Raw genomic sequence first — 56,231 nt, 5'->3', positions numbered from 1 at the left:
CGCGTATAATTCCTTTCAAAACTTCTCGTAGAAATTCAAGAAATGTCTCCATGATTATCACCTCCTTTCAGATCAACAGATCTAGAAAGAAGTCTGACAACCAACCACCCTAACAATATTCAGTTACTTCTACATTTTACCACAACCTACAACACTACTAATCTATCAACTCTCGACAAAGTTCGCTATTTTACGGGTGGTGCCAGGCACCAGAACTTATAGCCAATATGAAAAAGATATTTTAACATAATTGACCAACCAGCACCTGCTGTTAACGAGCTTACGATGTGTGTTTTATAACGCAATATAACCAAGCTCCCATATGATTTTATTTAATGGATATGCTTGGTTATTATTGGATATAACTTTTCAACTATAGAAACATAAATAAAAAGCCCATCACCTATAACGGCAATGAGCAATCTGATTATTTTAAATCCCCTCTAATAAGAAAAAACGCATCGTTTCAATATGATTGATTACCATCCACATATCTATTCAATGTCAATATGATTATCCTTTGCCCACTGTTTTAGGGTTTCATAAAACTGTATTTCTAATTGTGTTCTCAATGTTTCATTTTTTATGCTTTCTATTAATCCTCGATTACTAATAGTGGTCGGTATGGCTACCCCTATACTACCAGTTTCATTATTGTCTACAACATGGATTTTTATGTCCTTCATTACTGAACAACCTCCTACACAAAATCAACCATATAAGTGAGTGGAAATCGAAAACAATCTAAAACTAAGAATAGGGATTAAGTATCTTGGTTCTCCCTTTTTGCTTATATTCTTTCCAAGCAAATTCAGCCCAATCCAGAATATCGTCAATTAAACGATTATCTTTTGATGCATATACTCCAACATAGTCATTTCCTGCATTGAAAGTCTCCCATCTTGTAACAAAATCCAGCAAATCAAAGTTATGAGCATCTTCGCTTGTTTGGAAAGGTACTAATTCAAAGTCACCATTCTGCTTTAAGATAAGCCTGTTATCGATAGTATCATTACCTTTACTAATTACATTCACCAGTTGCTGCCTTTTCACCATTATCTAACACTCCTCTCATATATCTAAGCGATCTCTTAATGTTGGCAATTTACTCATAATAATTCTTCTCAAACCGCCAGGTATACCGCCCATGTCGACAATATCACGTTTAGCTGTCCATCCAAGTTCTCTCTTAGCCTTTGAAGCGTCAGCATAGCATGAAGCAATATCACCTGGTCTGCGGTCTACGATTGCATAAGGAACTTCAATATCATTAGCTTCTTCAATAGCTCTCACTAATTCTAGTACACTCGTACCTTTACCGGTGAGCAAAATTTTGAGAAATATATATAGAAGTAGCCGTTACCTTGATCGTGGGCGGCTATTTCTTTTTGTATAGAAAAACGACAATAGCTACAACAAAAGTATGTGTAGCTATTAAAGCTAAACTGAATTAAGAAACTAGGTTTACAGCTTCAAATGTCGTCATCCTACCACCTCCCTTCTATAAAAGGAGATGGCCAACCGCCCACCATGGTATGTAGTTACAAAGTCTGTTATACTATCTCTTTAACAACAAACCTATTATTATCCATTCTTTCAACGATCTGCACTTTTTGAATACATCTCTTATAGATAAATCCACTTTTTCGTTCGAGAATGAGTAAGTGGATTTTCCCATCGGAATCTTGCAGTAGAGTATTACATATTACTTAATCCTCCTATTACGAATACCCAGAAAAGAATTTTCATGACAATCGTGATGATACCTAAGACAATAGCTGCTTTAGCCACACCTGTTTTAATGGGCTTATTCAGACCCGCCAAACCGAAAATAAAAGCTAAAAGTCCAAGTAGATAGGGTAAGAGCGGGATAAAATTTAATACAACGCCTATAATACCTAAAACCATTCCCGCCACTGCTAAACCATTACCTTCTATTACAACTCTCTGTACTGCTGGCTCACTCATTGGTACACCTCCTTTCTAATAAATGGATTTATAATTTCCAATATTCGACACTAATAATCATATTTCCTTCTTTTCATATACGGGTGGTGACTAGGCACCACAGATAATTCTCACGATAACGATTAGACTCCACATGCTTTTTCGTTTGATAGTACGTACTTTTAAACACACCTAAAACATCACACATTTGTTTAACAGAGTGATCATCTTTATGAGCATCGATGTCAGTGGTTAGTTAAGCAAGTGTTACTTCTTCACGATTATGGCCATAGCCTTTTTAAAAAATGTCATTCTCCTCCTGCAGCTTAAGCATTGCTTTTTCATCTTAGCAATTTCATCAGCTGTAACAGTGTCACCTTCTTCTGTTTGAATCTATAGAACTTCTTAATCCATGCATAAATAGTTACTTCAGAAACGCCATATTCGCTTCTTAAGTCTTTAGCTGAACTTCCAGAATTATAAAGATCTACTATCATTTTTTAAAATCTATAGTGTAACAAATCTATAGAAACTTAACTAAGGTGTGTCCATGAAACTATACTAGCATCATCCATCAATTTACGGGTGGTGACAGCGCACCAGGAATAACTAGAATCACAATTACATTTCATCAAAAAACGTCTTAATAACATCACCTAAAGGCTCACGTAAGGATTTTCTCATGTTTTTCATTAAATCTTTCATATGCCTTTGGTGAAACTTAAAAGATTCACTTTCATTATTTTTTTCAATAAAATCAATAAAATAAAGAAACAAGCTATCTTGAAATATAAGCGATTCTTCCACAAGCTTATAGCAGCTTTCTTTAGTCCTTACGTCTTTATGGTCTTCCCCTCTCACTGTTACAATCGATTCAAACAACTTCGTAAACACGAAGATTACATATAGCCGAATTAGCAAAGGATTATTATCCTTTTCATAGGTATAATTCGGTATATCTAAATAGTGATCAATAATTCCAAAATTACAATGCGCATATCGAGATAATACTTCATAAAAATCCGTAAAATATTTTTTATCTTTACCGAGTTTATACCCACTCGGCCCTGGTGGTTGCTTCCCTATTTCTGTTTGTTCTCTATCAACTATTATACCACCTTGCTTAACGATATATTTACGCAAAGTCAGTTGAATTGGATTTGAAATGAACTCATCGATCTCTTGTGGATGTTCCTGTAGATACCTAGTACTTAAATAATTTTCAAAGATACTTCTTAATAGAATCATAGCGTCTTCATTCAGACTTGAATGAAGTAATTTTTTTATACTAATTAAGGTTTTGGTACTTTTAGTAAATGAAAAATACTCGTAATCATCAACCATATTCACGTAATTATTTTCTATCTTATTTTGGTCAGTAACTCCATAGGGAAAACATGAGTATTCTACAAACTTTTTGGATTCAAAGATGAATTTGTTTAGCAATTTATCCGCTTTATTAATATATTGAGTTTCCATTTTAGCCTCCATATATTATTTTCTAGTTATAACCCTAACACACGCTCTAACAATTTACGGTTTTGACAGTACTGAATTTTTACATGTCTGACCTATTATTTAAAAAATTACCAAAACACGTCGCGCACGACGTAGAACATCCCTCTCCTTGAATAGATAATGAAGGAGAGAGGGAGATAGATTTGGGGAATAAAAATGAAGATTTCAATGTTTTATTTGGAAGGTTTGTAATAGAAGCAAGAACAAAGCTTGATATAACTCAAGAAAAGGCTGCTGATCTAGCAGAAGTTAGCTATAGAACTTACCAAAGAATTGAAGCTGGTGAATCCGAGCCTAAAAACTATACTATATATAAGTTGAGTCATGCTCTTCACATAAACATTCATCAGGTCTATGCGGAAATTAGAAACCGACTATCATAACTCCATTATAAATGATATTTCCCTTTGCACAATTAGAGGTGTTGTGTCATTGAAAAAATCAAAAAACATAAGAACAGTACACTCTTAACATTATGTATTATTAGAAATATTATAAAACAGTCAGCGTTATCAAAAAAATTTATCTAGATTCCATATACGACATACATTCCCATTCCTAAATCCCATCCTGTAGCATTGACTACTATCCCAATACCGTGTGAAGTTGGTTAATATCAGTAAACACACCATACCCTTATATCAAATCCCATGCTTTGATAATAGAAGGAGATTCCTAAATGAATACAGAGAAACGCATTAGATGCGCAAGATGCGGCAATTATTTTCACTACAGGGATAAAGTCTTCTTGGATTATATCTATACTATCATGCACCAGCATTGTTATAGACCCATAGATGTTATTATTGATAGTGGGACATATTTACAAATCCTTAAAAATAATCCCTGCTTTCAAGAGATGTTACCTTACCAGAGCTCAAATTGATATCTCTTTATAGAATGTCAAAAAGCATTCATTTTTGCATTTCTAGTACAATCTGGCAACATCCCTCAACAAGTTTAGTCTTATGTCGAGGGAGTACAACAGTTCATACTGATCCGTTTATTTTCCAGGCAAAAAGACTCTCAAATATAGCGAAATACAATTCTAACCTCTTCATATCTACCTTATCATCCATTATGGATAAAACTTTCAACTCTAATACCAAAACATAGCGGAATACGTAATAGACGGTTGTTATAGAAAGTAAAGCTGTCATTGAAAATCACCACCCAACCGACAAATCCCGTCAATTTACGGTGATACCAGGCACCAAAATAGGCCTCCTACCAAGGAATAATTAACCTAGAACCCTGAACATGGGTCATTGATAGAGTGATCTTCCTCTGTTTTATATGTAGTGGTATTCTTTCACCAAAATGGTTGCTCCAATTCGTTCACGGCTGGCACTGGAATTATCACCAACTTCCAGCTTATTTATTCTCCCTTCTCAATAAACGGTAGTTCCTCTATTCCTTGAAGAATATGATAAACTTCTTCAAGAATGCCATCAAAAGATATTATTTGTGTATTTGCAACATCAATTTCCCAATACTGGGTAGCATTTATAGATGAAACAAATGTCATTCCTTCGTTATTGACCGTGACCTCCCATGTTATATTCGGGAAATTTTCATGCTCCATAATGCCTTTAAATACTTTCATTAGTTCACTGTAAATCTTTTGAGATTCATTTTCATATCCTTTTGCAATTGCAATATTATAAGCTATTCCAAACTCAATCGAAGCATTGGCCTCAACTTCATCATGCATACACTCTATAGAATCATCATGATAAAAAGAACAATCACTTCCATAAACAGATGTAGCGGTTAAGTGTGAATCCCATTCAAATGATAATTTTGCCCGCACAAGATGAGGAGCTTTATTTTTCCCCAGAACACATGTGCATGAAAATTCTTTATCTAGCGAACTTATTTCTAATTTATTCTTTACGTTATGCGCCTTAAGTTCATTTGAAATTAAGGCAGTCATTAATTGATTTACGATCTGTTCGTATGTCAACACCATACACCACTCCATTTTATTTTTTACTCTTCCATAGACTTCTGTTAATCATTCTTCTTACTTATTTATATCACATTTCTGCTATTACACAGGAGAATTATTGACACTTATGTAAGTAAAACAAGAACTTCCATACAACAGCACCACTCATATTAGTTATAGAGCAACTTTAATTGGGTGCAAGTGAATCGCACCCATATTTCTCCTCAAATTCAAAATCAAACTCTCCATTTTGAACTACAGAATCAAAGACTTCTCGCTTTGTTTCATCCAAGACTCTTACGTACGATAATGTTGCTTCAGGAGATCTATGTGCCATTATATCTTGAACTGTGAGAAGGTCTGCTCCGCCACTTAACATTTTCAAAGCGAAGGTATGGCGAAATTGGTGCGTTCTAAAATGAAACAATCGTTCAGATTCATCTTTAATCTGATTACGTTTAGCAAGTTCTCCTAAATGTGCTCGGATATAGGTTTGATTAATTGTCTGTCCTTTACGTGGCCCTTTAGTTTTAACAAACAAATAACCTTCTGGGTTAAAGTATGATTTGTTAATTTCAATAATAGATTCTACTATCCTAACCAAATGATGATCAATTGGGATACGATGCCCTTTGATTTTACTCTTCCGGATATTTGCCTCCAACCAGTATTGGTTATCAAGTTTAATAATGCAGTCGCTTTTTAATGTTAGTATATCCGATATCCTCAATCCTGTTTTGAAAGCTATCATAATAACTGCTCTAACATCAGGGCGTAAATCATGGATATGTTTGAACAGTTGTTTTAATACAAAGTCTGGAATAAAATCTATTTGATGAATCGACTTTCTCTTTTGTCTTGGAATATCTTCTGGGAATAGCAAGTTTCTCACATCTATCCTGGGAGCAATTTTATAACCATAGCGCTGCATATCTGATAGAAACTTCTCTATTATTACAAGATTTTTTGCAACAAGCGCTTCTGGATTATTAGATTTTCCCCCTTTAGGATTCGTTATATAAGCATGTAAGTATTCAATAAATTTAACAATATGGTTTCGCTTTAATCCCTTTATGTTCTTCCAATTAGGTTCTAGCTTATGTAGGAAATGGAAAAACCGAGTAAGGGTTGTTATATAGTTCTTCGCCGTACCCCATGCAAATTTGTGTTTACTAAGTAACCTTTGCTTAAAGTAATTCTTTACTTCATTTCGAATCCTTGGAATCTCAATCCTAGAAAAATCAATTGTGTATTCGGAAATTGTTTTATTATATTCAATCCCATACACCTTATATAAGTTACGAACGTCCCACCTATCTTTCTTCCATTCTTCACGTTGCTTTGGTATCCTTCGTGGCTTAGGCTGCTCCAGTTTTGCGAATTTAGCAAGTTCCGAATATACCACTCTCATAATCGATGCGACAGATGTGTGAAATACAACATCATTATGTGGTGGTTGCCGTCTCTTCAATCGTTTTGTCTTAAGTCCTTTCTTTTGTAACCAATCAATATATTCCTTTTCATCCTCGTTAATATTTAGATGAAGAAATGACATTAAGCCCTTTTTATTTTCATTTATAAACTCTGTTAGACGCCTTATTGGATTCTGAATAGATTGGAACATTGTTGTTAACTTCCATTGATTATTAAATAGACGGTTAAAGAAAATATACTTTACTTCTAGATTTAACGAGGGCTCTTCCAGCTGGAATTTAATATTTTTTCTAATTGTCGGGCTACTATCAACCATCAGTTTAAATTGATTGACCCCGCGTATTTTGTCTAGTCCCCATTTATTATTATCTAAAAAATACGTATCATCCCTCTCTTGAAAGGATACATCCCCATCTCTAGATATTATCTGGGCAGGAAATGATGACATATCCTGCTTTAACTCATTATGAAAATTAGAAATAAATAGCGTACTTGGTTTTCTTTGCATCCATTCTCCTCCTCGAGTTAAATATAATTTATTATTTTAATCAACGATTAAAATAATATACTCTTAGTTAACAATAGATTTTTACCTGCACTATTTCCTTTCATAGAACACCCTAAATACCTATCAATGCACTGAACATAAAATCATTACCGTTGATAATCTCCTCGCTCACTGTGACCTTCTCCTTGCCGATCTTGATAAAAAACTCACTCATTCTCTTTTCCTCCCATGGCCCGGCAAGGAGCCGCAGAGGGAAAAAAGATACAAAAAAAGACCGGACAATAGCTTTCCTGAATAAATATCAGGATTAACCATTGTCCGGCCATTAGGTAGTTCACCACGACTCCGTTGCTCGGTACAAAATATTTAAAATCCAAGGAACACAAAAACCTGGTAATCGCCTCTAAAAAAAAAGAAGCGACTATCCGGCCTGGGTAATTCCTTTGATTCCTCGCTCGGTATAATCGTGGTATGAACTTTTAAAACAAAGTAAAAAAGACCGGATACTATCATCTAAATCGATAGTATCCGGCCCTTAAGGTAGCTCGGTGACTTTATTATTCACTGGCTCCATATCGTCTCGGTATAGCTTTTCCACTTAACAATGTAAATTCATTTGTATCTAAATCTATTTCCCACACCCTTTTACATCTTTGGCATTTGGATTGAACTAATCCTTTTGCTCCTTGTACCTTATCTAAAAGTCTATTACTACAGACGGGGCACTCTACTCTTTTAATATTGGTTTTACTTGTCATTTATTTTCCTCCCACTGTGATGCTGAAAAAAGACATCTGTTAAATTTTATATGCAACTACATATTTACATTTTATATAAGAACGTATGTTCTGTATAGAGTTAAAACTACGAAAAAATGTAGTTGAAACTAGAATACTTGGTCACAACAGGCTAAAATTGCTTTCAAAACACAACTTTCATGGAAACAAAAAAAGAGCCGGATAACCATTAGTTTAGTTCCTAACAGTTATCCGGCACTTAAGGTAGCTCATTAGGCTCCTTCTCGTCTCGGTATAGCTTTTCCACTTATTAATTTAAATTCATCTGTTCTTAAATTAACCTGCCACACATGCTTACTTTTAGTACATTTCACATGAACTCTACCAGATGCATCAGTTTCCTTATCCATTAGCCTTTGTCCACATGCAGGGCACTCTACTCTTTTTACATTTATATCCCTTATCATAAATTTTCCTCCTAGTCACGTTTGATATTATACATTTCCAGTAGTTCACTAAAGGTTATTTCCATGCCCTGCTGTTCTAAGCTTTCAATCTTGTTGTAAAAGAGCTTTCTAAGCATTTTTTCCTTTAACTCTTTTGGTCCCAACTCCAGAGCTCGATGGCAATTTGGACAGAGTGCCACAATGTTACTCGGGTTATCTATGTTGTTATCAAACCGATTGTATTCTCTAATCGGGATTAAATGATGACCTTCCACATACGGCTTACCGTTATTTGCTATAAAAGTAAAATGGCCAGGGTCGAATTCACATTGATATTCAGCATTCTTTAATGCTTCTCGCACTGCTAGCACATTTCGTCGAGGCATAGCTTTTTTAGGTGACTTTACCTCTATAAAATTTGTATCTCCTGTTTCCTTGTTTTGTACGATTATGTCAGGTTGATACATTTCCTGCTCGACATATGCTACGTGATCCAAGCTTTTGTAATTTAAGATACTTTCAATAAAAGATTCATATGCAAAGCCATTCATTATTCCCTCTAATTCACTATAAGCAAGCATGATCATCTTAAAATCATTTAAAAACGATTCCTCATCAGGCATGTTGGAAATATCATAATATGTACCTATGATATGACCTTTTTCATAAGAAGCTGCAAGGGGACTATCAAGCTCTAAATCAATTTCTTCCAAATTTAACCGAAGATTGATGGTTCTTAGCTCATTTTTAAGGTAATCAGTAACCTCTTGCATCTTTTCTTTTGCTTCACTATTAAATTGCTCCTGATAATAGACATACCCTTGGTTTAAGGATAAATAAAATCCTTTTCCATTGTTTTTAAATAGATAAGTAACAAAGAACCCTTTTTGCGTACTTTCCGTAATATTCCTTAACATAAATGAAATCCATGGAATTTTAGCCCATGCACCTTTCCCAACACTTCCATAAGCTTTATATTCTTCAGGGCTTAAGTTTGCCGATTCAAGTAATTTCTGCGGTAGTTCATTTCTTATAACGTTCCCTATTTTATGCTTTGTAAAAGTTTCCTTTACAGCATTCGGATAATTTTCACAAACGTTAAAGAACATATCTAAAAGTTCTGTTTTATTTTTCGGAACAGGTTCGTCCTGCTCAGAAAAAATAGATGTGAAGTCAAACACTTTATTAAATTCCTTTGATATATTCAGGAACTTAATCAATACTGTTGAATCAGCTTTTTGCTTTCCTGATTCTATTTTTGAAAGTGCGGGAACGTTAAGATCTAATTGTTTAGCCAAATCAACTTGTTTAATATTGTGATTATCCCTGTAAGATTTAATAATTGGACCGATATTTGGGATTTCCATTTACGTCACCTTCTTTCTATATTGGAATTATACGCCTTTAAACAATCATGGGTCAAGCGTTACTTTCTAAAATAGAAAGTTTAATATTTGATGAAATAAGTTTTATAACGACTCAGAAAGAACGTATGTTCTTTTTTATGCAAAAAAAAGATACCCGCCGAGCAATTGCCCAACGGGTATTTGTACCTTAATAAGGTAAAAAGGAACTATATAATAAACAATACCTTAATCTCTGCTAAATAAATCCCTAGTATATACCTTATCCTCAACTTCACGTAAATCATCAGATAATCGATTCGCAACAATAACATCTGATACTCTCTTAAACTCTTCGAAGTTATTAATCACTCTAGAATTATAGAATGTATCATCTTGAAGCGCTGGCTCATACACAACGACTTCAATGCCCTTAGCTTTTATGCGCTTCATAACCCCTTGAATAGCAGATTGTCTAAAGTTATCAGAATCCATTTTCATCGTAAGACGGTAGATTCCTACAACTTTAGGCCTTCTTTTGATAATCATTTCAGCAACATGATCTTTTCTTGTTCTGTTGGCATCCACTATTGCTGCCATGATATTATTTGGAACATCTTCATAATTAGCCAATAGCTGCTTTGTATCTTTAGGAAGGCAGTAACCACCGTATCCAAATGAAGGATTATTATAGTGTGTACCTATTCGCGGATCTAGTCCAACACCATCGATAATCTGTTTAGTATCTAATCCTCTTACTTCCGCATAAGAGTCTAGCTCATTAAAGAAAGCAACTCTCATTGCTAAGTAAGTATTTGCAAAAAGTTTAATAGCTTCTGCTTCTGTTGAATTAGTAAACAAGACATCTATATTTTCTTTTAAAGCACCTTCAACTAATAAATCAGCAAAAACTTTTGCTCTTTCAGACTGTTCCCCAACAACAATTCTTGAAGGATACAAGTTATCATATAATGCTTTACCTTCTCGTAAAAACTCTGGTGAAAAGATTATATTTTCGGTCTCAAATTTTTCTCGTACTGCTTCTGTATAACCTACCGGAACTGTAGACTTAATGACCATCACTGCATCTGGGTTAATAGATAAAACATTGGCAATAACAGCCTCCACAGTTCTAGTATTAAAATAATTTTTTTCCGGGTCATAGTTTGTAGGTGTAGAAATAATTACGTACTCTGCATCTTTAAATGCTTTATAATTGTCCGTTGTAGCGGTTAAGTTCAATTCTTTTGATGCTAGAAAGTCTTCAATCTCATTATCTATTATAGGAGACCTTTTATTATTAAGCATATCTACTTTTTCTTGTATGATATCTAATGCTATTACTTCATTATGTTGAGCTAGTAATATAGCATTTGATAACCCCACATATCCTGTTCCGGCTATTGTAATTTTCATCTAACTATTACCTCTTCCCTCTAATAAATATTAGTAAGGTGATTTAAATGTTATACTGTTTCTCAAAATAATTCTGATATTCTCCACTTAAGATTTGCTCCCACCAGTCCTGATTATCTAAGTACCATTGTATGGTTTGTGCAATTCCGGTATCAAATGTGTAAGTAGGTTTCCAACCCAAATTTTCAAGTTTCGTAGGGTCTATTGCATAACGTTTATCGTGACCTAGTCGATCTTTAACAAATTCAATTAACTCTTCGGATTTACCTAAAGTTTTTATTATCGTTTTAACTACTTCTAAGTTGGTCCGTTCATTATGGCCACCTACGTTATAAACTTCACCATTTACACCTTCATGTAGTACTAAATCTATCGCTGCACAGTGATCAATCACATGTAACCAATCTCGGATGTTTTTTCCGTCACCATAAACAGGCACCTTTTGTCCATTTAACACCCGTGAAATTGTTAAAGGAATCAATTTTTCAGGAAAATGGTATGGCCCGTAGTTATTCGAACAGCGAGTAATATTTACTGGTAACCCATAAGTTTCATTATACGCACGTACTAATAAATCTGATGATGCTTTACTTGCACTATATGGACTATTGGGCTGTAGCGGAGTCTCTTCTGTAAAAAATGTAGTAGGATCAAAATCTAACTCGCCATATACTTCATCTGTTGACACGTGAACAAATTTTTTAACATCAACTGCTCTTGATGCATCTAATAAAACTTGTGTACCGACTACATTCGTTTGCACAAAAACCCCTGGATCTGTAATGGAGCGGTCAACATGGCTTTCGGCAGCAAAATGAACAACGTAGTCAAATTTTTCTTTCCCAAAAATCCCCATTATTGTTTCACGATCAGCAATGTCTGCTCTAACAAAGTGATAATTATCTTTTGCTTCAATATGTTTGTGCTTTATTAAATCCCCAGCATAGGTTAATAAATCTAAATTATAAATGTCATATTGGGGATACTTGTCCACTAAATATTGAACAAAGTTACCACCGATAAACCCGGCACCACCTGTAACAAGAATTTTTTTTCGTGTCACTTATTTCACCTCTTGTGCTAATTCATTTAAATAATGTTTTAAAGCATCCTGCCACTTTGGTAATGGGTCGAACCCATTATCAACCAGTTTTTGTTTTGACATGCGTGAGTTTTTTGGTCTCACAGCACGTGTTGGATATTCTTCAGTCGAAATTGAATTTACTGTAACATCTTTTTTAGTTTGTTGAAAGATTTCAGAAGCAAACTCTGCCCATGTACAAAAACCTTCGTTTGATGCATGGTATACGCCATACTTTTCCGTTTGAATCATATCAATTAATAATCGTGCTAAATCAAATGTATACGTTGGTGAACCATATTGATCTCCGACAACATTTAGTTCATTACGAGTCTCAGACAATCTAAGCATTGTTCTTATAAAGTTATGTCCATTTATTCCGAATACCCATGAAATACGAACGATAAAATGCTCATCAAGTAAATCTTTTAGAATCTTTTCTCCTTCATATTTCGTTAAACCATAATACCCGACTGGATTAGGTATGTCTGCCTCTGTAAATGGACTTTCACCCTTACCGTCAAAAACATAATCAGTACTAATATACATAAGTTTTGCATTTACTTTATTAGCTGCTATAGCAATAAATTTTGTCCCTAGTACATTTACATCCCAACATGTTTCTTTATCATCCTCGGCTTTATCAACTGCTGTATATGCAGCACAATGAATGATTACATCAGGATTTGCTTTTTGTACATATTGATATACTTCTGCTTCATTAGTAATGTCTAAATCTTCTCTTCCTATTCCTAGCATACTAATTCCGCGGTTTTTACCTTCCCGTACAACATCATAACCAAGTTGACCAGTGTAACCAGTTACTAAAACCTTCATAATACACTACTCTCCATAATTAAAATTATTTTCAGCATCTTTTAGTTGAGGAGCTTTTTGATCTTTTTCTGAAAGAATAGGAGTTATATCAATAGGCCACTCAATACCAATTTGAGGATCATTCCAAATAATTCCTCGATCATTTTCTGGTGAGTAAAGCTCATCTACTTTATACTGCACCTCAACATTATCTGCTAAAGTTATAAACGCATGTGCAAATCCTTTTGGAACTAATAATTGTTTTTTGTTTTCAGCAGATAATTCAATTCCAAACCATTTCCTAAAAGTAGGGCTATTTTTCCTAATATCTACAGCCACATCAAATATTGCACCTTGTGTACAACGTACCAACTTTGTCTGTGCTTTAGGATTTAATTGATAATGCAATCCTCTTAATGTACCTTTAGATGCAGAAAATGAATGATTATCCTGAACAAAATTTATATCTACTCCCGCTTCCAAGAACTTGGCTTCACTATAAGTTTCCATAAACCAACCTCTATGATCTCCAAATACTTTTGGTTCAAACACCAAAACACCTTCTAAATGGGTTTTTATAACGTTCATACTCCACCTCCGTATTTAATACTTAATCTCTCCGTTTGCAACTTTTAATAAATATTGCCCGTATCCAGTTTTTGAAAATAACTCTCCAGATTCAATTAATTGTTCTTTTCCAATCCATCCATTTATATATGCAACTTCTTCAGGTGCAGCAATTTTTATGCCTTGATGCTCTTCTACAGTTTTAACAAAGTTAGTTGCTTCAACTAAACTTTGGTGTGTACCAGTGTCTAACCATGTATATCCACGTCCTAAAAGTTCAACTTTCAAGTCTCCTGCATTTAAATATGCTTCATTAATTGATGTAATTTCTAATTCTCCACGTTCTGATGGTCTTACGTTTTTTGCAATATCTATGACACGATTATCATAGAAGTACAAACCAGTAATCGCATAATTTGACTTAGGAAGTTCAGGTTTTTCTTCAACACTTATCACTTTACCGCTTTTATCGAATTCTACCACTCCAAAACGTTGAGGATCTTGTACATGATAGCCAAAAACTGTAGCACCACTTTCTTTATTTGCTGCGCGTTGAAGGATCTTTCTCATTCCACTTCCATAATAGATATTATCACCTAATATCATGGCGACAGAACTCTTGTCAATAAACTCTTCACCAATTAAAAAAGCCTGGGCTAATCCATCCGGGCTCGATTGTACTTTATATTTAAGATTTATTCCAAACTGTGAACCGTCTCCTAGCAATTCCTCAAAACGTGGAGTATCTTCCGGAGTTGAAATAATTAATATCTCTTTAATTCCTGCAAGCATCAGGGTTGATAGCGGATAGTAAATCATGGGTTTATCATATACTGGTAATAATTGTTTACTTGTTACAAGAGTTAAGGGGTATAAACGAGTACCACTACCTCCTGCTAGAATAATCCCTTTCATAAAAATTACTCCTTTCTACTTTCCTCCTGGCTAAATTAATTATCTTTCACAAAAAGCCAAGGATAATCTGCAATTAATTCCTCACTATTGTATGACTTCTATAGTTTTCAATATATTAAGCATTCAATAGTGTTTAAAGTCTATTACTACCCCTGTAAACAAAGAAAACTCTCAAGACCTCTGCAACAATTGTTGAAACAATAGCCCCATAAATGCCTATCAATGGGATTGTTATGAAGTTTATTAGAATATTGCTTACAGCTGCAATTGTGCTACTAGTTGCAATTACTTTCGTCTTTTTTGAATAAAAAAGCTTTGCTGCTGGTATAAAATAAAATCCTTTTACAATTTGACCAATCAGTAAGAAGGGAATTAGCGAAACTGCACCATTGTACTGGTTTGATGCAAAAAAATTCAAAGCGTACATAGCAACTGGAATTGAAGTTATTCCAAAAATGAGAACAATGTAAGAGAATGCTTTAAGTAGTCTTTTGGCCTTAATTTCATTGCCCTCTTTAAGTAAACTTACATACCTTGGTACTAAAGCGTTATTTACGCTAGTATAAAATAATGCTAATACCATTGACACTTGTGCAGCTAATGCATATATGCCCAAGTCTTCTATACTTATAAATTTCTCCAAAATAATCCTGTCAGAAGAACTAATAATCCAAACACTTGCAACATGTGGTAGTAATGGTAGACTAAATAATAAACTTTGTTTTATATATAATGAATTTAACGAAAATTTAATTAACTTAAACTGCCATCCAAATGTAAACAAAACAACTATAAAAGTAACTATTAATTGTGAGATTAACGCACCTTCAGCTCCAAGACCTTTTCCGATTATAAGATAAACTGTTAACCCCATTATTAATAACGCCTTAATGATATTAACTGACACAAATAATCCAGCCTTTTCTTGTGCTCGAAAAAGAGCTAAAGGTAATGCTAATAATGCAGAAAGCCACGATAATCCTATAAGATAGGAATAGAACGGGTTTATAGGAATATTTTTAAATAATAAAGACCCTATAGAATCACTAAAAAAATACAAAATCAAGGCTATAATTGTGGAGAAACATAAGACAAATGTAAAAATAGAACCTAAAAACTCTTTTTGTTTTTGAGGTTCCTCCAAGAAGTCATAAAAGAAACGCGTTACCGCACCATTTAAGGAAAGTAACAAGAATAATTGCAGCATGCCGACTAATGTTTGAACTGTTGTCATTATTCCGTATTCAGCTGGACTTAGATAACCTGTATAAATTGGAAGTAAAATAAATCCAATCATGGGAGTCATCATTGAGCCAACTGTATAGAGAATTGAGTTTTTAATAAACTTATTTTTAAGTACACTATTAATTAATATGCTCATATATTTGTCTCTTCCCTAATCTTTTAACTCACTATGCAAAAAGTAACAATACTATTATTCTCATTGAAAACAATAATTCATTTATTAATTACTGTGATAATAATAATATAAAATTGCTATAGGGTTATTAACTAGAAAGCAATGCCTCCGCTATTTTAAAATCTACAGCATCATCAATATCAATAGAGTTTTCCTTTGACATGATCATAGCATAACACCCTTCTTTATAAATGCTATCTGTAGTCATTAAATACTCATTCTTAACAATATAAATGGCTCCATTAATCCGATAATAAGAAGGCAAAGCTTGACGAGGAGTACTTACTAAATCTTGATTCAAAAAGTTTTTTAGAGAATGGTCTCCTGGTAATGTGTTACACCACAATGGTGAGTGATCAACTTCACAAACTGAAATTACTGCATTTGCATTTTTAGACTGCATCAACTTATACCCATTTACAATATCCTGGGCCTTTCTAAGTGGTGATGTAGGCTGAAGTAGAGCTGCTGTTTCAAATTCATTTCCCATTTCCTTAAAACTTTCTATTGTATGTTTAACAACATCCCAAGATGAAGCTGTATCCGAAGATAACACCTCACCTCTTAAAAATGGTACACTTGCTCCCCAATCTTGAGCAATTTGTGCATATTCCTTAGAATCAGTTGATACAAATATTTCATCAAATAAATCTGTATCTCTAGCAGCTTTGATTGTGTAGGCAAGTAGTGGTTTGCCTTTTAAGTCTTTAATATTTTTGTCTTTCAATCCTTTTGATCCGCTTCTAGCTGGAATAATGGCAATATTCTTCACTTACCTCACCTCACAATCATAAAATTTCTTTTTCAATGTTATTCGGTTATTCAATAAAAATTCCATTATAATTGTAACTATCTTTTCTGAAGTGTTACCTGAACCATATGGATTCACTGTGCTCCTAGCTTTATGCCGAAACTCACTAGATAAAGCAATTTTAAGAGACTCATTTATACCCTCTACTGTAGGTTCACAATTAATAACACTTTCTGCCAGTAATCTGCCTTTTTGCCGATCGCCTATGTTAATTGTAGGAATTCCAAAGCTAGGTGCTTCTAGAAGTCCACTTGATGAATTCCCAATCACTACAGTACAATATTTTAAAGCACTGAGATATCTTGTCATTCCTAATGAAGTAAACGCTATAGCATTTTCATTTTCTTCTAAGTAAGCATCAATCATATCATTAATAATCCGTCCATTTGTATCTGCATTTGCCTTTGTAAAGATAAATTTCATATCTTGGTATTTTTTACACACATTTAATAATTCTTGAAACTGCACTGCTGACTGATTATTCTCTAATGTCACAGGGTGAAAAGTGACCATTGCATACGGTTTATCTAACTTAAACTTAATAGATGACTCAAGTTCATTTTTGTCCAATAATCTTTGTTTTAATATATTCTCTACTCCGACAGCTCCAACGGTAAATACCCTCTCAGGCTGTTCTCCTAATTGGATAACACGACTTCGATATTTTTCTGTACTTGTAAAATGTAAATAACTCAACTTCGTAATAGCATGACGAATAGACTCATCAACAGCTCCTTCTGTAGTTTCTCCGCCATAAAGATGAGTAATCGGAATTCTTTCATTCATAGCTGACATACAAACTGCAAGGGTTTCATATCTATCTCCAAGTACGATAAGCATATCAGGTTTTAACCTGTTAAAATAATCGGCGAAGCTTATCATCGCTAAACCCATAGATTTTGATATGGCTGCGGGAGTGTCTGCACTTAATAGCATTTCAATTTTCTCATCAATCACAAAGCCGTCTTTTTCAATTTCTCTATAAGTCAAACCAAATTCCGGTGATAAGTGTGCACCCGTAACAACTATACGGACATCAAATTCAGCTACTGTATTTAATTTTGAAATGATTGGTTTTAAAAGTCCATATTCAGCTCTAGTAGCAGTCAGTATACTTATTTTTTTCATAATTCAATCATCTCATCTTCTTCAAAGTCACGGATAGCTGGACTTCCTATAACCTCCAACCATTTCATAGGGCTAATTCCATTCCCAGGTCTTTTTACAGTTAGATTTTCCTCTGTAAAAATCTCACCTTTTTTAATTGGACGATTCGCAATAATACTTTTTCTCGCAATCGTCATATTCTTTCTCTCAGAATCTACTGGTTTTTTTTCACTAGTTCCTATTGCAACTTCCACATTTCTAATAGCACTTACCATTGCCTTTAGTTCATTTGGCTCTAAGCTAGCCTTATGGTCTGGTCCTTCCATGTTTCGATCAAGGGTAAAATGTTTCTCAACCACTGTTGCTCCCATAGCAACCGCAGCGATTGGGACTTCAATTCCTTTAGTATGATCGGAATACCCGACTGCAACTCCAAATTCTTTTTCGATTGATTTCATAGCCAATAAATTAACATCTGTAAAAGGGGTAGGATACTCCGTCGTACAGTGAAGTACCGTTATTTCTCCTGAGCCATTTTCTTTTAGTGCACGTAAAGCTGCACGAATATCCCCCATAGTACTCATCCCAGTTGAAAGGATCACAGGTTTGGATAACTTAGCTATTTTAACAAGATAAGGTAGATTTGTTATATCTCCAGAAGGAATTTTCCATGTTTGCATACTTAAGCTATTTAAGAAATCAATACTATCAAAGTCAAATGCTGTAGAGAGAAATTCAATCTTCTGAGACTTACAATATTCACTTAGTTCAACAAATTCATCAAAAGACAATTCAAGCTTTTTTAACATTTCTAACTGACTTTCATTAGAATCTGTCTGTTGTTTTTGATATTCTGCTTTTACAGCATTTTTAGATGCGATATTTTTTGCTACAAAGGTTTGAAATTTTATGCAGTCGGCACCTGCATGCTTGGCGCTATCTACTAATTTTTTTGCCAATTCCAAGCTACCATTATGGTTAACGCCAGCTTCCGCTATAATGTATACGCTCATTTATTTTAAACCTCCTTACATGGGTGACCATAAGCGATGATATTACTACCAATATCACACAAAACTACACTACCCATTCCAATTAATGTCTTTGAACCTACTTTTATTTGCTGCTTAATGACACTTCTGGCTCCAATATGTGTTCCTGCCCCAATATGAACGTCCCCACAAAGAACACTGCCTGGCGCAATGTGCGCAAACTCCTCTACAATACAATCATGCTCAATTAGAACGGATGTGTTAATAATTGCTCCTTTATGGATGGTGGATCCAGCGTTCACTACCGCATTTTTCCCTATATAAATACCCTTTTTTAACCTACTATGCCGACTCACAACAGCTGTAGGATCAACAATATTCGGTATCTCGAAACCTATCTTTTCTAGGACTGTAAAAAGTTTAATACGAAGATTAGGGTTCCCAAGGCTACCAACCGTTACAAACGCATGAGTGAAGCCTTCTTCTTGATAAAGTCTAGGTAAATCGTCGTCACAACCGATAATCGGAACACCTAGGATCTCCTTCCCGGCGCTATCATCTTTGTCAATGATTCCGATTTCGGCATACTCGTTTGTTTCAAGAAGGGCATCTAATACAGACTTACAATGGCCTCCTCCACCTACCAAAAGGATTTTTTTACTCATCACGCTCTAACCTTTTTCTCATCTTTTCCATTTCATCGATTTGACCCATGTCAAGCCAAGCATGCTCACTAATTGGATAAACCCCGATCTTTTCTCCTGCACCCTTATATTTTTCAATAATTTCAGGGAAGCCAATCGATGTGTTATCCTCTAGCTCATCAATGACTTTTGGCTCAACGATATACATTCCCGTATTTGTAAAGAAAGAGAATTCAGGTTTTTCCTTCATTTCCTCGATTTCACCCGTTTCATTTATTTCAATGACACCGTAAGGAATTCGGATGTGTTTAAGTGAACATACCATTGTCACGAGATTGTTTTCTTTTTTATGGTAATCATAAATCTTTTCGTAATCTTCTTCGATCAGAATGTCGCAGTTTGTTAAGATAAATGTGGACTTAATTTTTCCTTTTAGTAAGCTTAATCCCCCGCCTGTGCCTAATGGCTGATCTTCATCCGCATAATTCATTTCATACGTCTTGTCAATCTCATTAAAATAAGCCTTAATCATATTTTTCTTATGATTCACAATGAGGTGGAACTGGTTAGACCCATAGTCATGAAAACGATTGATGATATGCTCTGCAATTGGGATTTCTCCAATTGGGATAAGCGGTTTCGGAAGAATCTTCGTATAAGGATATAATCTTGTTCCTAGTCCACCCGCCATAATCACAACTGGTGCATCAAGGTTTTTAGGCTTTGTAATTTCGTCATCATTCCAAAACACGATTGATACAATGTCCTTGTCCTCGTTTACAACAGGTAGTGCCTCAATTGAAAGGTCACGCATGATATCTTTGGCAGCCAGTTTATCTTTTTCAGGGATAAATTTTGGGTTGTAGTTCGCGATTTCCTTTACTTTAGCTTCAAGATTCCCCTTTTTCAGGATCCACCTTCGAATATCTCCATCCGTAATTGCCGCAACAAACTTCCCATTTTTTTCAACAAACAGAACCTTCTTGGCTATTTTATCTAACAATGCCATTGCCACAAGCATTGTGGCTTCTTCGTCAATTAAAAAATCTTTTACATTCAATTTTATCCACATCCTTACAAACTGTACTGATTACGCTTCTGGATTTTTCAAGCACTCAACCACGTATTGAACATCTTCTACAGTTAAGTTTGAACTGCATGGAATATTCACAACGTGCTTTAAGTAGTTTTTCGCTTTTTCAATTTTGTAGGTCTGACTTCCTTCATATGGCTTTTGATCGCTAATAAGTCCCCAGATTGGTCTACACTGTACCTTTTTTGAACCTAAGTAAGAAATCATTTTGTCTATATCTATTGGATACTTGTCATCAACATATAATCCATAGAACCAATGATTACTTCGAATGTTTGGCTCAAAATCCAAAATCGAAAGTCCTTCAATTCCCTCAGTCATTTCCTTATAAAGCTTAAAGTTATCTGCTTTTGTTTGAATGAATGTCTCCAGTTGTTCTAATTGAGCTAACCCCATTGCAGCTTGAACATTTGTCATTCGGTAGTTATAGCCGATTTCATCATGTGTATAGTAAAGCTCATCGCTCTTTGCTTGCGTGGCAAGATGCTTTGCTTTTTTCAATAGCTCTTCATCGTTGGAAACCATCATTCCACCACCACCAGTGGTGATGATTTTATTCCCATTATAAGAGTAAACACCAATAGTCCCAATCGTACCAGCAAATCTGTTCGCGTATGGGCCGTCAGTATAATAGGTTCCAAGAGCCTCAGTTGCATCTTCAATCACCTTTAGATTGAATTTCAATGCAGTCTCCATGATTTTTTCCATGTTCGCCATATTGCCGAATACATGTACGACAACAAGGGCTTTAATATGTTTCTTCGTTGTATTGTTAATAAGCTTACCATCAATAAAATTGCATTGCGCCTCGCAAAATTCGTTCAGCTTGTCCGCATCCATACAAAGAGAGTCATCACAATCCATAAAGATTGGTTCAGCCCCAATATATTTTACTGGATTGACAGCAGCAATAAACGTTAGCGTCGGTACAATCACTTCATCTTCTCTGGTCACACCGCAAATTTGAAGAGCTAAATGTAAACCAGACGTTCCGTTCTGAACAGAAACCGCACCTTTTGCCTTCACATATTCTGCTGTCTTCTCTTCAAAATCAGTTACATAAGATCCACCTGTTGAAACCCATTCTGTCTCAATAGCATGTGTTACATATTCTAATTCTTTCCCTTTTAAATTAGGTACAGATAGAGGGATAAATTTTTGGCTCATTTGTTCCGCTCCTATATGTTATAAATATCCGTTTTGTATTTATCTAAATTATGTTTAAAGAAGTCAATTGTTTCTGCTAGTCCTTGCTCGAACGTGTATTTTGGCGCCCAGTTTGTCAAAGCCCTAATTTTTTCATTAGATCCTAACAATCTGTTTACCTCACTGTTTTCAGGGCGTAAACGTTGGTCATCCGTCACAATTTTAGCATTCGGATTGATTTGTCTGATCAACTCTTCTGCAAGCTGACCGATTGAAATTTCATCTTGTGTCGCAATGTTAATTTCTTCACCAATCGTATTTTCAGCCTTGGCAATTTCAAGAAAACCATTTGCTGTATCTTTTACAAAGTTAAAGTCCCTTGTTGGTGTTAATGAACCAAGTTCGATTTCTTCTTTCCCAGCAAGTAATTGAGTAATAATCGTAGGAATAACAGCACGTGCAGATTGACGTGGTCCATACGTATTAAATGGACGAACAATTGTAATTGGCATGTCAAAGCTACGGTAAAAAGATTCAGCTAAACGATCCGCACCTATTTTTGTTGCAGAGTATGGGGATTGTCCTTGATATGGGTGTCTTTCATCAATCGGTACATACTGAGCAGTTCCATAGACTTCAGAAGTTGATGTAACAAGCACTCTAGAAGTATTTAATTCCCTAGCTGCTTGTAGAACATTTAAAGTTCCTTTAATATTTGTATCAACATATGTGTCTGGAGAATGGTAGCTGAACGGAATAGCGATAAGAGCCGCTAGATGGTATACATCATCCATCCCTTTCATTGCCTCTTTTACACCATTTGGATCCCTAATATCCCCTGTAAATACTTCTACCTCATTCATTATCTCTTTAGGTAGAGTATCAAGCCAACCCCAAGAATTAAATGAGTTATAATAAGCAAATGCTTTAACTTTATTTCCCTGTTTTACTAATTCTTCAGTTAGATGACTTCCTATAAAGCCATCGGCTCCTGTTATCAATACTTTTTTCATTTTATACCCTCCACATTAATTCGATAGCATTTAATATTAAACTTAGATTGTAAATATCTAAAGGTTAAATCCGTTATTTGATCACTACTAATGATTATTAAATATTTATTCGATATAGCTAATAAAGTTTAATATACCCATTTAAATTTTGGGATCGATTCAATTTTTTATGATTTCATCTACTTCTTGAATGATATTATTGATGCTATTTTCTTTCCAAAAAAATGATTTATCATAAGAATTTTTTTGACGTTCTGAAGAAGTTATAAGCGATACAAATTCATCTACACTGTCTACTAAACAAACTCTCTCTTTATTAAGTAAATCCTGCATATGGTGATACCCATATAATTTCCATATAAATGTTTCTAACTCATACCCTAAACCTTCAAATACAGCGGTAGAGTATACGCCAACCTGCTTATCAGCTTTAGCAAAATAGTAATGCATATCGTGTTCATTATTATCTATAACTTCTACTTTAGAATCTATTAACCATGGATAATCCTTTTTCCAACTGGCGTATTCAGCTGGATGAAGCTTATATATAACTTTATAACTATCTTTAATTCTGTTAGAAACCTCAACTGCAGCTTTGCTTAATTGTTTGCCTATTGTATGTTGAGAAATGAAAAGAATAACTTCTCTATCATTTTTTGTTATTTTACTTTTAGATTCTTTTACTTTTTGTTCAAAATATGGCCAACCTACAACTTTAACGTTTGACTCATTTATAGGGAAACGTGTGTTTTCTTTCCAAAATTGACCGAACACGAAAACATAATCTGGAAAGGTTGATAAGTCCATCTTCTTGGAAAAATTATATGCTAAATGGTGTTGACCCATAGTTCCATGCTGTAATTCTATGGTAGGAATATTTTTATTTTTAGCAATATCATTAATAATAAATCTAGTTAATCCGTATGATACTACTTCAATAATTACTTTGGGATTAATTTTTCTTATCATCTTTTCATAATGAGAGTACATGTATTTATATGTTGCAATTAAATTAATAATCTTGTTTCCTAAATCATCTAGTTTAAAGTCCACTTCAAATTCACTGTTTATTTTTTTAATTAATTCCTCTACTTTTACCCTATCATCAGCTGTAATATATTTCTTTCTAAACAACCTACTTTTGATTTTTGTAATTAAATTTATATAATCTGTATAAATAATATTCTTATTTTCAATAGGCTTTCTATGTTCACCCAATATTGGTTCTTCTACCACAACATTAGGTATCTCAAGGTCATTAATAATCATATCTGTATAAAGACATGTATAATATGCACCATCTTTAACTCTTCTATGATGGTTAAAAATTAAAACATCTTTTTTCCTAAATGACACATGTGGATATTTGAAGATTATATCTGGTATTTGCTTTAATTGTAAAAATATTTTTTTAGATAGAGAAATGTTTCGTATATCCTCAAAATAAGAATGACTTTTTAATATTTCCATGTAAACCATAAAACGAATGGGGTGCCATACAGAGATACCACCTATTACTAAATCAAACAATTGATGCTCTTGTTCAAATTCTATGAATCTTTCGATTTTATAATGTTCGTTCATTATATCCCCCAAATTAGTCTCGTGCTAAGAACACAGTTTGGTTAAACTACTTACAACTAAACTTTTCAACTATTTTAAAAGTAATTTACTAAATTCTAAATTTTGAAGAATTATTAAAATATTATCATCTTCATAAGTGGATATATTAGTTCCTATACTGATTTTCCAAGATCACAATCGTTAACTTCTATCCATAACTCGAAAGTTCTTATAATTCTCGTCAGAGTAAACAATAGACATAAATTTTTTATGAATATCATTATAATCGGTAGAATAATAATATTTAATACTTTCTTTAGCAATATTTTCATATGATAGTAAATCACGTATGTTATGAGCTTTATCCTTGAATTGATTTAGGATATTATCGTTATTTATTATTAGTTGTAATTTATCCTGAATCTCTCTTATTGATCCATCATATAAAAATAAGCCAGTGTCATCTATCAAGTGACAAGTGCTTCCATAATACCTTAATATCATTGGTAAACCTACAGCTACACAATCTTCTAGTAGCGTTGTGTGTTGGGTGTTCCAAATTCCGACATCACTGTATTTCAAAACAGTTAAGGTATCCTCTCTATTTAACCACCCTAAAAATATTATTCTGTCATCATTTTTTATTAACTCTTGTACCCTTTTATCTTTAATGAGGCCGAAAATTATTAGCCTTACATTTCTATCCTTTAGTCTCAAAAAAGCTTCGATAATTCTATCATTTTGTTTTTCAGGAGTAATCTTCCCACCATGTGTTATTAGCAGACAATTTCTATCAATATTATATTTTTCAAGAAATTCTTTTTTAGAAATACTGGCCTTAACATTATCTACATCAGCTCCAATTGGTAAGAGTCTAATTTTTTCTCTGTTAATACCTAATTCTTCTTCTAAAAATACACATCTTGCTGGAGTTACCCCAAAATACAAATCAATGTACTTATCATATTTAGCTATAATATTTTTCCATAATAAATTATAATAGAAGACCTTCCACAGTTTATTTCGTGCTGCTATATTTAAATCTGAATGATTATCTACTGCTAAAAAAACATTTGGATTATTTTTTTTGTAAATACTAGCAGTTCTAAGTGATGGAGAATTTACTCCATGATGGTATATATAATCAGGCTTCTCTGCTTCTAAATATTCATATAATTTTTTAAAAACAACAAATCTATCTTTAAATTCGTTAAAAATATTTATTCTTTTTACTTTAAACCCATTTTCAATAAATTCACCCTCTTTTTTAACTCGAGGATCATTATTAAAACCATTGGATCTTGTGGAAGTAATTAAAACAACATCATGACCTAACTTTTTTTGATAATATGGAAAAATGTTCTCTTGGTAACCCATCTTCTCGTTGAAATATTGCTGAATGTGTACAATCTTCAAAAATTAGCCCTCCCTCCAATAATTTATTCCTTACTTTTTTTAAGTGCTATGGTGTGTACAAAGAAAACACTTGCACAAATTCCCATTGTATATGCAAATGAACTTAAAAGATCTCCCCTTAATATAAAAAATAATAAACCTAATAAAAACAGATAAAAAACTGATAATGAACTATTTTTTTCCAACTTTAGCCAATACATTTTATCTAACTTTGCAGTTACAAAAGCTAGTATTAATGTAAAAATCAAAATGCCCAAATATCCAAAGTTCACGTAACCTTCACCGAAGTAATTCATAGATATATTATCAAAAGAAAGACCAACATTATGGGAAACTAAATAGCCACTACCTATTGATTTTTCAGGCCATATTGCCCGAGGTACAAAGAAAAAGATTGCTGTTAATAGCTGCTGACCATAGGTTATAATATTGGAATCAATAGCTCTCATAAACATTTGAAATGAATCAAAGTGACCTTGTAAAAACATATGAAAGTCAAGGGAAAATTTAAAATCACTAAAATTGTTATATTTTCTTGCCTGGTCTAAAAATGGAAAAACAATCAGAAAGCCAAATATTAAGATTTTATTAAGCAACATATATTTTTTGTTTAATTGCTTAAAATATAGAATTAACAAAGGGATGTACATAGCTGCAATATAAAACCTTGCCTTTGAAGTAGGAAAATTGGATATTAATACTATTGCTAACAATGAAAATTCTAACAGTCTATTATTAAGTTCGTATTTTTTAAAGAAAACCAAACAAATTACAGGTATAGGTAGTAAAAAGTTTGCAAAAATTAAAGAAATCGTTTGGTTAACAGCAACTCTCCCAGTATCTCCAGCCCTAAACAACAAATTTGTTAAATTAAAGTTATAAAAGTATAGAGTTATTACTAAAGAAATTAATGACAAAATAAGGAGCCTGTTTCCTATTAGTTTCCTTTTCTCGTTGAGTATCTTTACTACCGTAGTTTCAAACTTACTTGCCTGTAACTTCCTAAATAAATGATACAACCCCTGATAAATGAAAAGGATACATAAGATTACAACATTTAAATAATAATAATCTTCATCGCTAAAACTAGGACCTGACCATAAAACGACACCATATTGATATTGAAGAGCTGGTGCAATTGCAAAAAAGAAAAATGAAAAAAGCATAAACATTTTATTTAAACTAAAGTTATATCTATCGCCATTAAACATGAAGAATAAACTAACCAGCCCAATTAATAAGTTAGTAAATAAAACTTTAAAGTCCGAGTTAATACCATCAACTGTATAAATAATTAAAAAACATAAAAACACTAAAGAATAAAAAGCATAGTTAATTAGGGTATTGCTCCTTATCACCATATAAATCCTTTTCCTTTTAAGATTTTTGAAAATAATTAGTTTGTAAATATTAGTTAGAAAACTATTAATTATACCTTTATTCTTCGTTTAAAATCAGAGAAAAAAATAACTTTAGTACTAATAATAATCAAAGAATAATATTTAATAGTTCACTCCATGAACTTGTATCTGGATTCATTTTCAACTGAATTGAATCCCATTCAACCCTTTTATCAATGTACTCTTCAAGTATCCTTGCTAGATCTTCTGAACTATTAGGGTCAAAAAACCTTACCTTATCATATGTTCCTAGAGTTTCTTTAGCATATTCTGTATTGGCTAAGATAATGGGTTTTCCGAAATTCTTATATTCAGTTATCGGTAACCCCCATGATTCCAGTTTAGAAGGAAAAATTAAGCAATCTGATTTTGCATAGTAATTATAAACATTTTCCCTTTTCAACAGTCCCACAAATTTAACATTTTCAACCTCTTTGTATTTGTTTATAAGATATTTAGAATAAGAATTTTCTGTCCCATCCAATGTTAAAACAATTTTATAGTTAGAAATACCTTTTTTATTTAGTATTTGTGCAGCCTCACAGATAACTTCAAAATTTTTAAATACTCTAGGAACGGAGGGATAAAAGAATAAGTTACTATTAACTTCATTATTGTAATTTATTGGCCTTCCATTATCCTTAATAGAACTTGTATCTGGATGTGCTACAATAATGTTTTCAATATTAAATGCCTGCATAAACCTTTTTTTTATCCAATCCTGTTGAACAATGACATAATCATTTTTTCTTATATTTATCTTATAAAGATATTTATAAAACAAATTAAATAACTTCAACCTTGGAGCAAACCTAGTCTCTGTTTTTGTCATTTTATAAAAAGGGGATGCATTGTGGCAATACACATATCGCTTTTTAGCTTTTACATTTGGTGTTATATCATGTAATGATAACCAAACATCAATATTTTTATGCCTTGAATAGAGATAAAAATATATATATTCATACCAAATTCTATAGAGATAATTTTCCCTTGATTTTGGTAATTCAATAAGTGTGATCTTATCAGTGTACTCTTTAAAAAGCTCTTTTTTGTGTACAAAAGCAATAATATTATTTTTTTCATTTAATCTATTTTCAATAATGCTATTTAAGCAGTCTTTATAAACTGATAAAGGGCCACCCTCAAATAAGTTTATTCCTGATATAACTATTGTTTTCAATATATATCACACCTCCCTAAGTCTACCACCGTTTACACTTAATATTTTATATATAGGTGTTTTTTTATAGACACTAAAAACTTTAATTTATAACACCCTCTTGCCTGGTGGATAAACAGCTAATTAGAAAGGTGTATAGAAAAATTTTTTTATTATTTGGTACTCTATTATTAATAAACAGCTTATCTCAAATAATTATTTTCTTCTTCATTGATAATTGTTTTTAACCAGTGGCTTAGACTATATTTTTCATAGATTTCGCTATTTATAGGTTCATAACTATTTTCTAAGAATTCAATTATTTCGTCTGGATTTTGATTTTCTAAAACAAATATGTTGTTTGAATTATAAAAATCATATTTTTTTATATTACCATTAGAAGTAATCATCTTTCTTTTAGCTCCAAAAGTTTCTATAGTTCGCATAGTTAATCCACTTTGTTTATTATGTTGCATATCAAAAACCACATTAGACTTTCTAAGTACTGCTAAATTTTCTTTTTCAGATAAGGGCTTAAACTTAAATTCACTTTTCTTAGCATTTTTAAATTCTTTCACAAACACCTTGTTATATAAAAACTGAAGTTTATTTAAGAACATATATGAAAATACATTAATGCCTTTTGCCTCTAAGATAGGGAATAAATTATGCATTGTTTTGTATCTATTAGGATGAGCTGTACAAACACTTACGATATCAAATTCATACTCTTTTACGTCCTCTTGGCCAAGTTTTTCAAAATCTTTACTATAAAACAAGGGTAAAAAACTCAAACCCTCTATTTCATTACAGTCATCTGAGTCAAACGAATAAGCTTTATCAAAAATCGAAATCAGTTCTTTACTACTAGGGTAAAGTGTTAAAGAATCCCACATATATAAAACAAACCTTGCTGACTTTTGAGTCTTCCTCAATTGTTTTAGCATTTCTGGAGTAAACACTTTACAATTTACTATGAATACTAAGTCGTAGGTTCTCCCGCTTGTTTCAGACATAATCTTATTGAAATACTTTTTAATAAGAGAATCCATTAAGTTTTTTTTCACCTTAATAGCACCCTTAACAAATGAACTTTCACTTGGCCTGTCGTTATAATAATCTACTGAATATCCTTGAGACTCATACTCCTCAATAATCTTTTTATGGTAATTAAATATGGGGGTCCCGATATACAATACCTTTTTTCTATTCATGTAATCATTCCTTCCCCATAACTAGAATACCCGTTTCTTTCATCTCATTTAACGAACGTTCAAAAAGATCGTCTGTTGTTTCTATACTTTTTTCTTCATATTGTTTTTTTACCCATGCTGTAAATTCTTCCATGCCTTTCTCAAATGTGTAAATAGGTTCAAATCCTAATAAGTTTGTTGCTTTTTTTATGTCTGCAATATTGTGCCTGATATCACCTTTCCTAAAATCTCCGGAAATTTCTATTTTTGAATTGGATCCATATAATTTTTTCAAAGTTTCTGCTACTTGTTTGACCGAAATATTTACTCCACTACCTAAATTAATATACTGATAATTAGTTGAAGTGTTTTCAAGCGCGCTACAAGTTGCTTTCGCAACATCTTTTACATGAATAAAGTCTCTACTTTCTTTTCCATCTTCAAAAATATTCAAATCTTTATCTTTAAGTAGTAATTTAGAGAATATTGAAAGTATACCAGTGTATGGATTATTTAAAGATTGACCTGCGCCATAAACATTCTGATATCTAAATACTGTATATGGTATGTTCATAGTCGGACACATTACCTCAAGCATTTTTTCTTGCGCAAGCTTTGTATATGCATAGTAAGAGATAGGTGTTAAAAGACTTTCTTCTGTAGTTTCCCTTAATTCAACTACCCCACCACATGTAGGACACTTGGTTTCAAAATCACCCTTTTTCATATCGTCTACTTCTCTTGAATTTGGAACTACTATACCATGCTTTTCACATGAATACATACCCTCTCCATATACAGAACGAGATGACGAAAGTATTATTTTCTTTATCGGTAATTTATTTTTCATAATAGCTTCTAATAAATTTGATGTACCTTTTATATTTACATCGGTATACCGATTAATTTCATACATAGATTGTCCCGTTCCTGTCTCTGCAGCAAGGTGAATTATATAATCTACACCTTCCAAAGCTGAACTTAAATCATCATAATTACAAATATCACCTTTTATTACCTTGCACTTATCCTTTATTCTTTGATACAAGTATGATTTCTTATAATCTTCTCCATGAATTTGTTCAGAAAAATTATCCAACACAATTACTTCATACCTATTTCTTAATTGTTCAACAACCGCATTTCCTATAAACCCTGCTCCACCTGTTACAAGTACTTTTTCCATATCTATAGCTTCCTTCCTCGAGTGTTATTTTATATTCAAATACTGGTCTACCTCAATTTTTATACCTTCTTCAAATGTCATTGGATTATAACCGAAATCCGTAATAGCATCCTTATGAGGGAAACTTCTATCTTCACCCATTCTTTGAACTCTTTCAATATAGTCAACTTTACCTAAAGTACATAACTTCAACGTCCTAGCGATTAACACACCAATCCCTAAAGGGAAACTTACAAAAATTGTTTTTTTTCCGAGGTTATCACTTATCAACCTAAATGCATTTATCATTGAGATAGGTTTCTTTCCTGATAAAACATATTCATGTTTAGATTGTTCTTTTTTCATACCCAAAACCTGAAAGTATGCCTTTCCTAGGTCCCTTGCATTTACTGGTTGGATTAGGCAACTTCCATGATTTATTACTGGAAATAACCTTAAGGTATCTACCATTTTTATAAACTTACTCATGTTTAAGTCACACAAATCTCCATATATCATTGTAGGCCTTAAAATGGTTATCTTAATATTTACTTGTTCCTGATTTATTAACTTGTCCAATTCATGTTCGATTTTTTTATATTCATCTGAAGCAGATTTAAACTTAGAATAAATTCCAGTGGTGTGAACAAATATACCTCTTTCCACATTAGCCTTTACGGCTGCTCTAATAACATTTGGGGTTTGCAAAATTCCTGATATGTGCATAACAGTATCAACACCCCTCATAGCTTTCTGAACAAACTCCTCGTCTTCCAAATCTCCAACTACTTTTTCAAAGTTTAATCCGCTATTATCTAATAATGTAGTATCTGATGTCTTTCTAACAATACAGCGTATTTGACCTTCGTATTTATTAGTTATGAGTTCTCTCAAAAAGTACTTTCCTGTGTGTCCTGTAATCCCTGTAATTAATAGCATTTCTCCACTCCTATTTAATTAACTGTTTTCTCACTTTTTTTATTTGCAGCAAGTTCCTTTTTCACCATTGTATTCGATCCAGTCCCACCTTCAACAACACCGTCGCTTTTAACAACACTTACGATTGTCCCAAAGAAGCATTTTACATCCATCCAAAGACTAATTCTCTTAATGTACTCTCCATCCAACTTTGCCTTTATTTCAATAGGAAGTTCATCTCGACCATTTATTTGAGCCCACCCAGTCAGCCCTGGTGGCACATTATTGGCACCATATTTATCTCGTTCAGTGATTAGATCATACTGGTTCCAAAGCGCTGGTCTCGGACCAATGATACTCATCTGACCAACAAAGATATTCCAGATTTGTGGAAGTTCATCTAGTGAAGTTTTCCTCAGGAACTTACCCATTTTAGTAATGTATTGATCCGGGTTATCTAACAAATGAGTAGGAGTGTCCTTAGGCGTATCTATTCTCATTGTACGAAACTTCAATATATTGAAATGTGTCTTATTGATTCCAATACGCTTTTGTTTAAACAGAACAGGACCTCTAGAATCAAGCTTAATAGCAATAATGAGGATTAAGAAAATAGGTGATAAAACAATAAGTCCAATAAAGGAAAGAAGAATATCTATTAGTCTTTTGACTTTCATATACATGCCTGTAACACTCCTTGAAAAGTTATTTAGTAAGTTAGGACTTAATTGGAACCTTTAAAACTAGTACTCCAACCAACTTCTAAACCACTAAATTGTTATCTATATCCGATAGCCACCTCGTAATATCTATTCAATCTACCAAGCAAATACGAAATAGATATTCTTGCATTTATCACTCTTAACCGAGTTTCTTCCTATTATATATACCATTCAATCAATCTATAAATCTCACTAAAAATGCCTCAAACCCTTATCCCGCAAGGTTTCTAGCGTTCAATCTAAGTACGATACTCAGTTCCGTTATACCATCCAATACATTATATCAATACTATTAAAATGGGCTCTGATGCTAAACCATCCTTCCTATACTCTCCCATCCAGTAGCTAACTACAATATCGGTACACTATCACCATCATCTTCATCATGTTCTTGATCATTTTCCCTAGGATGAAGACTACACTCCACTTCACCTTCATTATAAGAAAGAATCGCTTCACCTGGGTGCATGTTTCCCTCTACTTGTATAACGTACTGTGAGAACAATGCATTTGAATGATCCAAACCTTCTACTAACAAATGTGTTTCATACATTCTTTCCACTTCTTCACTATTAGCCAAACAAGCATCTCTTTCTGAATTAGCAATTACATTACCAACCGCCGGAACAGCAATCGCAACAATAATACCTAATATCACAATCACAGCTAACAATTCAACTAGAGTAAATCCACTGTGATTCTCTAAAACTCTTCTTCTATTATCAGTCACACCCATAGCTCCTTAAAAGAATATAAGCCACTCTACCTACCAATAATCTATGAAGTTAAGCTTCTTTACAAGATCTAACTCTTATACATATAAGAGTTAATAAAAAATTACAGGGCATCTAACCCCACCTCACGCCATTCCACTGACAACAACAGTGTCTAAGGTGAACCTACTAGTTCACCCACAGAACAGCCGAGTGCCTCCATTGATAGTGGTAAGGAGACATCACCAAAAATGAAATCGTAAGACTTCAAAACTAACTTCATATTTATCCCTTAAAGAAGTCGCGAGACTTCAGCAACACTTTCTAAATCACTTTCTAACATCTAAGTCAATACCACGCAAAAAATCCGCAAGAATTTGAATCGATCAGCTCCAACAAAAAGCCTATCACCTAAATCATAAACCAATTCCCTGATTAAGACCCCTTAGCCGCAACCAAATCCCTCTCAGCATAAACAATCCCCATCAAAGCATCCTTCAACTCAACCTTAGAATATCCATTAAAAGCATCAATCAATTCTATGAGTCGTCCAGAATCAACCTCAACCGTCCTACCAACATAAATCTTCTCATAAACTTCCCCAGGCATTACTTCATCTTCACCTAGAAGTTCTTCATACATCTTCTCCCCAGGACGAATCCCAGAAAACTTAATCGGAATCTCCGTTTCGGTGTAACCAGACAACTTAATCAGGTTCCTAGCCAAGTCCACAATCTTCACCGGCTCACCCATATCTAAGACGAAAATCTCTCCCCCCTTAGCAAGCGTACCAGCCTGAATCACAAGCCGTGAGGCTTCCGGAATCGTCATAAAGTAACGCGTCATATCTGGATGTGTAACCGTAATCGGCCCACCATTTTCAATCTGCTTCTTAAACAACGGAATAACACTACCACGACTACCTAGTACATTACCAAAACGCACTGCTACAAACCTAGTCTTACTACGTTGTGCTAAATCCTGAACGACCATTTCAGCAACACGCTTCGTTGCACCCATCACATTCGTTGGATTCACCGCTTTATCCGTAGACACAAGCACGAAAGTACTTATCCCAAATGCATCCGCAGCCTCCGCAACATTCTTCGTACCAATTACATTGTTTTTGACCGCTTCATGCGGATTATATTCCATTAACGGCACATGCTTATGCGCTGCTGCATGATAGATAATCGTAGGATTATGTTCTTCCACAATTCCAAACATACGCTTACGATCTTGCACATCTCCAATAACTGGAACGATCTCAATATCCGTTTCACCATATTGATTACGAAGTTCCATATCAATCGTGTAGATACTAAATTCTCCATGACCAACTAACACAATCTTATCTGGCGTAAACTTCATCAACTGACGGCAAATCTCAGATCCAATCGAACCACCAGCGCCTGTTACCATGACTGTGTTTCCTGTTACATATTCAGAAATCGTGTTAATATCCAACTCTACTGGCGTACGACCAAGCACATCTTCTACTTCAACATTTTTCAACGCACTCACAGATACTTTACCAGACATGATATCCTCAATCTTCGGAATCATTTGTACCTTTGCATCAGTTTTATTACAATTCGACACAACCTTTTTCATCTCTCCATTATGTAAGGAAGGAATGGCTATTACGATGTGTTCAATGTTCATGTTTTTTGCAACCATTGGAATATCTTCTACTCTACCAACAACAGGTATATTGTACATTTGCATTTTTTGCTTCGACAGATCATCGTCCACAAACGCAACTGGGCATAAATCTGTGTTTTTTTGTTCATTTTTCAATTGACGTGCAATCATCGCACCAGCAGCACCAGCACCTACGATCAATGTTCTTTTTTGCTGCACATCATTTGCTATAAATCGGTCTCGGTAAATCCTCCACATGAATCGAGAACCACCAATAAAGATGATGTGTAGCATCCACGTCACAAGCAATGCTCTTCGATAAATCGAGAAGTCATTGAAAAGAAATTGCACAATGCCTGCTGAAACGATTGAAAATGTTATTGCTTTTACAATCGCTACTAACTCCCCGACACTTGCATAGGACCAAACTTTATTGTAGAGCCTGTACACAAACGCATATAAATGATGAAAAAGTAAAAGTGCAATAGCAGTAACTACAATAACTTCCACCTGAATGGTAGCAGGTGTGGTTGGATACGAAATCCAAAGCGCGATAAAGATTGCTGATGTAACAATCAAGGAGTCTAGTGATATAAGTAATGTGAGCCTTGTCCGATAACTCATGTTCATACACCCTTCTTTGGTAAGATTCTATCTACACAATGAAGTAATATCATCCACCGGGTTCATTTTAATAGTATTAAAAACAGGTTTAGCTTTTCACTTCTTGTAGTAATAATTCTCTAAGCATCTTTTCTACATCTGCACCAATCTCTTTATCTTTTAAAGCAAACTGTACAGTAGTCTTAATAAACCCTAGCTTCTCCCCAACATCATAACGAGCACCTTCAAAGTCATAAGCAAACACACGCTGGATTTGGTTTAACTTTTGAATCGCATCCGTTAGTTGAATCTCGCCACCTGCACCAATTTCTTGACGCTCTAGGAAACGGAAAATCTCAGGTGTAAATACGTAACGACCCATAATCGCTAAGTTAGAAGGAGCAGTCCCTTGCGCCGGTTTTTCCACAAAGTTATTGACACCATAACGTCTTCCCTCAGCCGTATCCGGATCAACTACACCATAACGGTGTGTTTCACTATCAGGTACTGTCTGTACACCAATAACTGAAGACTGTGTTTCTTCATATTGATTAATTAATTGCTTTAAGCATGGTACATCACTTTGGACAATATCATCACCAAGTAACACCGCAAACGGCTCGTCCCCAATAAAGTTACGCGCACACCATACCGCATGCCCTAAACCTTTTGGCTCTTTTTGTCTAATATAGTGAATATCTGCTAAATTAGAAGAATGCTCTACTTTTGTAAGTAAATCGATCTTCCCTTTGTCTGCTAAATTACGCTCTAATTCCGGTGCATTATCAAAATGATCCTCAATCGCACGCTTCCCTTTACCAGTAACAATAATAATATCCTCAATACCAGAAGCTACTGCTTCCTCGACTATGTACTGAATCGTTGGTTTATCTACAATCGGCAACATTTCCTTTGGCATCGCTTTTGTCGCAGGCAAAAATCTCGTGCCAAGCCCAGCTGCTGGGATAATTGCTTTTTTTACTTTCTTCATATCTGATAACCTCCAAAAATCTAGTTCTAATTTTACCCATTAAAAAAGCTATTCTAAGCAAGCTTAGAATAGCCAAAATATAACCGTGTCGTTTGTTATATTATGGCAGCCAGGCGATCCTAGTTATCCAACCTTAGACCCTTTGCTTTGCGTCCTTCCCTTTCAGAAAGTTTGCTTTTTTCTTATAACATTATGTTTCTATGATAATGCAGAATTCGACGCATTACAACAGAATCTACCGATGTATATTTTGGCAATTATATCCTTATCGCACTATCATTTATACTTACACAAAATAATCTAGTGTTTAAAAGTAACCCTTTTAGAAGATTCCTAGAAACTTTTTCTTTTTAACGGGTTCAGGTACATCCCCAACAATCATTTCTCCGTTAATGAGTAACTGCGTATTTTCCATATAATAATAGAGCATGTCATTTCCGTATTCGTCCCTGATGAACTGCATCGCTTCGTCCATACAAAAACCTCTTGTGGTTGTGTTATGTGCATCAGAGGCAATGAAATGTGTTAAGTTCGATTCAATCAGTTGTCCACTAAATTGTTTGATCTTTTTGCCGAACTTACCTACTACACTTGCCGCAGTCACTTGTGTAAGCGTGCCATCTCGGACAAATTCATATAAAAGATCTGGATTTTCCATTAGTTCTTTATTTCTTTCTGGATGTACAATAATAGGTTTCACTCCATGAACTTGTAGGTCAAATAGGAGTTGTTTTGTATATCGAGGTACATGATTGGATGGTAACTCGACGAATAAATAGCCACTCGTTTCATTAAGCGGTAGTAGATGTCCTTGTTCTAGGTCGTTGATCATTTCTCCGTTTATTCGCGTTTCTTGACCTGGTAGAACCTTCAGAGGGATACTTTCTTCTACTAATCTGTCATTCAACAATCGAACATGTTCGACAATATCTATTTTATAATTCTCATATCTTCCATTCAAATGATGAGGTGTTGCAATAAGGCTGTCGATTCCTTGGGATACGGCTTCTCTTGCCATTTCTACACTCTCATCCATATTCTTTGCCCCATCATCGATATTCGCTACTATATGACAGTGTATATCTATCACGTACATCAGCCCATTCCATTTGTTTTTTTGCGATAGTTTTAGTATAACAGGGTTTATCCATAAAAAAAACAGTATACTTTTGTCGAATACTGTCAATTAATACAAAATATATAGTTATTTATTCACATGCATTTTACATTTACACCCAAATAAGAAATAACTTTCTTCCCGACGAATTCTCAAATAATTCCAAGTATTCTTTTTTTCTTTTTCATGCGAATTGGTTCATCTCCCAGGACCGTTTCACCTTTCGTCATTAATGTGGCATTCTCCAAGTAATAATAGACGGTTGCGTTCCCATATTTTTTCCTAATCTCTTTGACTGCTGCCTGGAATGTATAGGAGGAACGATCACCTGCTTCTGTCCCAATAAAGTGTGTTAAATTAGCTTCAATCATCTCGTGTACGAATTTCTGCACTTTCCTGCTGTTTTTACCAATCACGCTATCTGTTGAAACCTGCACAAGCAACCCTTTCTTCACTAACTCATATAACGCATCAGGCTCATAAATAAATTGTGCATGTTTTTCCGGATGTACAAGTATTGGCCTATATCCCTTTAGTTGTAAATCATAGATTAGCTGACTCATATATTGTGGAAGATGATTTTGTGGTAATTCAATCATGACATATCCACTATTCACATTCATCTCTAGCAAATGGCCAGACTCAAAGCTATCTAACAAATCACCGTTGATGCGGATACACTGACCTGGAAGTACTGTTAATGGCACCTCTTCTTCAACGAGTCGATTATTAAGATCCTTCACATACTTCAGAATTTCTTTTTTGAAATTATGATGCTTGCCATTCATGTGACTTGGGGTAGCTACGATCGTGTAGACTCCTTGCTCTAACGCTTCTTTAGCCATAGCAATACTTTCTTCCATGTGCTTCGCTCCATCATCTACACCGGGTAAGATGTGACAGTGTATATCGATCAAACTACTCACTCCTATTCTAGATAATTCCAACATTTAGGTAATGGGATATATTTCTAGCAATAGAATAGCACGAGAAATTTGTAAATGGATAAGAACCTTTGTCGAAATTCCAATAAATAGAACAAATTTTTCTCCAAAAAGAACAACGCAAGTTGTCGATTATAAATTTCCGTCCCGAGCATTTCACATTTTCTATAGGAACTATTTTATTTTTTTGGATCGGGTGGGAAAGTTACGTCGGCTGATTTTATATTAGCTAGAACATATTGTTTATAACAGAAAACACCTTGCATCCATGTAGATACAAGGTGTTCGTTATTAATTTGTGCCGTAGTAGTAATATTGACCTTTTTTCTGTTCTTTATCATTAAGCACAACGCCTAGAAGTTTTGCTTTTGCTGGCATTAATAGGTCTCTAGCTTTCTGTCCAGCCTCATACTCGGTTTGTTTACTTCTTACAACCATAATTGCCCCATCACAGATATTCGCAAGAATTTGTGCGTCCGTAACAGCTAATACTGGTGGCGTATCAAAGATAATTAAGTCATAATAGCCTTTCGCATCACGGATTAAACGTTCCATCGCCTTTGAACCCAATAGTTCAGAAGGATTTGGTGGAATTGGTCCACAAGATAATAGGTCCAAGTCTTTTACATCACTCTTTACAATCGATTCGTCAAGTATTGTCTCACCAACTAGCACACTACTTAATCCTCTACGGTTATCCATCCGGAAAGTGTAGTGAAGCGTTGGTTTACGCATATCCGCATCAATCAATAGCACCTTTTTACCTTGTTGTGCAAACACAATTGCCAAGTTCGCAACGGTTGATGACTTCCCTTCCGCAGGACCAGAAGACGTTACAAGCATCGATTGAATTTCATTATCCACCGAGGAAAATTGCAAATTCGTTCTAATCGTACGGTATTGCTCAGAAATTGGAGAGCGCGGATTTAATTTTGTAATCAAATGCCTCATTGTCGTATTTCTAGCTTGTTTTCTTCGCTTGGCCACCGATCTCTCCCCTTCCTCTTTGGCTCATCGCCTTATTAAATTGCGTTGTTACGATGTCATCTTCACCGATGTGCGAGATAACACCAATCACAGGTAATTCTAATTTATTTTCAATGTCTTGCTCTGTTTTAATCGTATTATCTAAGTATTCAAGTAAGAACGCTAAACCTACTCCCGCCATTGCTCCAACTACCATTGCAATTGCAATGTTTAACATTGGGTTTGGCGCAACCGGTTGTGGGTTTGCAGATGCTACCGCTTCCGATAAAATACTAACATTGTTTACATTCATTAAGTTCGGCACTTCATCCTGGAATACAGTAAACGTCGTGTTCGCAATTGCTACGGCCATATCTGGATCCGTATCTGTTACCGTTACCTTAACAACTTGTGAACTTTGAGCATTGGTCACATTAATTGCATTTGAAGTAACATCTACTCCCAATTCATCTGATACTCTATTTAAAACTCGTGGGCTTTTTATTATCTCGTTATACGTGCTGATCAATTCAACGTTAGTACGAATCTGATTTAAATCTACCATATTGGTTTGTTCATTACTTTGACTAACAATAAATTGGGTACTCGCTTGATAGGTTGGTGTTAATACAAAAAAACTAATAATTGCACTTATTGCCGCTGCCCCGAACACTAATAAAACAATAAGAAGGAGGCGTTTTTTAATTGTTTCAAATATTTCCTTCAACGATATCGTTTCTTCCATTATCTTCCCTCCGGTACATTTTATCTGTCGCTTTTATTGAAACATAGCATACCGCCACGATAATTAGCGAAAGTTGTTTCTCCTAAACTATCGTCAAGAAGTTCAATAGTTTTACAAAAGCATCCCTAGTTGAACATCACTTTCGAAATTATAACACAGTTTTATTTCATTTGGGACTAGATTAGATGACATTTCTTTGGAAAAAGATGTTATTTTGTAATGTTTGCGCTTTCAATGCGAATTTCTTTTTTTCTTATGGGTTATTAGTAGGAGTACAATAGTTATTGTTCTTCGTGATCATCTTTATTAGTCAAATAGAAAAGGATGCTATCTAATGCGCATCCTCTTCATCTAGTTATCCAAGTATTCACTTATTGCTTCTGCATATTTTTCTGCAAGGAAAACATGTCCTTGTTCTGTTAGTGCTTCACCATTCACGTAAGTGTTAAAGTTATTGCTATTCCATAAGCCCGCTAAGTCAATAAATGCCGTACCTGATACTTCTGCTCTCGCATAGTTGAGATTCGTATTTAGTCTGTTCAACGCATTATCATCTGCTACAGGTGTCGCAATAGCACCACTTATAAATACAGGTACATCTGGCAACTCATTTCTAATCTTTATTAAAAACTCAATTAAATCCATATAGTAGTCGGTATAGGTGATTGTTTCTTCTGTAAGTCCAGGCAACGCATGTTGACCATAAACGACTAGGATTGCTGTTGGATCCTCCGCGATCACGTCATCTTCCACACGGTTCAATCCACTATTTTCTTGATCTTCTGGATTACTTATGTTTAAGTCTGTACCTGCGATGCCCTGGTTTACAACTTCCATATCTAGTTCACTACCTAGTAAACTTACAAAATGCTTGGAGCTAGGATTGATGTGTCCGTAGTTATGACCAATCACAACGACTTTTTCAGATGCCGCTTCTGGCTTCTGCACTTCCGCACCCGCATCAATGATTAAACTTGTCACTTCTGCAAAACCGGAATAGACTAATTCTATTTCATGCCAACCCTCACTACCTGTAAAGATTTCAATCTCACTTTTCGTTCCATCATTTCTAAGTTCTCTTGTTTTTACCAACTCACCATCAACATAGATCGAAACACTACCTTCCATGTTACGTTGTATCAGGGTAGCAAAACTACTATTGGTAGAGATACTTGCTTTTCTCCCAAATGCTGGCTCACCAGTACTCTTAAATGTTCCTTGCATGACCGGACCCCAATCGGGGATCTCGACCTGTTCCCAGTTGCCATGACTTAATAGCCACGCATCTTCTGCCGCTGTGACTTCTAGTTCTTGGTTGTTATCTGTTGAAGGCGATGTTCTTTCTTGTTCTGCATTACTACTAGATTGATCGTTTTCCTCTCCAGCAACCGCACCATTTCCTGCTGCCTCAATTTTACCATCCCAGTGCAGCTTGCCTACGATTAAGATTGCTATGAGCGTAATACAAGATAAAAGTAAAATAATTGCTTGTTTCATAAGTAATCAGCCTTTTAAGTATTTTATTTCTTAGGTTATGATATCACATTTTATGACAAATTGTGTCAGTGAGGTTATTCGTTTTTTAGATTTACTTCTTTTAGTCAGTTGTTCACTTTTATTCTATGGGTATATGCTAGGGACTATAAGTCTGCACGGTTGTAAACTTAATTTTCAATCTCATCTTTTTTAAGATCAAATTTTGTCGAAATTTATTTTTAAAACTTTCGACCTCTTTTGGGATATATTTACTAGTTGCTTTTTTAGATAGATCCTGAACTAAAAAAGCAGACCATCAACCTGATGATCTACTTCTCTACATTTCTATTTTTGAAAGTCACTTTTCAATATAGTTTCTAACTCTTTCAGGTTTTCTAATACGCCTGTATTACTTTGTAAGCAGCTCTGCAATGTAGCCGTTACTTCTTGAATCGAAGCACTTGATTCCTCACTATATGCTGCAAGCTCTTCGGTTGACGTTCCGATGACTTTTACCGATTCAGTGACAGATTGCATCAACGTGTTACTGAATTCAGATAGATTATTAAGATTAATAATTGCCGTATTTATTTGTTTGAATGAATCGTTTGTGCTTTCTGTTTGTTCAGCACTTTCGGTCATACGATCGGCAACCTCTACCATTTTATTTCTTGTTTGGTCGGATTGTTGCGAGAACGTTTGTAGTTGTTCTGAAATTTTCTCAGCAGAATCTGTTGTCATTTCTGCTAGTTTTCTAATTTCATTGGCTACAACCGCAAAGCCTTTTCCATGTTCCCCAGCACGTGCAGCTTCAATACTAGCATTCAGTGATAGTAGGTTTGTCTGGTTGGCAATCTCTTTGATCGTGTTACTGAATTCATTGGTTTCGTTTAAGTTTTGAATCAATTGGCTAATCTCTTCTGACATCGCATCAATATCTGCTTTAAATTCACCAATGGTTTGGGATAGTGCAGTTACTTGTTCTTGACCTGATTCTGATAACTGTTTTGTAGAGTTGGACTCGTTTGATAGTTTTTCCATTGTATTGCTCATCTCTCGTAATTGCTGTTGCATACCAGAGATCGATTCATTGATTTCTTGTGTAGATTGGCTTTGTGAAGTTGAACCTGACGCAATCTCATCAAAAGCTGCATTCATTTCATTAAAGGACACGTTACTTTGTTCCCCATTTTTTGTAATGTATGCTGTTTTTTCACTTACGACTTCTATTAAGTTTACGAGTGATTGTCTTTGTTGTTCCTGGTTCGCTGATAGCCTCTCTGCTTCTTCACGAGCCGCTTCAGTTTGTTTCATCATATAGTTCGAAACGTTGAGTAAGGCGAAAATTACGACAGAGATTAGGACATAATAGATTAAGTACGTAATCTCAGATCCTTCTTCAAAGTTAATCGAAGAGCTTTGCGCAAATACCATATAGGACATTAATACAAGACCAAAAAGGTTAGTAAAGATTGATAATTTCAAACTCATATAGATTAGCGCTAAGATAACCAGGTAGTAAATTGACATAACGTTTGTTGCGGAAGGTTGCGTAAACACGGTGTATGACGTTGAAATCATCGCACCTGCGATTGCGATATATTGTAGATAGAATATCCACTTTCTAGTGAAATGGAAGAATAAGAACACACCCCAGATGAGCACTTGTATCCCCAATACAATCATGGAATCAGGCGAAAATTCTGCTGATGCAATCGCTAACAAAACGAGCGCGGTCACGATTGTTTGTGCTAGAAATACAATTGAGTTCCTTTTCACCATATCAAGTTGTTTGGTTGATAGCTGGGCATCAATCTGTTTTCTTTTTTTAAGCATACGCATTACAACCCCTGTCTGAATAATTTTTACTATGATTTATATGTATAGTTATAAAATACTACATTTGTCGACAAATGTAACTAGTTACTTTTGACTATATCAGAGGGTGATAAAAGAAATAAATAATTATTTAACAGTTGGTTTTATTTATTTGTTAGATTTGATGTGTCCAAGTAAAAGCTAGTGGGTATGATCTGTAACACATATTATATAGAAGAAACACGTAAAGACAGGTCTGATTAATGACCTGCCTTTTACGATTAGACTCTTTGTTTTCTTTTGTTGAGGTAGAATAATATCCCACCAACTATGACGATTAATCCGCCTATTAATAGATAGTTAAATGTATTCGTTGCTGTGGATGGTAAGATATCCCCGTCAACAGGTTCTTCGGTTGGATCGATTGGTGTTTGGGTTTCGCCGTCTGTTTCATCTTCGTCACCAAGTATTTGTTCGGCAACAAACTTGATCTCTACTTCGAATGATAGGCCTTGGAAATCATTGCCTAGTTCGGGTGGGAAGGAGACGACGAGATTTAGCTTTTCCTCGTGCATTGTCTCAAGAAATCGTGCATCGAATTCTTGAAACTCACTTAGTTTCCCATCATATAGGGATCCGTCCTTATCGTGGATTTCAAGTGAAAATTCCTTAAATAGTTTTTCAGAGCCACCTTTGAAATCCACTACTGCATTATAGGCGAAATCCTCTTCCCCTCTATTTTGAATCGTTAATTCTTTCTCCGCCCAGTCTCCAGGTTTCATATTCTCGACATTAAATAATACTTTGTCTGGTGAAGTTTCGATGTTGATTGGGTTTGTGGCTGCCAAAACTGGAATAGTTATGACACTCATGGCTACTAATACCAACACTATGAAACTAAATATTATTTTTTTCATCTTGTTTTATCACCCTTACTGGACGATATAATCCTCCATTATTATTGGAGCTTATAATGCTTTCTTCCGGCTCCTTTTGCTCTTCCTCTATCTTATCTTCATTCTTATCTTTCGTGTCGAGTTGGGAAAGACTTTTCCAAATGGTGAATCCAGCATATGCCAGTAACAGTATGCCTGGTAACACGAGTAATATCGCACTGCCTTCTTTTGATTGAGCAAAGTTAGCTAAGTAGCCTATATATGGAATTGTAAACCCCTTATATTCCGCTACCACATTATCCGATAATACTAGTGTCGGGTCGGGTCCATTATTATTGTCACCCTTTGTCTGATACATGACATTCTCTCCACTTTGGACAACATCAATGACTCTGTGGGTAACCAATACCTCATCTTCATTCACAAATGTAATCACATCTTCTTTTTGAAAACGCGTCATATCTCCACCTGGTTTCACTGCAATGATGGAACCTGTTTTCATTTCAGGTTCCATTGATCCTGATAACACGGTCTTTAATTGGTAACCAGCGATTTGCGGCTCTCCACCTGAAGCCCTTGCAGAAATAACGATAAAAGCCATAGCCACTAAAGTGACGAACAATATAATTGTAATTAGACTACTAACCCATTTTCCTAACAACCTAATGTTCATTATTGCTCACCTTCTTCAAGTCCACTTGAATCCTCGGGCTCACTTTGTTTTGTTTGGTCTGGGTTTTCACTACTATCGGTTGATTCTTCTGATTTTTCGCTATCTTCTTTTTCCTCTTCTATTTCTTGATCGGGCTTTTCATCTTCTGCACTCTCATTTTCTACTGGCTTCTCTTCTGATTTATTGTCGTTTGATTCATTATTTGTATCTTCAGTTGTGTCTGCATCATCATTATTTGTTTCTTCATTGTTGTTCTGTTTTGGTTTTTCCTCTGTGTTAGTATCTTCTGTAGCAGGTTTTTCGTTTTGTTTCGCATCATCATTTGCATTTTCGTTTAAGCATTTGTCCATAACTTTTTCACTCCAGATTATTGGGTCTGATCCTTCATACCCTTCGACCTGGTACGCTTTAAATATATAGGAACCTTCCTCAACCACATCATAGGTGAGTTCTATGATCTCTCCAGCACCCATTGGTCCAATGACGCCTTCAGCAATTTTCTCCCCATTTATTCTTGGTTGACCGTTTTCCTCGTAGAAGACTTCATATCGCGTTGAGTCTGTCATAGCAAATCCTTTGTTTTGCAATTCAACGGCGATTGCGACATTTGGACAAGCCTTCACATTTTGTGTAGGGATTCCGATAAACTCTAAATCACTCTTATCCCACCAGGTCCCCGCTTGTATAACCGTTTGTGCTTCTTTCGTTTCATTAAAAAAAGCACCTGTACTTGATGTTAAAACAGAAAAACTAACCATTGCCGCATACCAAATTGCAACAATTTGGGCAACAATAATTAACTTGCGATACTTTTTTCTATATTTTGATAACCGTGAACTTCTCATTTTTGATTCCTCCTGCTTGGTATAACTTGGTTATTAAATTTTGTAAATATATAAGTATGTTATAGATTTACGAAATTTAATAATGGTAGAAAGGTGAGCAGGGCTCACCTTTCTGGTTAATGGATAGTTATTATCTTCTTTCTCCGTCCTCTTGTTCAGCAGTGAATTTCCACTCGAGATTTAGAGTGTCACCTTGGAAGATGTTTTGATTTTGTTCATTATCAACGAATTCAATTTTAACCACTAAATAATCAGTTCCGCTAGCTGGGATTCCATCTTCTTTATAATCCCAAATTAGAAAGTCTTCTAATTCAACAGCTAATTCATCAGGAGTCATATCAGAAAGTTGTTTAAGAGTTTTACTTCCTACCACTTCATAAGAATCATCATCTAACCAATGTTCAGGATGACCTTGGTTTTTAATGAAATGAACCATAAAATGTTCACCCATGTCTTGGCCTTGGTTACTTTCTTCCGAGTCAACAGTATATGACGTATCTAAAAGTACTTTCGCAATGTCTAATGAACCAGTATTTTGTAATTCGAAGTAACGTTTCATTGTGTCACCTGGTTTTAAGTTATCAACATTAAAGATAACTTGTGGATCTAAAGTTAAATCTAGAGTACCCGCTGCAAACGTGTTGTTAGATGTTTCTACATCATTAAAGTAAGCAAACGTTCCTCCCCCCACCAAAGATATACCTAGAGCCGCTGCCGCAATTCCTAGACCTAATTTCTTTTTAATTCCCATTTCTCGTATTCCTCCCTAAAACTTTTCTTTTTTTATTTTGAAATCCTATATGTAAGGATTTACAAACAATGAAATGGACGTTCACTATCCGACAACTTTTCGTTCGTTATTGAGAATAGTTGTGTCAATTGGAGTATATGACAGACGGTATGAAATAGAAAACTCTAAAATGAACGAAATGTGCGTAAATAAGAACATATTACTTTGTTTTTCTCTCCCTTTCTTGAATTTGCTTACCTTTTTGTTTTTACGGATTTATTTTTCGTTCTAAATAAAGAACACTTATAGCTGTTAAGATGGTCCTAGTAGGGAAATGTCGACTCGAGGTAACTTTCAAAATAGATTGTCGATTACATAGGTATTTATATTGGGGATTTAGAAGATTTGTTGATTTTATAGGTAGAAACTCGGTTTTTGAGAGAACATGCGACAGAACATGAATGACAAAAAATAAGCAGATTACCTTTTTTCATAAAGGCAATCTGCTTATGGTTTCCTATATCTAATTGGTTATTTCTAACTGGCGCTGGCATCCACTATTTAAACGTTCCTTCGATGACAGTCTCTGTTAGAGCCCTGCGATCGGATGGTTTTTCTCGTTCTTGGATGTCCTCTGGTAAGGTCAACTTTTCGCCTTGATATCCTATCGCTACAACTGCGTGAAGGTCATAATCTTCAGGGATCTGGAGCATTTCGCGTGCTTTATCTTTATGAAATCCACCCATTGCATGCGTGATGAGGCCATGATGTGCCGCTTGTAAGGCGAGGTACCCCCATGCTGTGCCTGTATCAAACGCGTGTGTTGGTCCATTTTTTTCTGAAATGATTAACATATAGGCAGGTGCGGTTTTACACCATTTAAGGTTACCATCCATAATAAATGCGTGGAATCGCTCGCGATCTTCTTTTGTTCGAGCTAGGATGAAACGCCATGGTTGTTTATTCATAGACGAAGGCGCCCATCTTGCCGCTTCTACTATGCTAAATAATTTATCTTCTGGGACTTCTTTATCCAAAAAGGATCGTGGAGACCACCGATTAAGGAAGATTGGGTCGATATCATGGTCTGCTTTTCTGTACTTTTCTATTAATGCTTTTCCATCCGTTTCGTGCATAGCATTGCTTGCCCCCTTCGCTTTTTTTCTGTATATGTATATTCCCCTACATCTGCTTCTTCAAACATTAGAAAAACTCGCATTCGCTCGTCCTTTAACGAATGTGTTAGTTTTTCTTATACTTGGCACATTAAATTTTCACTTCGTCGATTACACCTCTCAGCTAAAAATTTATATCTTCTTAACGTACAAGTAACGCAAAATAGACGAATGTCATATGTTAATAGTGGGGTGTTGATCATGTTTAAAAGCATTGGCTTGTTCATTCAATTTTTCTTTTTCTTCACAGTTGGACTAATTGGATTCCTTTTTTTCCTATACTTTGTTATACCGTTGATCGGCCTGAAACCATTTATCATTATTTGCACCTTGCTACTTATCGGATTTATTTTAGAAGGTGCTCATAAAATGTTTAAATAGATGTAGTGCCCCCACTGGAAACAGAGGGACGGTTCTTGTGTGCACGTTTTGTGCACACAAGAACCGTCCCCATGTTTCCATTATATATAGAACCAGTTGTTTTTTATGGCGTGGAGTACGACGTTTGTGCGGTCGGGTAGTTGTAGCTTTTTTAGGATCGAGTTGACGTAGTTTTTAACCGTCTTATCCGAAATAAACAAATGTTTGCCTATTTTTTCGTTGCTGTATCCTTTCACTAACAACTCGATTACTTCCCACTCCCTGTTGGTAAACATGTCACACGGCCGCTTTGGCTCTTGGGATACCGTACTAATGTACTCATCTAATAAAACGGGAGCCAGTTCCTTATCGACATATACTTTATCGTTAAAAATGGATTCAATCGCGTGGACAAGCTCCTCTTTTTCCATTCCATTGTAGAAGTAACCATGCAAACCGAGTTTAAATAGACATGGCAAAGCAGGATTTGTAGTTGTTGGGGTCCATACTACTACTTTTTTACCTTCCGTCTTATAACATTCTATTAGGTGATGTATGTCTAGATTAATATCTAGATCAATAATAACCATATCCGCTTTAGATCCGATGTTATCATTCACTTTTAAATCATCAGGACCGTACGTATAAATCTCACTATTTATTAGTTCCTGTTGTAATGTCGTTACAATCATATCACGAATTACCGAATGCGCTTTCAAGATAGCAATCTTCTTCATTTATCTCACCCTAACTTAGACTTCGTCGTGAGGTCTACCTATGATCAACATAAAAAAACGACCACCCAAAATAGATGGTCGCTACATAAGCGTATCATATACTTTGGTAACCAGGCGATCATAGTATAAATACCTTAGACCCTAGGCTTTGCGTCCTATTCTTTCGACATAGTTTGCCTTTTTCAATTTTTTTATCTTCTATAGAAATGATACCATGATCTGCACACAAAACAAGTACTTCTAGCTAATTCCTCTACATTTACCATTATTCCCCGTAATTATAACAGTATGATTAAGAGACCGTAACAAACCCCTTTTTTCGACATTTCCATGCTATACTCGTTTCAGAAAGCGACGCGAGGCCAATCGCGCTAACAAACTAATAAACTATAACTTATACCACTTAAACAACCTGAGACTGATAACTTAAAAAGGGAGAGTGGAACAACATGAAAAAAACATCAAAAACGTTAATAACGGTAGTAGCCACTTTAGCGATTACAACAGGTTTTTCAACAAATGTAGATGCTGCATCTTATAGAGTACAATCTGGGGATTCTCTATGGACAGTCTCACAAAAATATAATACATCGATTTCAAGCTTAAAATCTATCAATAATTTATCTTCTAATACTATTTTTGTAGGACAAACGTTAGAGACTAGTAGCAAAGCTTCAGGATCAACTTATACGGTAAAGTCTGGAGACTCTTTATGGTCAATCGCTCAGAAGCATGGCGTTTCTGTATCTAATCTAAAGTCATGGAATAATAAATCTAGTAATACGATTCATGCTGGGGAGAAGTTAGTAATTTCTAAATCTGGCTCTTCTGCGTCAACAGGATCTGGATCAACTGCAAGTGTGACAGCATACAAAGTCAGCTCAGGCGATACATTATCTCATATTGCAAAAAGATATGGCGTTTCCGTATCCAACTTGAGAACGTGGAATAATCTATCTTCTGATATGATCTATGTTGGACAAACAATCCGTCTAACTGCACCAACTAGTGGCTCGAAGGTTTCCGAGCCTAAGAAAGTATCTGAACCAAAACAAGAAACAGCTAGCATTGCTAAAAAAGTAGTTGCAGAAGCGAAAAAGCACGTTGGCACCCCTTACAAATGGGGCGGAACAGCTCCTGGTGGATTTGACTGTAGTGGATTTATCTACTATGTACACAAAACGGCAGGCATGGATATCAATAGAGCAAGTGCAGCATCATACTATAACCAGTCTGTAAAGATTTCTAGCCCTGAGGTTGGGGACCTTGTATTCTTTAGTGGTACGTATAAAGCAGGAATCTCACACATGGGGATCTATGTTGGGGATAATAAATTCGCTCACGCAAGTTCAAGTGGTGTACAGATTACTAGCTTAGATAACTCTTATTGGAGCAAGTACTTTACTGGTTATGGAGCTTGGAAATAATTCTTTTTGGACAGGCCGCCTTTGGGTGGCCTGTTTATTTTGTTTTAGAATCGGGTATGAGCTAAATTAAGGTATATACTACTAAAAATCCCTTTCTTAAAATCACCATCCTTTTCTGTTAGACGTAAATATGAATTAATTTTTGATAAATTACCTCTATTGAACCCACATACAAGTGTTCTGAGATATGAATTCCTAGTATATAAATTACTCAGGTTATATGAATAGATATAACTAATAAGAAATACCCACTAATACTGATAATCATTCTCATTAGTTTTACCCACAAAACTGAAAATTAAGTAATAAAATGTAAAATTATCGTGTCGAAAGTATTGGAAAATTGTCAAAACATGATACAATAACAACTAATATACTTTACAATCCATAATGTCTAAAAATATTATTCTCATCTATAACGATAATAGCAAATTTACTGAAAGGTAAAGACGCAAAGCTGAGGGCCTAACGCTGAAATAGCTACGGTAGCCTAGTTACCGAAGGATGCAGGTGCGAAAAGCAAACCTTAACTCTTTAGGTTTGCTTTTTATTTTCATATTAGAAGATTGTAAGATAACTAGCCTATTTATACTATGTTCAACCTAATGTAGCATTAAAAGTCAGAATATTTGTAAGGAAGATTCTTACCTTAGTCACTTGATTAGTTACGGCGTTCGTTTCATACATATCACACATCAAGAAAAAGAATGTCAACCAAAGCATTATATACTTTATTACTTGAAAGACGAAAAAGTTAGTTAACATACGAGGAGGAAGCTAGATGAAAACAACAAAATCCATCTTTCAATCAGATACATTTGAAAAGATATATAAGTCCTTCTTTACATTAAATCATGATGCTTGTTTTGTATTAGATATGAACAGGAATATCAAATTGTTTAACAACGCTGCCGAAAGCCTTACAGGTTACTCTTCGGATGAAGCTCTGGAGATATCCATTCAAGATTTTTTGCAAAAGGATACCATTACTGAATCGACTTTACACTTTAACAAGGTGATCGAGGGGAACGAGCAAACATTTAACATAACAATTAAACATAAAAACGGTTATGAAATTGATGTAACCATTACAGCCGTCCCGCTTAAGGTAGAGGAACAAATTTGCGGAATAATAGGAATCGCTAAAGAATTAACAAAATCGCATCAAATGGAAACATTGCTAGATGGTCAAGCAGAAGTACTGAAGATGATCTATACGAAGCACCCAATGAAAGATGTATTAGACCAGATCAATTTATTGATGGAGGATGTAATAAGTGGTGGAACTTGCTCCATTCTTTTGGTTGACCAGATAAACGAGCAACTGATACATGCATCTTCTCCACACTTACCAAACAGTTATTGTAAAAAAATAAATGGTACAAAGATTGGTCCAACATCCGGTTCCTGCGGTACAGCAGCATATTATAAAAAACCAATCATTACTTCCAATATTGATGATGATCCATTATGGTTACAATACAAAGACATTGCAAGCGGTTACAACTTGAAAGCCTGTTGGTCCTATCCAATTCTTGATAACCATGAAACGGTATTAGGTACATTTGCGATCTATTATCCGGTACCGCGCACACCGAAAAAAAATGATATTCAATTAATTAATAAAGCCACACATCTTGCTAGCCTAGTCATTCAACATTATCATGCAGAAGAAAAAATTAACTTTATGGAGTATCATGATGATTTAACCATGTTAGCCAACCGAAAGCTTTTTGACAAATATGTAGATGAGGCTATTTCTCGATCCCATGATAGCGCGGAAGATAGTTTGATTGGTATGCTCTATTTAGATTTAGATCGATTCAAAGTAATTAATGAAACACTCGGCCATCACATCGGGGATCAATTATTAAAGAAAGTTGCACAACGGTTAAAAGAGAGTTTACGAGAAGATGATATGATATCCAGACAAGGTGGTGACGAATTTTCCATTCTAATTAAACATGTCACCATCGAACAGATCAAAACAATTGCGCAACGGATCATCCAAACCTTAGTGCAGCCTTTTCATATACATCGCAAGGAAATTTTCGTAACACCTAGTATAGGTATCAGCCTGTATCCAAATGATGGGGAAACGGTAGCAGACTTACTCCGAAAAGCGGATGTCGCAATGTATCAAGCAAAGAATAGTGGAAGAAACCAATTCGAATTCTATAATAAAAGCTTAGATACACAGGCATTAGAGCGATTAAAAATTGAAAATGAATTACGGAAAGCCCTTGATAAAAATGAATTCAATCTCGTATATCAACCAATTCTTGACCTTTCTACGAATCGTATTGCTGATGTAGAAGCATTAATTCGATGGGAAAACGATACATTAGGTTCGATATCTCCGATGCACTTCATTCCAATTGCAGAAGAAACGGGGTTAATCATTCCTATTGGTGATTGGGTTTTAAGAACTGCTTTTAAGCAATTGGAATTATGGAATAATAGCGGATATCCACCAATATCTGTGGCCATTAATATATCGATTCGCCAATTTTATCAAGCCGGTTTTATCAATCAAATCCAACAATTACTACAAGAGACAAATGTCCAACCTGATCAACTCACCTTTGAAATCACCGAAAGTATGACGATGGATATCGAAGCCGCTAAGGAAATTTTGTATCATTTAAAAAAGCTTGGCGTTAATATATCGATAGATGACTTTGGTACAGGCTACAGCTCCTTAAGCTATTTAAAGTCTCTACCTATTGATTATTTAAAAATTGATAAATCTTTTATTAATGACATAAATACGAATAAAGATGACAAAAGCATTGCGATTACGATGTTAACGATGGCCCAAAGTCTTGGCATCAACGTTATCGCTGAAGGAATTGAAACAAACGAACAATTAGGGATCTTACAGCAACACCTATGTAACAAAGGACAGGGGTTTTTATTCAGTAAACCTGTACCTGTCGAAGAATTAAACAAGATTCTTGAGATGGAAAGCGTTTATTTCTAACTTTCTGATATAATATGTATGTATAGACGTATCTTATTTATAGATTCATACTTATTCTCATATACAGATGGAAAAATACATTCTATCATTGGAGTTACATGTCATGAAGTCACTTGTTTATTTCTTTTTAGAGAATATGGCACTAATCATAGCCTTTATGTTTATTACATTAAAGGCTAAGAACTTTGTCGTTAAATCTATGACCTCACTATGGTTTTGGTTGTCTCCTTTCGTTGCTGGTTTCTTATCCATGAGTGTGATGATTAACGGATTTGTGTACGAAGGAATGCGACTAGATCTAAGAGAGGTTCCTATTTTTATTATTTCTTATTTAGGTGGGTGGAAGGTTGGGCTATTGGCTATCATTATTCCAAGCCTCTATCGCGCCTCACTTATGGGCCCTACAGTTATGGAAGGTATCTTGCAAGGCATCCTATTACCCGCAGTGATTGGATCACTTTTTTATCGTAAAAACCATACTATTTTATACCCTTTCATAAACTTCCGCCATATGCTGGTTGGCATTTCCACCTATGAATTATTGAAATCGATTTTCATTCTATCGACAACACCAATCCCAGTACATATTGTTATTGTTTTTGCATTGTTTTCCGCTTTGGTTGTGTCGGTCATCACACTCATGCTGAACGACGACACACAAAATATTAAATTAAGAAAACAATTAGAGTTCCATTCCAATCATGATCCATTAACTACTTTACCGAATATGCGCAAGTTTAATCATGAAGTGCAGCTTCTTATTGAAAACAAAATTCCATATGCCATTGCGATGGTTGATGTTGATTATTTTAAAGAGTTTAACGATAATCATGGCCATTTAAATGGAGACCATGTTCTCCAAAACATTGGTAATCTCCTAACCAAAAGTTGTCGAGGCACGGATATAGTTGCTCGATATGGTGGCGAGGAATTTATCATTTGCTTTTCCAACGTTTCAGAAATGGGAGATTTAAGTGAAGCTGCTGAACGGCTACGAAAAATAGTTGAAAATCACTCCTTTTCCGTTGAAGGTAAAATGCTAGATGTACAAGTTACGATTTCCATTGGTATTAGTTTTTCAGTTGAGGGAAAAGCATTAAAGCAAGTGATAAAGGAAGCGGACGAAGCCTTATATCTTTCTAAGGAGAGGGGACGTAATTGCGTTTCTTATTATGAGTCGTCATTTTCGTAGGGCGACTGTTTGTCGGGATGGAGTCTTGGATGGCTTGTTTTAATTTCGTGTATAAGCCAGGCCAGGCAGAAAAATGGAAATCATTTGTATTATTTTGTAATGTTCTGTAAAATAATTAATATATTGGTTAAAAGGTCGTGGTTCTTTATGAGTAACAATGTCGATAAGGTTATTGAGGCATTGCGCATACAAATGTACAACGCCTATTTAGAGAATCCCAATAGTAAAGAAGTCATTGAAATATCACAGAAATTGGATGAATATATTCTCTTAGCAATGAAAAATTAATTGTGATGTAAATAAAAAAACAGCACAAAAAGCATCACTTTTCTGTGCCGTTTGTGCTGCCTACGTTTGTGCTGCTTATTCCATGAATTCCACTACTTTTTTATCGATCAAACCTTCATCCTGCATCCGCTACCGCAACGCCTAGTTCTTTTGTTCTGTATCAAATCCTATGATGGAAAAAGTCATTATTATCCCGCCCTTTTTTTGGTAATAGTTCTTGGTTAAATAGTATAAGCTTGTTCGGGATTAAGCAAACGTTTGATTTATCATTTTGTGCAGATTTTTGTTGAGTTTTGTAAAATATAGGCATATTATATAGATAAATTGAAGAAAGGAAGTGTTCTATGATCATTAAAACCCGTTCTGAATCAGAGGAATTGCTAACGATGCGCACTTTAAACAGGAGGATGGATTTGACTGACAAGGAAAAGTTTCATCTCTCCAATATGGAAAAGGGATATGAGGGAGAAAGGAAGTTTGATGTCCTGTTGGAAGATCTCCAGGAGGAAAGGTATATTCTATGTGATCTACTCCTTGAAATCAACAACTCCTACTTCCAAATTGACACGATGATTATTTCACAAGGAGTCATTCACCTCTTGGACAACAAGTATTTTCAAGGTGATTTTTATTTGGAGGATGACAAACTATACTCCGTTACTACGAAACGAGAGAGGAAGAATCCGGTTGATCAAATCAAGAGAAGTACCACTCTGTTTAACCAGTTTCTACTAAAGCACAAGTTCAAATTCCTTGTTGAACCCTTAGTTATTTTTAATCACCCTACATTCACTTTATATCAAGCCCCACTAAGTCAACCTATTATTTTCCCAACTCAAGTTCATCGGTTATTAAACGGATGGAATAGCACACCATCCAAGTTAAATGCAGACCACAAAAAACTTGCTCAAACACTGCTCGCTTCGCATATACCTAAGAACCCTTTTGCCCAATTGCCAGCATATAGTTATGAAGGGTTGCAGAAAGGGATTTATTGTGACGGTTGTGGGTCTTTTCATATTAGTAAGCTTCGGTACGATTTTTTATGCAATTCATGTGGTAGGAAGGAGAAGATAGAAGAGGCGATATTGCGGAATGTGCGAGAGTTTAAGCTTCTGTTTCCTGATCGTCGAATTACTACCCAGGCTATTTATGAGTGGTGCAAGGTGGATGTACATAAAAGAACCATTAGTAGACTCCTGAAAAATAACTACACTATGCACGGGGTAAACACTGGTACTTACTATAGTTAGCGCTGTTTGGGAGTGGGATTAACTATGATCGGGGAAGACGAGCCTGTCCCTGAATATAATTGGCTCTTAGTTCTTTTTCTTGTCAGCGAGCGGGTGCTTCTCTGACTTGAACTGATTCTTCTTTCTCTTGCTTGTCAGTGAGCAGGCGCTTCTCTGACTTCGACTGGCTCTCTTTTCTTTTTCTTGTCAGTGAGCGGGCCCTTCTCTGACT

General features: G+C 34.9%; 53 protein-coding genes, 1 pseudogene and 3 riboswitches. Of the genes and pseudogenes, 7 read left to right on the top strand and 47 right to left on the bottom strand.

The window, feature by feature from the left end:
- Window positions 1-494: 494 nt before the first annotated feature.
- The 5 genes and pseudogenes from NYQ66_RS02555 to NYQ66_RS02535 all read right to left on the bottom strand — a co-directional run bounded on the left by NYQ66_RS02555 (window position 495) and on the right by NYQ66_RS02535 (window position 3,426).
- Window positions 495-686 (bottom strand): hypothetical protein, encoded by a 192-nt coding sequence (locus NYQ66_RS02555; RefSeq protein WP_259866528.1) that lies wholly within the window; start codon window positions 684-686, stop codon window positions 495-497.
- Window positions 687-750: 64 nt separating this feature from the next.
- Entirely contained in the window at window positions 751-1,056 is a 306-nt protein-coding gene (locus NYQ66_RS02550) for a hypothetical protein (RefSeq protein ID WP_259866525.1), read from the bottom strand.
- 49 nt (window positions 1,057-1,105) lie between these two features.
- Window positions 1,106-1,323: pseudogene (locus NYQ66_RS02545) on the bottom strand (GDP-mannose 4,6-dehydratase); the annotation flags it as partial.
- 375 nt (window positions 1,324-1,698) lie between these two features.
- Window positions 1,699-1,968: a DUF4190 domain-containing protein gene (locus NYQ66_RS02540; protein WP_259866523.1), complete on the bottom strand. Its 270-nt coding sequence runs from the start codon at window positions 1,966-1,968 to the stop codon at window positions 1,699-1,701.
- 600 nt (window positions 1,969-2,568) lie between these two features.
- Window positions 2,569-3,426 carry a DUF5677 domain-containing protein gene (locus NYQ66_RS02535; protein ID WP_259866521.1) on the bottom strand — a complete coding sequence of 286 codons (858 nt, stop codon included), beginning with the start codon at window positions 3,424-3,426 and terminating at the stop codon, window positions 2,569-2,571.
- Between the two features lie 182 nt (window positions 3,427-3,608).
- On the opposite strand from NYQ66_RS02535, the gene NYQ66_RS02530 reads away from it, so the two are divergent.
- Complete coding sequence (locus tag NYQ66_RS02530; protein WP_259866519.1) at window positions 3,609-3,848, top strand: helix-turn-helix transcriptional regulator; 240 nt, start codon at window positions 3,609-3,611, stop codon at window positions 3,846-3,848.
- A gap of 606 nt (window positions 3,849-4,454) precedes the next feature.
- On the opposite strand, the gene NYQ66_RS02525 is transcribed toward NYQ66_RS02530, so the two are convergent.
- The 41 genes from NYQ66_RS02525 to NYQ66_RS02325 all read right to left on the bottom strand — a co-directional run bounded on the left by NYQ66_RS02525 (window position 4,455) and on the right by NYQ66_RS02325 (window position 47,741).
- Complete coding sequence (locus tag NYQ66_RS02525) at window positions 4,455-4,625, bottom strand: hypothetical protein (protein WP_259866518.1); 171 nt, start codon at window positions 4,623-4,625, stop codon at window positions 4,455-4,457.
- A 218-nt stretch (window positions 4,626-4,843) separates the two neighbouring features.
- Window positions 4,844-5,434: a hypothetical protein gene (locus tag NYQ66_RS02520; RefSeq protein ID WP_259866516.1), complete on the bottom strand. Its 591-nt coding sequence runs from the start codon at window positions 5,432-5,434 to the stop codon at window positions 4,844-4,846.
- A 169-nt stretch (window positions 5,435-5,603) separates the two neighbouring features.
- Window positions 5,604-7,358 carry a tyrosine-type recombinase/integrase gene (locus NYQ66_RS02515; RefSeq protein ID WP_259866514.1) on the bottom strand — a complete coding sequence of 585 codons (1,755 nt, stop codon included), beginning with the start codon at window positions 7,356-7,358 and terminating at the stop codon, window positions 5,604-5,606.
- A gap of 557 nt (window positions 7,359-7,915) precedes the next feature.
- Complete coding sequence (locus tag NYQ66_RS02510; protein ID WP_259866512.1) at window positions 7,916-8,116, bottom strand: hypothetical protein; 201 nt, start codon at window positions 8,114-8,116, stop codon at window positions 7,916-7,918.
- A gap of 251 nt (window positions 8,117-8,367) precedes the next feature.
- Window positions 8,368-8,562, bottom strand: coding sequence for a hypothetical protein (locus NYQ66_RS02505; protein ID WP_259866510.1), 195 nt, complete (start codon window positions 8,560-8,562; stop codon window positions 8,368-8,370).
- Window positions 8,563-8,573: 11 nt separating this feature from the next.
- Entirely contained in the window at window positions 8,574-9,908 is a 1,335-nt protein-coding gene (locus NYQ66_RS02500) for an MrcB family domain-containing protein (RefSeq protein WP_259866508.1), read from the bottom strand.
- A gap of 225 nt (window positions 9,909-10,133) precedes the next feature.
- A complete protein-coding gene (locus NYQ66_RS02495) occupies window positions 10,134-11,300 on the bottom strand; it encodes a nucleotide sugar dehydrogenase (RefSeq protein ID WP_259866506.1) in 1,167 nt (388 codons plus the stop codon).
- A gap of 43 nt (window positions 11,301-11,343) precedes the next feature.
- Window positions 11,344-12,363 (bottom strand): dTDP-glucose 4,6-dehydratase, encoded by a 1,020-nt coding sequence (rfbB, locus tag NYQ66_RS02490; RefSeq protein ID WP_259866504.1) that lies wholly within the window; start codon window positions 12,361-12,363, stop codon window positions 11,344-11,346.
- Window positions 12,364-13,218, bottom strand: coding sequence for a dTDP-4-dehydrorhamnose reductase (gene rfbD / locus NYQ66_RS02485; RefSeq protein ID WP_259866502.1), 855 nt, complete (start codon window positions 13,216-13,218; stop codon window positions 12,364-12,366). It lies immediately after the preceding gene.
- 6 nt (window positions 13,219-13,224) lie between these two features.
- The gene (rfbC, locus tag NYQ66_RS02480; RefSeq protein WP_259866500.1) at window positions 13,225-13,785 is read right to left on the bottom strand and encodes a dTDP-4-dehydrorhamnose 3,5-epimerase; all 561 of its coding nucleotides are present in this window, start codon (window positions 13,783-13,785) and stop codon (window positions 13,225-13,227) included.
- A gap of 15 nt (window positions 13,786-13,800) precedes the next feature.
- A complete protein-coding gene (gene rfbA / locus NYQ66_RS02475) occupies window positions 13,801-14,679 on the bottom strand; it encodes a glucose-1-phosphate thymidylyltransferase RfbA (protein WP_259866499.1) in 879 nt (292 codons plus the stop codon).
- Window positions 14,680-14,812: 133 nt separating this feature from the next.
- Complete coding sequence (locus NYQ66_RS02470) at window positions 14,813-16,060, bottom strand: lipopolysaccharide biosynthesis protein (RefSeq protein ID WP_259866497.1); 1,248 nt, start codon at window positions 16,058-16,060, stop codon at window positions 14,813-14,815.
- A gap of 127 nt (window positions 16,061-16,187) precedes the next feature.
- Window positions 16,188-16,871, bottom strand: coding sequence for an acylneuraminate cytidylyltransferase family protein (locus NYQ66_RS02465; protein WP_259866495.1), 684 nt, complete (start codon window positions 16,869-16,871; stop codon window positions 16,188-16,190).
- Window positions 16,872-18,038 (bottom strand): UDP-N-acetylglucosamine 2-epimerase, encoded by a 1,167-nt coding sequence (neuC, locus tag NYQ66_RS02460; RefSeq protein WP_259866493.1) that lies wholly within the window; start codon window positions 18,036-18,038, stop codon window positions 16,872-16,874.
- Window positions 18,035-19,030, bottom strand: coding sequence for an N-acetylneuraminate synthase (gene neuB / locus NYQ66_RS02455; RefSeq protein WP_259866492.1), 996 nt, complete (start codon window positions 19,028-19,030; stop codon window positions 18,035-18,037). The genes neuC and neuB overlap by 4 nt, the downstream gene beginning before the upstream one ends.
- A 5-nt stretch (window positions 19,031-19,035) precedes the next feature.
- A complete protein-coding gene (locus NYQ66_RS02450) occupies window positions 19,036-19,674 on the bottom strand; it encodes an acetyltransferase (protein ID WP_259866490.1) in 639 nt (212 codons plus the stop codon).
- Window positions 19,667-20,713, bottom strand: coding sequence for a sugar phosphate nucleotidyltransferase (locus NYQ66_RS02445; protein WP_259866488.1), 1,047 nt, complete (start codon window positions 20,711-20,713; stop codon window positions 19,667-19,669). The genes NYQ66_RS02450 and NYQ66_RS02445 overlap by 8 nt, the downstream gene beginning before the upstream one ends.
- A gap of 30 nt (window positions 20,714-20,743) precedes the next feature.
- Window positions 20,744-21,913: a LegC family aminotransferase gene (locus NYQ66_RS02440; RefSeq protein WP_259866486.1), complete on the bottom strand. Its 1,170-nt coding sequence runs from the start codon at window positions 21,911-21,913 to the stop codon at window positions 20,744-20,746.
- 11 nt (window positions 21,914-21,924) lie between these two features.
- Entirely contained in the window at window positions 21,925-22,905 is a 981-nt protein-coding gene (locus NYQ66_RS02435; protein WP_259866484.1) for an NAD-dependent 4,6-dehydratase LegB, read from the bottom strand.
- A 159-nt stretch (window positions 22,906-23,064) separates the two neighbouring features.
- Window positions 23,065-24,489 (bottom strand): hypothetical protein, encoded by a 1,425-nt coding sequence (locus NYQ66_RS02430; protein WP_259866482.1) that lies wholly within the window; start codon window positions 24,487-24,489, stop codon window positions 23,065-23,067.
- A gap of 180 nt (window positions 24,490-24,669) precedes the next feature.
- Window positions 24,670-25,884 carry a glycosyltransferase family 4 protein gene (locus NYQ66_RS02425; RefSeq protein ID WP_259866480.1) on the bottom strand — a complete coding sequence of 405 codons (1,215 nt, stop codon included), beginning with the start codon at window positions 25,882-25,884 and terminating at the stop codon, window positions 24,670-24,672.
- A 23-nt stretch (window positions 25,885-25,907) separates the two neighbouring features.
- Window positions 25,908-27,242, bottom strand: a complete 1,335-nt coding sequence (locus tag NYQ66_RS02420) for an O-antigen polymerase (protein WP_259866478.1) — start codon at window positions 27,240-27,242, stop codon at window positions 25,908-25,910.
- A 130-nt stretch (window positions 27,243-27,372) separates the two neighbouring features.
- A complete protein-coding gene (locus NYQ66_RS02415) occupies window positions 27,373-28,467 on the bottom strand; it encodes a glycosyltransferase (protein WP_259866477.1) in 1,095 nt (364 codons plus the stop codon).
- Between the two features lie 182 nt (window positions 28,468-28,649).
- Window positions 28,650-29,660 (bottom strand): hypothetical protein, encoded by a 1,011-nt coding sequence (locus NYQ66_RS02410; protein ID WP_259866475.1) that lies wholly within the window; start codon window positions 29,658-29,660, stop codon window positions 28,650-28,652.
- Window positions 29,661-29,664: 4 nt separating this feature from the next.
- The gene (locus NYQ66_RS02405) at window positions 29,665-30,825 is read right to left on the bottom strand and encodes an NAD-dependent epimerase/dehydratase family protein (RefSeq protein ID WP_259866473.1); all 1,161 of its coding nucleotides are present in this window, start codon (window positions 30,823-30,825) and stop codon (window positions 29,665-29,667) included.
- A gap of 24 nt (window positions 30,826-30,849) precedes the next feature.
- On the bottom strand, window positions 30,850-31,743 hold the full coding sequence (locus NYQ66_RS02400) for an SDR family oxidoreductase (RefSeq protein ID WP_259866471.1): 894 nt from the start codon (window positions 31,741-31,743) through the stop codon (window positions 30,850-30,852).
- A 14-nt stretch (window positions 31,744-31,757) separates the two neighbouring features.
- Window positions 31,758-32,405: a sugar transferase gene (locus NYQ66_RS02395; protein WP_259866470.1), complete on the bottom strand. Its 648-nt coding sequence runs from the start codon at window positions 32,403-32,405 to the stop codon at window positions 31,758-31,760.
- 388 nt (window positions 32,406-32,793) lie between these two features.
- Window positions 32,794-33,174 (bottom strand): type II secretion system protein, encoded by a 381-nt coding sequence (locus tag NYQ66_RS02390; protein WP_259866468.1) that lies wholly within the window; start codon window positions 33,172-33,174, stop codon window positions 32,794-32,796.
- Between the two features lie 418 nt (window positions 33,175-33,592).
- Window positions 33,593-35,425 (bottom strand): polysaccharide biosynthesis protein, encoded by a 1,833-nt coding sequence (locus tag NYQ66_RS02385; RefSeq protein ID WP_259866466.1) that lies wholly within the window; start codon window positions 35,423-35,425, stop codon window positions 33,593-33,595.
- Between the two features lie 88 nt (window positions 35,426-35,513).
- Window positions 35,514-36,395 (bottom strand): UTP--glucose-1-phosphate uridylyltransferase GalU, encoded by an 882-nt coding sequence (gene galU, locus NYQ66_RS02380; protein WP_259866463.1) that lies wholly within the window; start codon window positions 36,393-36,395, stop codon window positions 35,514-35,516.
- A 101-nt stretch (window positions 36,396-36,496) separates the two neighbouring features.
- A riboswitch (cyclic di-GMP riboswitch) is annotated at window positions 36,497-36,581 on the bottom strand.
- Window positions 36,582-36,717: 136 nt separating this feature from the next.
- Window positions 36,718-37,485, bottom strand: a complete 768-nt coding sequence (locus NYQ66_RS02375; RefSeq protein ID WP_259866461.1) for a tyrosine-protein phosphatase — start codon at window positions 37,483-37,485, stop codon at window positions 36,718-36,720.
- A 179-nt stretch (window positions 37,486-37,664) separates the two neighbouring features.
- A complete protein-coding gene (locus tag NYQ66_RS02370) occupies window positions 37,665-38,438 on the bottom strand; it encodes a tyrosine-protein phosphatase (RefSeq protein ID WP_259866459.1) in 774 nt (257 codons plus the stop codon).
- 309 nt (window positions 38,439-38,747) lie between these two features.
- Window positions 38,748-39,443 carry a CpsD/CapB family tyrosine-protein kinase gene (locus NYQ66_RS02365; protein WP_259866457.1) on the bottom strand — a complete coding sequence of 232 codons (696 nt, stop codon included), beginning with the start codon at window positions 39,441-39,443 and terminating at the stop codon, window positions 38,748-38,750.
- On the bottom strand, window positions 39,418-40,167 hold the full coding sequence (locus tag NYQ66_RS02360) for a YveK family protein (protein WP_259866455.1): 750 nt from the start codon (window positions 40,165-40,167) through the stop codon (window positions 39,418-39,420). The genes NYQ66_RS02365 and NYQ66_RS02360 overlap by 26 nt, the downstream gene beginning before the upstream one ends.
- Window positions 40,168-40,518: 351 nt before the next feature.
- On the bottom strand, window positions 40,519-41,664 hold the full coding sequence (locus NYQ66_RS02355) for an SGNH/GDSL hydrolase family protein (RefSeq protein ID WP_259866453.1): 1,146 nt from the start codon (window positions 41,662-41,664) through the stop codon (window positions 40,519-40,521).
- Window positions 41,665-41,988: 324 nt separating this feature from the next.
- Window positions 41,989-43,479: a methyl-accepting chemotaxis protein gene (locus tag NYQ66_RS02350; RefSeq protein WP_259866451.1), complete on the bottom strand. Its 1,491-nt coding sequence runs from the start codon at window positions 43,477-43,479 to the stop codon at window positions 41,989-41,991.
- 263 nt (window positions 43,480-43,742) lie between these two features.
- Window positions 43,743-44,378: an LPXTG cell wall anchor domain-containing protein gene (locus NYQ66_RS02345; protein ID WP_259866450.1), complete on the bottom strand. Its 636-nt coding sequence runs from the start codon at window positions 44,376-44,378 to the stop codon at window positions 43,743-43,745.
- A complete protein-coding gene (sipW, locus tag NYQ66_RS02340; RefSeq protein ID WP_259866448.1) occupies window positions 44,359-45,030 on the bottom strand; it encodes a signal peptidase I SipW in 672 nt (223 codons plus the stop codon). The genes NYQ66_RS02345 and sipW overlap by 20 nt, the downstream gene beginning before the upstream one ends.
- Window positions 45,030-45,875 carry an amyloid fiber anchoring/assembly protein TapA gene (gene tapA / locus NYQ66_RS02335; RefSeq protein ID WP_259866446.1) on the bottom strand — a complete coding sequence of 282 codons (846 nt, stop codon included), beginning with the start codon at window positions 45,873-45,875 and terminating at the stop codon, window positions 45,030-45,032. Before tapA ends, sipW begins: the two co-directional genes overlap by 1 nt.
- Before the next feature lie 130 nt (window positions 45,876-46,005).
- Window positions 46,006-46,626, bottom strand: a complete 621-nt coding sequence (locus tag NYQ66_RS02330) for a CalY family protein (protein ID WP_259866444.1) — start codon at window positions 46,624-46,626, stop codon at window positions 46,006-46,008.
- Window positions 46,627-47,162: 536 nt separating this feature from the next.
- Complete coding sequence (locus tag NYQ66_RS02325; protein ID WP_259866442.1) at window positions 47,163-47,741, bottom strand: nitroreductase family protein; 579 nt, start codon at window positions 47,739-47,741, stop codon at window positions 47,163-47,165.
- Window positions 47,742-47,981: 240 nt separating this feature from the next.
- Between NYQ66_RS02325 and NYQ66_RS02320 the strand changes: the two genes are divergently transcribed.
- Complete coding sequence (locus NYQ66_RS02320) at window positions 47,982-48,161, top strand: hypothetical protein (RefSeq protein WP_259866440.1); 180 nt, start codon at window positions 47,982-47,984, stop codon at window positions 48,159-48,161.
- An 80-nt stretch (window positions 48,162-48,241) separates the two neighbouring features.
- Here NYQ66_RS02320 and NYQ66_RS02315 read toward each other — a convergent pair whose 3' ends face one another.
- Window positions 48,242-48,877 (bottom strand): response regulator transcription factor, encoded by a 636-nt coding sequence (locus tag NYQ66_RS02315; RefSeq protein WP_259866438.1) that lies wholly within the window; start codon window positions 48,875-48,877, stop codon window positions 48,242-48,244.
- 102 nt (window positions 48,878-48,979) lie between these two features.
- Window positions 48,980-49,065: riboswitch (cyclic di-GMP riboswitch) on the bottom strand.
- 261 nt (window positions 49,066-49,326) lie between these two features.
- Here NYQ66_RS02315 and NYQ66_RS02310 point away from each other — a divergent pair.
- The 5 genes from NYQ66_RS02310 (at window position 49,327) to NYQ66_RS02290 (ending at window position 56,020) form a co-directional block, all read left to right on the top strand.
- Complete coding sequence (locus NYQ66_RS02310; RefSeq protein WP_259866435.1) at window positions 49,327-50,304, top strand: C40 family peptidase; 978 nt, start codon at window positions 49,327-49,329, stop codon at window positions 50,302-50,304.
- 416 nt (window positions 50,305-50,720) lie between these two features.
- Window positions 50,721-50,806, top strand: a riboswitch (cyclic di-GMP riboswitch).
- 279 nt (window positions 50,807-51,085) lie between these two features.
- Window positions 51,086-53,287, top strand: a complete 2,202-nt coding sequence (locus NYQ66_RS02305) for an EAL domain-containing protein (RefSeq protein ID WP_259866434.1) — start codon at window positions 51,086-51,088, stop codon at window positions 53,285-53,287.
- A gap of 103 nt (window positions 53,288-53,390) precedes the next feature.
- Complete coding sequence (locus tag NYQ66_RS02300; protein ID WP_259866432.1) at window positions 53,391-54,479, top strand: GGDEF domain-containing protein; 1,089 nt, start codon at window positions 53,391-53,393, stop codon at window positions 54,477-54,479.
- A gap of 147 nt (window positions 54,480-54,626) precedes the next feature.
- Window positions 54,627-54,767 (top strand): aspartyl-phosphate phosphatase Spo0E family protein, encoded by a 141-nt coding sequence (locus NYQ66_RS02295; protein WP_259866430.1) that lies wholly within the window; start codon window positions 54,627-54,629, stop codon window positions 54,765-54,767.
- 407 nt (window positions 54,768-55,174) lie between these two features.
- The gene (locus NYQ66_RS02290) at window positions 55,175-56,020 is read left to right on the top strand and encodes a nuclease-related domain-containing protein (RefSeq protein WP_311202000.1); all 846 of its coding nucleotides are present in this window, start codon (window positions 55,175-55,177) and stop codon (window positions 56,018-56,020) included.
- Window positions 56,021-56,231 lie beyond the last annotated feature (211 nt).

The sequence above is a fragment of the Aquibacillus koreensis genome, from assembly GCF_025154055.1.
Classification (GTDB): Bacteria; Bacillota; Bacilli; order Bacillales; family Amphibacillaceae; genus Aquibacillus_C; species Aquibacillus_C koreensis.
The sequence above is the reverse complement of the archived record's forward strand: the minus strand, read 5'-3'. Positions and strand labels throughout refer to the sequence as shown.

Excerpts from the sequence above, each read along its gene's own strand:
- NYQ66_RS02515 (WP_259866514.1), bottom strand. The coding sequence starts at position 7,358 with ATGCAAAGAAAACCAAGTACGCTATTTATTTCTAATTTTCATAATGAG.
- NYQ66_RS02315 (WP_259866438.1), bottom strand. The coding sequence starts at position 48,877 with ATGAAGAAGATTGCTATCTTGAAAGCGCATTCGGTAATTCGTGATATG.
- NYQ66_RS02430 (WP_259866482.1), bottom strand. The coding sequence starts at position 24,489 with ATGAACGAACATTATAAAATCGAAAGATTCATAGAATTTGAACAAGAG.
- NYQ66_RS02510 (WP_259866512.1), bottom strand. The coding sequence starts at position 8,116 with ATGACAAGTAAAACCAATATTAAAAGAGTAGAGTGCCCCGTCTGTAGT.
- rfbC (WP_259866500.1), bottom strand. The coding sequence starts at position 13,785 with ATGAACGTTATAAAAACCCATTTAGAAGGTGTTTTGGTGTTTGAACCA.
- NYQ66_RS02350 (WP_259866451.1), bottom strand. The coding sequence starts at position 43,479 with ATGCTTAAAAAAAGAAAACAGATTGATGCCCAGCTATCAACCAAACAA.
- NYQ66_RS02525 (WP_259866518.1), bottom strand. The coding sequence starts at position 4,625 with ATGACAGCTTTACTTTCTATAACAACCGTCTATTACGTATTCCGCTAT.
- NYQ66_RS02540 (WP_259866523.1), bottom strand. The coding sequence starts at position 1,968 with ATGAGTGAGCCAGCAGTACAGAGAGTTGTAATAGAAGGTAATGGTTTA.
- NYQ66_RS02320 (WP_259866440.1), top strand. The coding sequence starts at position 47,982 with ATGTTTAAAAGCATTGGCTTGTTCATTCAATTTTTCTTTTTCTTCACA.
- NYQ66_RS02330 (WP_259866444.1), bottom strand. The coding sequence starts at position 46,626 with ATGGGAATTAAAAAGAAATTAGGTCTAGGAATTGCGGCAGCGGCTCTA.
- NYQ66_RS02310 (WP_259866435.1), top strand. The coding sequence starts at position 49,327 with ATGAAAAAAACATCAAAAACGTTAATAACGGTAGTAGCCACTTTAGCG.
- neuB (WP_259866492.1), bottom strand. The coding sequence starts at position 19,030 with ATGAGCGTATACATTATAGCGGAAGCTGGCGTTAACCATAATGGTAGC.
- NYQ66_RS02395 (WP_259866470.1), bottom strand. The coding sequence starts at position 32,405 with ATGTATATGAAAGTCAAAAGACTAATAGATATTCTTCTTTCCTTTATT.
- galU (WP_259866463.1), bottom strand. The coding sequence starts at position 36,395 with ATGAAGAAAGTAAAAAAAGCAATTATCCCAGCAGCTGGGCTTGGCACG.
- rfbA (WP_259866499.1), bottom strand. The coding sequence starts at position 14,679 with ATGAAAGGGATTATTCTAGCAGGAGGTAGTGGTACTCGTTTATACCCC.
- NYQ66_RS02300 (WP_259866432.1), top strand. The coding sequence starts at position 53,391 with ATGAAGTCACTTGTTTATTTCTTTTTAGAGAATATGGCACTAATCATA.
- NYQ66_RS02450 (WP_259866490.1), bottom strand. The coding sequence starts at position 19,674 with ATGAGTAAAAAAATCCTTTTGGTAGGTGGAGGAGGCCATTGTAAGTCT.
- NYQ66_RS02440 (WP_259866486.1), bottom strand. The coding sequence starts at position 21,913 with ATGAGCCAAAAATTTATCCCTCTATCTGTACCTAATTTAAAAGGGAAA.
- NYQ66_RS02495 (WP_259866506.1), bottom strand. The coding sequence starts at position 11,300 with ATGAAAATTACAATAGCCGGAACAGGATATGTGGGGTTATCAAATGCT.
- sipW (WP_259866448.1), bottom strand. The coding sequence starts at position 45,030 with ATGAACATTAGGTTGTTAGGAAAATGGGTTAGTAGTCTAATTACAATT.
- NYQ66_RS02505 (WP_259866510.1), bottom strand. The coding sequence starts at position 8,562 with ATGATAAGGGATATAAATGTAAAAAGAGTAGAGTGCCCTGCATGTGGA.
- rfbD (WP_259866502.1), bottom strand. The coding sequence starts at position 13,218 with ATGAAGGTTTTAGTAACTGGTTACACTGGTCAACTTGGTTATGATGTT.
- NYQ66_RS02400 (WP_259866471.1), bottom strand. The coding sequence starts at position 31,743 with ATGCTATTAATTACAGGGATTACAGGACACACAGGAAAGTACTTTTTG.
- NYQ66_RS02385 (WP_259866466.1), bottom strand. The coding sequence starts at position 35,425 with ATGAGTTATCGGACAAGGCTCACATTACTTATATCACTAGACTCCTTG.
- NYQ66_RS02535 (WP_259866521.1), bottom strand. The coding sequence starts at position 3,426 with ATGGAAACTCAATATATTAATAAAGCGGATAAATTGCTAAACAAATTC.
- NYQ66_RS02345 (WP_259866450.1), bottom strand. The coding sequence starts at position 44,378 with ATGAAAAAAATAATATTTAGTTTCATAGTGTTGGTATTAGTAGCCATG.
- NYQ66_RS02355 (WP_259866453.1), bottom strand. The coding sequence starts at position 41,664 with ATGAAACAAGCAATTATTTTACTTTTATCTTGTATTACGCTCATAGCA.
- NYQ66_RS02550 (WP_259866525.1), bottom strand. The coding sequence starts at position 1,056 with ATGGTGAAAAGGCAGCAACTGGTGAATGTAATTAGTAAAGGTAATGAT.
- NYQ66_RS02470 (WP_259866497.1), bottom strand. The coding sequence starts at position 16,060 with ATGAGCATATTAATTAATAGTGTACTTAAAAATAAGTTTATTAAAAAC.
- NYQ66_RS02360 (WP_259866455.1), bottom strand. The coding sequence starts at position 40,167 with ATGGAAGAAACGATATCGTTGAAGGAAATATTTGAAACAATTAAAAAA.
- NYQ66_RS02405 (WP_259866473.1), bottom strand. The coding sequence starts at position 30,825 with ATGGAAAAAGTACTTGTAACAGGTGGAGCAGGGTTTATAGGAAATGCG.
- NYQ66_RS02555 (WP_259866528.1), bottom strand. The coding sequence starts at position 686 with ATGAAGGACATAAAAATCCATGTTGTAGACAATAATGAAACTGGTAGT.
- NYQ66_RS02290 (WP_311202000.1), top strand. The coding sequence starts at position 55,175 with ATGGATTTGACTGACAAGGAAAAGTTTCATCTCTCCAATATGGAAAAG.
- tapA (WP_259866446.1), bottom strand. The coding sequence starts at position 45,875 with ATGAGAAGTTCACGGTTATCAAAATATAGAAAAAAGTATCGCAAGTTA.
- neuC (WP_259866493.1), bottom strand. The coding sequence starts at position 18,038 with ATGAAAAAAATAAGTATACTGACTGCTACTAGAGCTGAATATGGACTT.
- NYQ66_RS02325 (WP_259866442.1), bottom strand. The coding sequence starts at position 47,741 with ATGCACGAAACGGATGGAAAAGCATTAATAGAAAAGTACAGAAAAGCA.
- NYQ66_RS02500 (WP_259866508.1), bottom strand. The coding sequence starts at position 9,908 with ATGGAAATCCCAAATATCGGTCCAATTATTAAATCTTACAGGGATAAT.
- NYQ66_RS02295 (WP_259866430.1), top strand. The coding sequence starts at position 54,627 with ATGAGTAACAATGTCGATAAGGTTATTGAGGCATTGCGCATACAAATG.
- NYQ66_RS02410 (WP_259866475.1), bottom strand. The coding sequence starts at position 29,660 with ATGAATAGAAAAAAGGTATTGTATATCGGGACCCCCATATTTAATTAC.
- NYQ66_RS02435 (WP_259866484.1), bottom strand. The coding sequence starts at position 22,905 with ATGAAAAAAGTATTGATAACAGGAGCCGATGGCTTTATAGGAAGTCAT.
- NYQ66_RS02305 (WP_259866434.1), top strand. The coding sequence starts at position 51,086 with ATGAAAACAACAAAATCCATCTTTCAATCAGATACATTTGAAAAGATA.